The sequence below is a fragment of the Candidatus Enterococcus avicola genome, from assembly GCF_047470845.1.
Taxonomy (GTDB): Bacteria; Bacillota; Bacilli; order Lactobacillales; family Enterococcaceae; genus Enterococcus_D; species Enterococcus_D casseliflavus.
Map to the genome: position 1 here is coordinate 57,672 of NZ_JBLGTY010000007.1, position 57,671 is coordinate 115,342.

The window sequence follows — 57,671 nt, forward strand, 5'->3', positions numbered from 1 at the left end:
CTTTGATTTTCGAAAAAATGCCAGCGATCAGAACAATGAAAATCCCAGCGGCAATGATCGCTCCGTAAATCGCACTGATCCCTGATTTGGTGCCAATCAAAATCAATGGGGAGACCGCTTGGATGGCACAGCCTAAAACGACTGGTAGGCCGATCCCGAAAAAGCGGGTAACAACTAATTGCAAAAGCGTAGCGATTCCGCACATGAAAATATCGATCGAGATCAAATACGTCATCTGAGCTTCATTGAAGCCCAGACCTGTTCCAATCAGCAAAGGAACGGCAACAGCTCCTGCATACATTGCTAGTAAATGCTGCAAGCCTAAAACTGCTGAACGGCTATTCGTTTCTTTCATTAGGCATCTCCTTCTAAAAAGCTGACTTGTCCCTCAGACAATGAAGCGATCCGTGCTAGTGAAACAACAGGAATCCCCATTTCTTCAAGTAATTGTCGACCACTTTGGAATGATTTTTCAATCACGATACCGATACCGACGACGTTGGCTCCTGCTTGTTGACACAGTTCGATCAAGCCTTTTGCTGCTTGTCCGTTTGCTAAAAAATCATCAATAATCAAGACTGTATCCTCTGAAGACAAAAATTTCTTGGAAATCGATACTTGGCTGGTCACTTGCTTGGTAAAGGAATAGACAGATGCAGTCAGCAGCTCTTCATCCATTGTCAAACTCTTTGCTTTACGGGCAAAGATCATTGGTACTTGTAACTGTTCTGCAGTATAAAGGGCTGGTGCGATCCCTGAAGCTTCGATGGTCACTACTTTTGTGATGCCGCTTCCTTGAAACCGTTCCGCGAAGACTGCACCGATTTCTTTCATCAACTCATAATCCACTTGGTGGGTCAAAAATTGGTCCACTTTAAGAACCCCTTCGCCCAGCACATTTCCATGTGTTTTGATACGCTCAACTAATTTTTCCATCCTAGCTCTCCTCGTTCCTTTCTATTCCATCCTGAAAAAAAAGACACTCTTTTTGCCAAAGCAAAAAAAGTGTCTAACAGGCACGATTTTTACTTATAGTCCGATATTTACGGTATCGGGTAGAGACTGTCGACCATATTTCGACGATATACAAGTAATTTTTAAATGATAGATTCGATTATGCCTGTCTTTGATTAAAAACACAAGCATGGAATGCCCTTTATAAATAAAAATATTCTCATTTGTGGATCATTTCCTACTCTGGCTTCTCCATATCGCGATAGTGTTCCATCTTTTTACTGAAAAGCTCCCCATTGGACGGCGGCGTGTAGGTGATGGCATTCGCGCCTGCTTCAATCGTTTCTAAGATGCTTTCATCGGTTGGTCCACCGGTTGCGATGATCGGCAGCTTCGGATATTTTTTACGGAAGAAAGCCACGGTATCTGCTGTGTCCTTGCCAGCACTGATATTGATGACTTTCACACCAGCTTCAAGCTTGGCATCAATTTCGGTATACTTACTCGTTACGGTACTGATAACGGGAATATCTACAACTTTACAGACTTGCTCCACAGTTTTCAGTGGCGTTGGTCCGTTTAAGACGACCCCGATCGACCCTTGGGCTTCAGCAAACATGCTCATATAAGACGAGCGAAATCCTTGGGTCAAGCCCCCGCCGACACCAGAAAACACTGGAATGTCCGCTGCTTCGATGATTGCTTTCGTAATTGCTGGGTGTGGTGTAAAGGGATAGACCGCAATCACAGCATCCGCATTTGTATTACGGATGATCGCAATATCCGTTGTGAAAATAATGGAGCGGATTTGTTTTCCAAATATTTGAATACCGCTAGCCTCTCGAATAACTTTAGGCACTTTCACGATATCTTTACGCAAATCGGTGGTGATTTTTGGCATATATTTTTCTTCCATAAGCAGCCAACTCTCTTTTCTTATTGATCAAATCGATTCAATTGGTAGGTTTCAATTACTTGAATGATTTTGCTGGCATAATCCGGATCCGTTGCATACCCTGCATCTTGTAATGCTTGTGCGGCACTGCGGTAGTCGTTTGCTGTCAAGACATTTACATAAAGTGCAGGATTCCAATCCACACCATTTACAAACAACATCGTATGATCATCCATTGATTCTTCCCAAGTATCATAGACACGAAAATCTCCTTGAATCGTGACCCATTCTCCATTATAAAACTCTTGGGTATCTAATGTCACCTTTTTTGAATGGCCAAACGACTTAATTCCAAATAAATTATTGTATTCACTGGCTAGAGAACTTTGACCCCAATCTGATTCAAGGATTGCCTGTCCAATAATGATACTTGGTAAAATCCCGTAGCCCTTTTGCAGTTCTTGTGCGTAAGGAGCGATGCGATCAATAAATTCTTCATGGGAGATGGCTTCCGTGTTTGTTTCTTCCTCTTTTGGAAGGGGGTCTGCCAAACTATTCAAGGAAAAAATAAAGGCAATCCCAATCAAGAATAACCCTAGAAAGACTAATGGGAAACGAGTCTTCTGTTTTTTTCGTCTTGCGCTCATTTTTTCACTTCCTTTGTCTGACTAAACACATTTTCAGAAAACAAATTGCCTCCATTCAGCAACAACTCATCTTGTGGAAGCTCACTGCTTTCTTGACTTTTAGCAAGAGACCCCTCATAGATCCAGTCCTCTGCCAGAGGATCTTCCCATTCGTGAGAGGACAGTTCTGCTTCTTTTCGAGCGATGTGTTCTTTTGCTTCTTCCAGAAACTCTTCAAAGGTCAACTCCTGCTCCTCAATGTAGGTTGCCACTTCGACCCCTACATATCGTAAATGCCAAGGCTCATAATCGATTTGCGTAATAGCATGTTTTCCTTTCGGGTAACGGATGATAAACCCATACTCCCTTGCATGAGCTTGTAGCCATTTTCCACCCTCAGTATCACCGAACCCCTCATTGAGCAGTTCTCCTGTATGATTTTGATACCAATCCTGATCCACAACATCAACAGCAAGCCCAGTATGGTGTTCGCTATAGCCAGGCTCAGTAAAGGTCAGTTTCGTGATCCGAATTGCTTCTTCTTTTGTATGACCTTGACTCATCAGGGTGTTGACATTGGCATTGAATATCTCCTCTTGATACGCGACTGAACGGTAGGCAGAGACCATCACCAAAGGATGTCCTGCAGCTTTTGCGGCATCTGCCAGCTTTTCATAAGCTGAAACGATGCGTTGATCGACGAGATAGCCATTCGACAATTTCCCTAAATCTTTTTGGGCAATTTCGCTTTTGATTTTATTGTTTGGGCCTACCAAAACCAATGACCAATCATCCAATGAGACAGTTGGAAAATCCTCTTCGTTCACTTCATCACTAGCACTTGCTTGTTCTTGTGACTCTTGCGTGTTCCCATTTGGCTCTTTTTCATTTGTTTCTGTTGTTTCACTCGTTGTTGCTTGATCTGTTGAACGAGCGATACTTGCACTCTTTGTTGGGGTGACTGCGGTCACTCGGTTCACTTGAATGGTTAAAAGAACCAGAAACAAGAAGCCCGCCGCCGCAGCCATTCCATAATACTTTTTCAAAAAATATCCTACCTTTAGTTGTAAGTTTCTTCCAGATTTTCTTTGACCCACTCCAACAGTTCGATTTTTTCATTGCGAATTTGCTGCTGAACAAAAGCGGGCAATCGGAAGTTTAGTATATCATCATAACCCCACTCATCATACGTAATACTGACTCTCAAATCAAGGTATTGGGCTGTTTCTTCAGATTCTGTTAACAATTCGACTTTCGCTAAATCGCTTGCTAACCACGTTCTGGCGATTTGAGTCTTCATTTTTTTGAACTCGACGACCGCTTGATTGCGTTTTTCTGGATAAATGACGGTTTGCCGAATGATTTTTTGGATCAACATCCATTCATAATCTGAAAACAGCAGCTTCACTTTCTGATTTTCAGCAGGTGACAGACTCATTGTGCCATTTTTCCATGCCTCCCATTGCTCCTCGGTGATGCCTAATTGTGTTTCATAAAACTGTTTTTCTGATGCGTATTGCTCGATGATGGTATTTAAAATAATTGCAATTGATACATTATGCATATGTTATCCCTCCTCTTCTATATTTTACTGAAAGTCAGCCGTAATGGAAACTTTTTGCGATTGTTTTTGATTATTTTAAAGAATTGATTTCTTTTGTTATACTAAATACGAAGGAGATGATCAATGATGAAAAAATACCGTTGGGGAATGATTGGCCTCGGAGATATCGCAACGCAATTTGCTGCTGGCTTTTCTAATGAAGCAAGTGAACTATATGGGGTCAGTGCCCGGAGTTTCCCTAAAATCCAAGCATTTGCTGAGAAACACTCTATTCCCCATGCTTATGAAAGCACAGATGCCATGTTAGAAGATCCGCAAATCGATATTGTTTATATTGCAGTACCTAATGATCTTCATCATGAATTTATTATGAAAGCTCTGATGGCAGGAAAACATGTCCTCTGCGAAAAAGCCATCACTACCAGTGCCGATGAGCTAGCGGAAGAACTAGCCTTAGCCAAAGAAAAAAACCTAATCTTAGAAGAAGCAATGACGATTTTCAATATGCCGGTTTATGCTCGGTTGAAAGAAGAGATCGATGCCGGACGCTTAGGAAAATTAAAAATGATCCAAGCACCATTTGGCAGCTACAAAGATCCAGACCCAAGCAATCGTTTCTTCAATCCAGATTTAGGCGGCGGTGCTTTATTGGATATCGGTACGTATGCTGTTTCATTTGCCCGCTTTTTCATGACGGATACACCAGAAGTGACGTTTAGCAGCATGAAGCCCTTCTCTACAGGTGTGGATGAACAATCAGTCACGATCCTACAAAATCCAGCCGATGAAATGGCTAGTGTCACGCTGACTTTTCAAGCGAAAATGCCTAAAACCGGTATCGTCGCTTTCGAAGAAGGATACATTACCGTAGATGAATACCCTCGTGCGGACAAAGCCGTGATCCATTTCCGAGATGGAACAAATGAAGTGATTGAAGCTGGCGACAGCAGTCAAGCCCTTAATTATGAAATTGCCAATATGATCAAAGCCATCGATGGCGAGATCGAGGGATCGATCCATTTGACCACCGATGTCATTGACGTTCTTGATCAAATGCAAGCTTTTTGGGAACAGCAGTAAAATGAAAAAGACTCCTTTTTGGGAGTCTTTTTTAGCGTGCCATTGTTTGCATTTGATCAGAAAAGTCGGCTTTGATTTCAATAAAACTTTTAAAGGTTTGCAGAAACTGAAACAGCTGAGCGCGATTTTCAAACTCTGCTCTTGTTTGGGGCAATGGCTTTTGTCGATAATCTTCATAAAGCGCAGCAATTTTTGCCAAGATCTCTTTCCCATCGTTATTTTCGTGAAAGGACTCGGCAGTAAAGGATAGCAACTCTTGAAACGCATTTGTATAGGCTTCTTCTACCCAAAACAACTGCAATAAGTCAACCATTTCTAAGAGTAAGCGTGCCTGACTTTGGCGCATGGTAAAGTACTCTTCATAATAGGAGGCTTCTCCTCGCCATTGATTTTCACTATGCACCATTGCTTGTTGTTTGCCTTGCTTGATATCCCCCAAAAGCGTTTGGCAAACCTGGGGAAGCGTCGCCTTTTCTTTTTCAGTCAACGCAATCGACATGTCTTTTAAAAGACTTTTAAACGTTTCTTCCACTAATTGCTGTCTTTCTTTCAATGCTCGTTCGCCATCTGGCATATATAAATTGAACAAAAGTGCAAAGCCAATGCCAATACTCATCAATAAAAAAGCATTCCCAATCAGTGGCCAAGCAAACGAACGTTCCATCATATAATGGGTCACCAAGACAGAATTGACGACGATCCCATCGGTCAAATTGAAATAGACAGCGGTTGGGATAAAGAGAAAGAGAAAAAGAACAAATCCTATCGGCCCAAAGCCTAATAAATGGAAGCTGACAAAAGCTAAGAGCGTTGCGATCGCCAAAGAGATCAAACGCCCGATTCCCGTAAAAAGTGACGTTTTCTTTGTATTGCCGACGCTTAAAATGGCGATGATCCCTGCGGCTGGCGCATACAAAAGACCGATCTGTTGTGCCAGAAACATTGATAAACCAGCAGCAATCGCCGTTTTCACGGTCCTCATTCCGATTTTCATTTTTGTCACCTCCTGTGAAAAGTATACTAAATTGTGAGGAATAAGACTAGAATTTCTCAACTGCTTTGGGTATGATTAAGTAAAGGGGGCATTTGACCATGAAACTGGGGCGTTTTCGCTTAGGTATGCGAACGATAAAAACAGCCATCGCTGTCATGCTTTGTATTCTGCTCTTTCATTTTCTTGATCGTGGCCAACCATTGATTGCTGCCTTGTCGGCTGTCTTTTCTTTGCGACAAGATCTGACCACAACGATCTCTTTTGGTAAGTCACGGGTATTAGGAAATACGATCGGTGGTGGTACAGCCATTTTTTACTTTTTGACGAAGCAATATTTTCAAAATGACTTTCTGATCGAATTGTTTGTCTTGCCAGCGCTAGTCATTTTTGTCATCGTTTTTTCAGATGGCATCAATAACAATTCTGGCATTATCTCTGCTATTGCGACGATGCTTTTGATCACTTCCAGTGTCCCTCAAGGGGAATCGATCATCTTCGCCTTAGACCGTGTATTGGACACCTTTATCGGCACGTTAGTTGCCCTATCGATCAATTTCGTCATTCGACCACCTGAGGAAGAGAAAAAGGATGAGATCCAAGAAGATCTGGTGGTGCTGAGGCAAAAAGAGCTTGAACTAAAAGCCATGCTAGAAGAAGTCCAAGGCGAGATTTCCGAACAAGAAAAACAAGAAAAATAAAAACAGCCTTTTTCCAGAATCATTCTGAGAAAAGGCTGTTTTTGTTACTCATTGGCTTTCAGCGCATCAATCATATTGACATGTTTCAGTTTGAAATACATTGCGATCCCTACCACGCTTGAAAATAAGCAGGTCAATCCAGCGGCATACACATAGCTCATTGGTTCGACTGTCGGTGAAAACATGGCGATATCGACTTCGATGGTCTGTAAGACAAATTGATGCTGAAGCACCCCTAATAATAAACCAAATGCAATGCCGAAGATCGTCAGAAAGATATTTTCACGAAAGACGTACATGGTCACTTCTCGATCATAAAAGCCCAATACTTTGATGGTCGACAACTCGCGAATGCGTTCCGCTATATTGATGTTGTTCAAGTTGTACAACACGATAAAGGCTAATGCCCCCGCAGACGAGATCAAGATCCAGATGACGATGTTCAAGGTTGCTGTCGTGTCATCTAAGGCATCCGCTGAAGCTGAGAGGAAGGAAACATTGATGACATTGTCTTGTGCCATCAAATCAGCCGCGATCGCTTCTTCCTCCGATTTCGTCAAACGCTGACTGAATTTCAATAACTCACTGTTGTAAGAAGGGGCGGCCTGAAAGATCTTTTGATACGCATCTGGGGTCAAATAAGCAAAATGCCCTGTGTAGTTTTCTGCGATTGCAGCCACATTCAGTTCAAATGCTTCGCCGCTTTCATTCGTCAACGTTATCGTATCACCCACCGATAATCCAAACAACTTAGCAAGCTTTTCATTGATGATGGCGCCCTCTCCTTCTAGCTCGTAAGCTTCTCCTGAAACCCGATCATTCAAGTGGACAAATCTCGATAAAGCCGCAGGATCTTCTGGCACGGTGACGGTTACTTCTTGCTGCGTGACCCCCGATTGAGCCAACGTCAGACTTTCCGTATGCAAGAATAACCCTGCTTCAAAGCCTTCAATATCTTCTGCGGCGGCTTTTGTTTCACTCATTGCTTCCGAATCCTCATCATCAAAGGTGATCACCGCCTGATACTGCCAGATTTTCTCAAACTGTAAAGGAATGATATTGCTGATGGAATCTCTTAGACCAAATCCAGTCAAGATCATGGAGGTACATCCCGCGATCCCTAAGATGGTCATGAGCATTCTGGACTTGTAGCGAAACAGGTTTCGCATTGTAACTTTTTGAATAAAACTTAAGTGCCGCCATATAACGGTGATTCTTTCTAAGAGAATTCGTTTTCCTGTTTTGGGTGCCTTTGGTCGTAACAATGAAGCCGATGACTGTCTTAAATCAAAACGTAAAACCAGCAGCGCGATACCGATGGTGCAAAGCAAGCTGACTCCCACAGCAATCAATGAAAGCCGCAAATACCATGGGGTGTCATACTCCGTGAGATTGTAAAGCGGTCCATAAGCTTGAATGATGATTGCTGGAAAAAAGGAAAAGCCGACTGCTAGACCCAATACAGCACCTGTGATGCCTGCTGCAGAGGAATAAAGCAAAAATTTCTGTCCAATCTCCCAGTTACGATAGCCTAATGCTTTCAATGTACCGATCTCACTACGTTTTTCATCGATCATCCGCGTCATGGTGGTTAGACTGACTAACGCTGCAATCAAAAAGAAGATAACTGGGAAAATCGTCGCTAACGAAGAAACTCGTTCCGCATTGTCTTGGTACTCTGAATAACCAGGATTCGCATTGCGGTTTGAGACACGATAAACTGCCGGTTTTAGCTCCAATAATTCCTGCTCTTTTTCAGCAACTTCTTTTTTGGCATCTTCAAGTTTTTCGCGTTCTTTTGGTGCTCTTTCTTTAAATTCGTCAAGCTTTTCTTGAAGGGTTGCTTCGTTTTCTCGATATTCTTGCCAACCAGCAGCTAATAAAGACTGACCCTTGGCTTTTTCAGAAGCTAAGGTCTCACGAGCGTCGCTCAGCTGCGTCTCTCCTTGGGTGATCTGGGTCTGCGCTTGTGCCAATTCTTGGCGCCCAGCTCTGATTTGGCTCCAGCCAGCATTGACTTGCTGTTGTGCCTGCTGAAGTTGCGCTTCTTGGTCATTGATCGCAGCCATTTGCCCAACTAATTGCGCACGTTGTTGCTCGCCTTCGGCAATGAGTGGACGCAATGTATCTTCAGCTGCCGTCAGCATAGTAGCAATCATCGTTTCATCGATTTCCTCCAGATCAGGAATCGGACCAAGCACATCTGTCGGCAGGTTCAACTGTGCCAGAGCCGCGGTTACTTGTGCATAGACGGTAGGCAGTTGGGCCATTTGCTCCTCTGCAGAAAGTTGACCCACACTTCTGATTTGATCCATGCCTTGGTATGCCAGCGCCAGTTGCTCCTCTACCTGCTGGATGCCCCTTTGTAGTTCAGGTCTTTGTGCCAAAACGGGTGCCAACTGAGCTTGGGCTGACTGTACTTGGGCTTCTTGCTGAATCAATGCTTGTTCATTTTGATCTAGCAGGCGTTGATTTTCGATCAATGCCTGTTTCCCCTCAGCTAATTTTTGCGCTTCTCCATTCAATTGCTCTTGGGCAGTTTGAATCTCTGTCTGAAAAGCTGCTTCTTGTTCCGTCAACTCCTGATGCGCCTGCGCCAATTTCTCTGTTGCGTCGTCAAGTTCCGCTTGCGCTTGCTGCAATGCTTCTTCGCCATCACGGATCTGTTCTTTGGCCTCATCAATGGCTGGTTGCGCTTCATCGATCAACTCTTGCCGCCGTCCTTGTGCCCGCGGAGCCAACCGTTCTTCTACTTCATCACTTACTTGATCCCTTTTTGTCTGATATGCTTCAGAATAGCTAGCCACTTGCGATAGCTCATCAAAACGAACTAACAATCTAGCATACGCAGTTTCTTTAAAATCTTCTTCTGGAATTACTGCAAAGTAATCGACCGTTCCATTCCCAACGGTACTATTGCCTCGATGAAAATTCTCAATAAATTCGGGACTATTGACAAAGCCAACGATCGTGTAAGTGTGCGTTTCTAGCTGGTTTTCACCGCTTTCTGGCAGTTCAAAAGTTTCATCTAGTGCAAACCCACCGCTGCTTTGTGCCGCTTGATCCAAAGCAATTTCCCCTGACTTTTGCGGCAATCGACCAGAAGTCACCTGATATTGATTGACTTGCCGCTCCTTCGAAAGGGAAAAGACACGGATCACGGCACGGTGATTTTCGGCATTGATATCGGCGATCTGCTCTGCTTCAACAGACGTGACACCAGGCATTTCTTCAATGATTTCCCGATCGGCAGTCGACAACCCTAAAGTTGACGCAATCGTAAAGTCCGCTAATTTCTGGCGAGCAAAATAATCTTCAGCTGCTTGTTCCATATTCGGACCAGTTGCACTGATCCCCACAAAAAAAGCGACCCCTAAAAAGATAATGCCTAATATGGACAAAAACCGCCCGGGTGCTTGCCTGATTTCACGTAAACTGGAACGTAATAATGTTTTTTTCATAGGCATTTACCAAGAAATAGAGGCAATTGGAATCGGATGAGTATTTTTTTCCATCTTGCGGACCTTTGCATCATTGATATGGATCACACGATCAGCCATGGGAGCCAATGCGCTGTTATGTGTAATGATCAAAACGGTCGTCCCAGTCTCGCGAGCCGTTTTTTCTAGAATTGCTAGAATCTGTTTCCCCGTTTCATAGTCAAGTGCCCCCGTTGGTTCATCACAAAGCAACAATTTGGGCTTCTTCGCTATAGCACGAGCGATCGTGACTCGCTGCTGCTCACCACCAGACAATTGCGCTGGAAAGTGATCCAAGCGATCACCAAGCCCAACTTGGGTCAAGATCTCAGCTGCATCAAGTGCCTCTGGCACGATTTGTGCTGAGAGTTCAACGTTTTCTCTGGCTGTCAAATTAGGGACCAAATTATAAAACTGAAAGACAAAACCGACATCTTTGCGGCGATAGGTCGTCAATTGTTTGGCATCAAAGCCAGCAATATCTGTTCCATCAACGATCACTTTGCCACTATCACATTGATCCATTCCGCCTAATATGTTCAAAACGGTGGACTTACCAGCGCCACTGGGACCAAGGATCAGTGCGATCTCTCCTTTTTCTACGGAAAACGAAACACCATCATTAGCAGCAATAACCGTGTCGCCCATTGTGTATTTCTTCACTTCTTTCACAACTTCGATATAACTCATTATGTTCCTCCAAGAATTCCAGCGCCGCATGCGCTTTCTCGCTTAATAGTGTATCATACTTATTCCTGCGAAAGAAACAGCAAAAAAGCAGCTCATTTTATCAAATTAAAAATCTGAGACAAAATGATGCTCATTCTGTCCCAGAATCGATTTTACACTTCCATCTCATTTGATTGACAAAGAACAAAAACCAATCATTGTGCTTGGTCGGCAATTCTTCGCTGGGTTTCTTCCCAAAGTTTTTGCGCTTGCTGCCGCTCATCAAGGATCTCCGTCGGCACTGCCTGACGATCGACAAAGTAGCGCCCGCTAATGCCAGCCACCTCGGGGCTTAGTGCCAAATATATCGCTGTATCAGACCCTTCCTCAGGTGTTTTGAAAAAAGGCGTGAGCATTTTGTAGACAGATTGACCAAATCCTGTCTGTCGGCTGACCCCTAAGCTCGTCGCCACAGCTCCTGGATGCAAGGCATTGGCAGTAACGGTCGTATTGCGCAGTTGAAACGCAAGCGCATCTGTAAATAAAATCAGGGCTTTTTTTGAGCGGCCATACTCCCGCCAAGGCAAAAAATTCGCCACATCGAAAAAGCGCTGATCCTTTTTCTTTACAAATTTGTAAGCACCAGAAGCAACATTAACGATCCTACCAGCATCCGCACGTTTTATTAGCGGCAATAACTGACGGGTCAGTTCAAAATGCCCCACGTAGTTTACGCCCAGCATTTGTTCAAATCCATCGGCTGTTCGCTCTTTTTTTAAATTGACGATGCCCGCATTATTGATCAGTACATCCAATTTCTCAAAGCGGGCGTTGATTTCAGCGGCTGACTTGCGTACGCTAGCCAACAACCCCAAATCACCGATCACTAGATCGATGCTTGGATTGCCTGTCTCTTCCTTCAAACGTTGCTGTGCTGCCTGTCCTCGTTCGGCAGAACGGCAATACAAAATCACATGCATCCCCAATTCTGCCAATTGTTTGGCTGTTGCAAAGCCCATGCCAGCGTTGGCACCCGTAACTAAAATCGTCTTCAATTTGCCACCTTCCCCTTCTAAGAATACCGTTTTCTTTCATCATAACTGAAAATAAAAAAATCTGCTCAAAAAACAGATCAAGAGAAGCTCTCTTCTTGTTTCTTGAAGCAGATTGTTTCATTTTATGCTTGGTAACGGCAAACACCATCTAAATACGTGGCTGCTAAATTCATTTCTTGATCCAAAACAATGAAGTCAGCTGGACGACCTTGTTTGATCATACCGCAAGCGTGGTCGATCTTGCAGCTGATCGCTGGGATCAAGCTGGCCATCATGACCGCTTCTTGAGGAGTAGCAATTCCCCAGTCTACAACATTTTTCACGGCTTCTTTTAGTTTTAAGATGCTGCCAGCAAGATTGCCTGTTTCCATTCGAGCCGTGCCATCTTTTACCACTACTGGAAATTCACCTAAAATGTAATCACCGTCTGGCATACCGCCAGCCATCATACAGTCGGTGATCAAGGCCACATGGTCATGACCAGCTTTTTCCATCAAGATCTCAGCTGCTTGAGGATGCACATGGTGGCCATCACAAATCAACTCAGAAAAAACTTCTTTTAATGAAAGTAAGGCACCGACCATTCCAGGTTCACGATGGTTTAATCCGCGCATTCCGTTGAAGGCATGAACAAAGACGCTGGCACCAGCTTCTACTGCTGTTTGCGCTTCTTGTAACGTTCCGTTACTATGCCCTAGTGCAACCACTACGCCTTCTTCCGTCACTTGCGAAACAAACTCACTCACACCTTCGCGCTCAGGAGCCAAGGCGATTTTCTTAATAATTCCACCAGAAGCTTCTTGCCATTCATGGAAGGTATCAATATCAGGATCACCAAAGTAGATTGGATTTTGCGCTCCTTTATGTTCTTCAGTAAAGAACGGACCTTCAAAGTAGATGCCTTGGATCTTCGCTCCTGTAACTTCGTCTTTGACTTTCCCAACGGTTTCAGCAACATCCCGCAATCGTTCTTTGCTAGATGTTAAGGTTGTCGGTAAGAACGATGTCACACCACAAGACAAAAGACCTTCTGACATGGCTTTGATGCCTTCTGCATCGTTATCCATCACATCATGGTTCATAAACCCGTGGATATGAGTATCCACAAGACCCGGTGCTACCCATTTGCCTGAATAATCTTCTACGTCTGCACCAGCAGGGACTTCATCGACGATCGCGCCGAATTTTCCCTCTTTGACCTCCAAGTAACCAGGGCCATGAACCGCTGATTTCAGAAAGAATTTGTCTGCGTAAATATATTTATTCATCTTGATCGCTCCTCTATTTCTTTTCTTCCTTAAAAGTACTCTTATTTGCAGCAGAAGTCAAGAAAGGTCTACACCACTTTGTCAGATTGACGAATATCCATGACGGCACGATACAGTTGAAAACTTTTTTCTGCCGCTTTTTCTTCTTTTAGCCTTTGGAGCAATTGTCCTTTTAGTTCAAACAATTCTTCTAGAAAATACAAGCTATTTTTCTCTCTCGCTAGAGCAATGCCTTCGTTGGTTACTTTTAGCGCGCGACAGTCTTCTTGTTGCTCCTTTAAAAAGACCGCATAGTTGTAATAAATTTTGGTCAGCGCTGTGGACAGTCGCTCCGGCGGCAAGGCATGCATGGCATCGTAGGCTTTTTCTAAATAAAAACGCGCCTCACCCAGTTGCAGCAAGTCACTGTAGACACGACCCATGCAGCTCAGGATACGAATTTCCATCACCGAAACGTTGGTCTTATCCTGTTGATAGGAATAGGCCAATCCTTTTTTCAGCGCCTCAAGGGCGGCATCATAGTTTTGATCGAGGAAATAATCACAGCTACCTAGATAGTAGTAATACATTTGCATATCTGAATCCAGATACAAATAATCCTTGATCGCCTTGTCTTCCATTTTTTCCCGCATTTCTTGAAATTGTTTATGGACAAAATGTGATTCGATTTCGGCAAAGATTTGATTGGTTTTGTTGATCTCTTCCGAATGAAGCATCATTACTTGATCTAAGGTGACGCCTAAGCGTTGGCAGATTTGGTACATCACCCAGACATTGGGCAGCTCTTCGTTGTTTTCGATACGACTTAACACACTTTGCGAACAAATATCTTCCGCTAACATCTTCTGGGTCATCTTTCGTTTCAACCGAATTGAACGGATATTTTGACCAAAAGATTCATCTCTTTTTTTCATAATCGTCCTCCAGGGGGAATTCTAAAAAAATCGAACGTTTCTTGTCAAAAATGCGAATTCGCATTTTTAATTTTCTTTATTTTAGCACATAATGACAAAAAGGAAAGCAATTTCAAGAATGTCTTGTTATTTTTCCACAATTTCAAATGAGGTGTTAAGATGACGATCGACAGTACGATCTTTTTTACATGGGAAGGCAAAAAATACCAAGGGATCATCGAACGGGAATATGAAAATTCGGTCCTCGTTCAAGTGACCGATCCTAGTGCTGAAATGCTGGATAAGTTTACCAATCGGATGATTGTCAGCAAAAAAATTTGTCAACCAGTTACCGAATAAAAACATAAGCACCGCTCCCTCACGATCGCTGAAGGAGCGGTGCTTTTTCATGTACTTACTTCTGGCGATACGCTGCCAAGAATTCTGTCATTTTTTCAGCAGTCGTTTTTAAATCTTCCATATTAGGAAGGTAGACGATACGGAAATGATCGGGCTGTTGCCAATTGAACCCACCGCCGTGCACCAACAAGATATGGTGTTCATGTAAAAAGTCGAGAACAAATTGTTCATCATTGGTAATGTTAAAGCGCTGAATATCAATTTTAGGAAAAATATAAAAGGCTGCTTTCGGTTTCACTGCTGACAATCCAGGAATATCATTGATCGCCTTGTAGATAAACTCTCTTTGTTCATAGATTCGACCACCTGGCAGCAGCAGCTCATCGGAGCTTTGATAGCCGCCTAATGCAGTCTGGACGATTTGTTGCGATAAAACATTGGAACACAGCCGCATCGATGACAACATATTCAAGCCTTCGATATAGTCTTTGACATTGGACTTATCCCCGCTGAGAACCATCCAGCCAACGCGGAAGCCTGCCACTCGGTGAGACTTAGACAAACCGCCTAGCGTCACAACGAAGCGATCTGGTGCTAGTGTAGCAATCGGTACATGGACATAATCATCCATGACTAAACGGTCATAGATCTCATCGGAGAAAATGATCAAGTCATGCTCACGAGCAACCTCGACGATTTGTTGCAAAACTTCTTTCGGATAAACGGCGCCGGTGGGATTATTTGGATTAATAATGACGATGGCCTTCGTCTTGCTGGTTACTTTGGCTTTGATATCCTCGATATCAGGATTCCAATCTGCTTGTTCATCACAAATATAATGGACGGGTTTTCCGCCAGCTAATGAGATCGAAGCAGTCCACAAGGGATAGTCTGGCATCGGCACGAGCACTTCGTCCCCATTGTTACATAACCCTTGCATACACATCGTGATCAGCTCGGAAACACCATTACCTGTGTAAATATCATTGATGGTCACATCAGGAAATTTTTGTAATTGATAATATTGCTCGATCGCTTTACGGGCCGAGAAAATCCCTTTTGAATCAGAATAGCCTTCCGACTCTCGCACATTCATGATCAAATCTCTAACGATTTCATTTGGGGCTTCAAAACCAAAGGGCGCGGGATTCCCAGTATTTAATTTTAAGATACTGATGCCTTCTTCTTGCATCCGATCAGCTTCTTCTAAAACAGGGCCGCGTACATCATAACTGACCCCTTCAAGTTTTGACGACTTTGAAAATTTCTTCATATTCCATTTCTCCTTTAACCATAGGTCAACGTCAGGTTATTGGTTCTCGTCGTTGATCTCTTTTCAGATTGAACCTATTATAGCAAAAAAATTTTAACTGTGGCGAAAATTTTTCACCTCTGGGTCGAGAGCGCTTGCTCTGCGTTCATCCACTGAATTTGGTTCATTCAGGAATTTTCAGGAAAATACTTCAAGTACAATTCATTTAACGCCAAATGCCCCACCGAAAAATCAGTGATTCCTGCTGCGATAAAACGTTGCGGCAGCTGCGGATCGCTGATTTCTACTAGATAGATCCGCCCTTGCAGATCGATAGTCACTGTCGTTAACTCTGGAAAAGCCACCAAGAAATCCGCCGAGTCCGTCTTTACATACAACGGTTCATTGACCAACGACTTGCGGCCAAGGTATTCGTGAATGATCTTACCGTCTTTTAAAAACAAGACCCGATCCGCGTAAGAATCTAAATTCGTCAGAATATGCGAAGCGATCACGATCGCTTTCTTTTGCTCCCGCAAGGCTTTCAACACATTAGAGATCAATTCGACATTTGTCGGATCTAAGCCATTCATCACCTCATCCATCAGCATGTATGGCGTATCTGTCACGATCTGCATCGCAAAACACAGACGTTGCCGCATCCCCAGCGAATAGGTTCCCACTGGGCGTTTGATATAATCGCTCATTCGCAAACGAGCAATCGTTTCTTCCACCAAGCGTTCCTCTGAACGCCACATTCGCTGATACAGTTTCAGATGCTCGAGTCCGCTTAAATCATTGTACAAATCATTTTGGTCAGGAAAAAATGAAATTTGTTGATGCGCTGCCACTTCTGATTTTTTGGTCACATATACTTGACTGCCGTTTAAAAATACTGCGCCTTCATTCGGCTGGATGAAATTCATCGCCACATTCAGTAGTGTGGATTTCCCAGTGCCGTTAGGGGCGACTAACCCGACGATCTCCCCGGGAGAAAAAGCAACGGAAAGTTGATCCAATACTTTTCTCGTATACGTGACAGTCACATTTTTCAGTTCTAACATATCGTTCCTCCTATGCCAAATGAAATTTTTTGCGTTGGATCGTCAAAAAGAAACACAATTCGATCAGAAGCCAAACCCCGCCTAATAAAAGTAAGCCTTTTTCCATCGTAAATCCTGCAGAACCAAAGTAAAAGCGTGTCCAGCCTGAAAGGACTTGTCCCACATTTTGATACAGATAGACATACAGCGTTTTATCAAGGTAGGCACTAAACCAGCGCCGTTGGAAAAGAAAGGGCGAAAGCAAACAAAAACCAGCCACAAGCAGATTAATCAGCTCTGAGCGAAACAGGGCACTGAACAGCAAGATGCCGCGACAATAAAGAAACTGCAAGAAAAGCGTTGCAAGAAAACATTGACTTAAAAAAAGACCGATGGCTTGTGTTTCAAAAGCATTGAAATCTGTGATCGGGTAGCGGGCATCAAAGGACGATGATAAAATCGTGACTGGCAGTTCCAAGGAACCAAAGCCGAATTGAATACCAGAGCCAAACCAGATAAAGAACATGGTTCCTAGCGTTGCGATTGCAGAACCAACCATCAACGCTGCCGTTTTACTCCAAAGGATCTCTTCTGCCGATAATGGCAGTGAAAGAAACAGGGATTTATGTCTTCGTTCTTTTGGTAAACAATCGATCGCCAAAAATAAAGAAACAGCAATTAATAGAATCGGTAAATATTCAGTAAAGCTTCGCTGTAATGCTTGCACCCCCGTTTTTTGCTCCATGACTGCTTGAGAGAGTTTGCTATTAGGCAGCTGGCTAAAAGCCTCCATCAGTTTTGCGGTTGATGCATAGCCGAAGCGCCCGTCATACCCAGCATAGTAATTTCGAAACGTGTAATAATCAGGGGTATAAAATATATTTCGTTCATCGGTAAATTGCAAAGCGAGATGGTACCAAGTACTTGTGCTTTGTGCGTAAGCTTGCCAGTCTTTCTCGGCTAGCGCGTCGAGCCGTTGTTTTTCTGCTTCATTCCATGGGGTAAACATTTCGACTGCCATGAATGCCGACCAATGGTCAGAGGGATTGGCTGCTTGTTGATCAAGAAAATCTTGTCGCACGGTATAGCGTTGTTGCATTTCTGTTTTATCTACTCGTTCAATCGGGCGAAAGTCTCTTTGCCAAAAACTGTAAACGCCGCTGTAGATCAGCAACAAGCAAAAAAGGCCAATGGTTTTCTTGCTTTTTAACAGCTGGCGTAATTCAAAGAAAAAATAGTCTTTCATCCTTTGCCTCCTCTCAACAAGCGATTCTGTTTATCCGCAACAAGCATGATGCTTAAACAAAGGAAGATCCACACTAGCGTCAGCAGCCAACTGGCATAGACGCCCCAAGAAGTGCCAGAGCCCAAAGCAAAGGCACCCGAATAAAATTTATCCATAGCAGCTAGATGAACTGGTAATATAGGGATCTTTTGCAGCATCGGAATCAAGCCGAATCCATAAAAAAGCACCAGTAAAAAGAAAGAGACGTATCGATTGGCTGCGACCATGTTCATGACAAAACCTAAGCATTCGATCAAACCAATCAGCAAGGCAAAAGAAACCATACTAGATAAAACACTCTGCCAAAAAGGTAAGGCTACCCAATCCCCACTGAGATAGACGGCTACTGGATACTGCCAATCCCCGAACTCCCCCAGAAGGCTCATTGAAAGAAAGACGCCTAAGAAAAACACGAGCAAGATTCCTAAATTGGTGATCGTTTTGACAAAAACCTTACTGACCATCCGAATCGGGAAAATCTGTGGGTATGAGCGGATCAAGGAGAAGTGTTCTCTTTCTTCTAATAAATTGTCACTAGCAAAAAAAGCCCAGAAGAAGAACCCAAAATTCAGTAAAAACGTTATTGCCAAAGCGACAGCCGTCTGGGTATTAGCAGCCGTGAGAACCGGATCTTTTTCTTGCTCGGCTAAGGCTTGATAGACCGTTTGCTCTTGTTCGATCGACCACATCGGCGGTAAAAAGGCTTTGTCATCAACTGAAGACGCCCAAATCTGCTTTTTTAGCTCCGCCATTTGAATACTCGTTTGATTAAATCGTTCATATTCCTCCATAATCAAGTTGGACAGCTGCCGTGAGGTCAGAGTATTGTTATCAAGTAATAGCTGATATACCTCTTGCTCATCCGGTGAACCAGATTGATTGGCTTGGTAGCGATCAACAAGCCGTGAAGCCTCCGCTTTTTCTGCGGTAATGGTAGCGGGCAAGTTGACAGGTTCCATTAGTTTCAAATAAATGGAAAAACAACAGCCTAAACTAAAGGCTCCAATGAGTAGGAAGATGAATGTTTTCTGCTTAACAGCTTTTGCCAGTTGGTTTTTAAAATAGTTCATTTGCTCTCCTCTCAAAAAAAATTATTCATTCTTTTAGCATACCTTTTATGGAAAAAAATGCAATCTAAAGTCTGAAAATTCTTTCAAATAGCTTTTGGAAAAGTTATTGACAAACCTGCTGAAAATCAGGTAAGATATTTTCTAGACGCGGCGTGACAGAACTACCTTAGCCTGCGTTTCCTTCTATAGTATTTGCGGAAATGACGGAATGGCAGACGTGCAAGATTGAGGGTCTTGTGAGCAATCGCTCGTGTGGGTTCAAATCCCATTTTCCGCATCCTTACAGCTTCCCCATTGCGGGAAGCTGTTTTTTGTTTGCACAAAAGATCCCCCCTGGCGATCCTTCAATGAATTCCCTCGATCGCTTTGCTCTTGAGTACCTACTCCTCAAAAGTTGAGAGTAACCTTCCTTTCCCAAAAGATAAAAAATCCAATAAAAATCCATTTATCATTGCATTAAGTGATATTTTTCATATAAAATGAATAATATAACGGCTATTCATAAAATTTAGTTCGATATTCCGTTTTTTCTTATTAGCGTATCAGAAACAATTGCTTGAATGAACTTGTGATGGAAATCTTTTCAACATTTTTTCCATTCACCTGCCCTCCTCCTTCCCCCAGATGAACCAACCTCTGCCGACCGTTTTCTCAGTTACTTTCGATAGAAAGAAGGAGTCTAATGAAAAAAAGAATACTGATCACCCTATTGTCATTCGTTATTTTGCTTATCGGCTGCACGAAGGCAGATGAAGAACTGTCAGAGACCGTTGCGCTTGGCATCGACGCACGACTGGAATATACAAACCAGTCTGGAACGGGTTGGGCCTATTATCAACCAGCGACCTTAGAATTGCTGATTGCCGGCAGCCAAGCCGAACTGGCTATTTTGGAAGAACTTGATTCTTCCGACGAAGACCTTCAGCAATTGATCAGCCACACGATTGATTTGATGGCAACCGCTGAACGAGCGTTAGTGGAGCGTCGGATCGATGTCCCTGCTTGGTTTGCTGCCCGCATTGGTTATAGCCAAGCTCTGGCTGCGATTCATGAACGGAGCCCTATCATTCTCAGTAATCAAGACAACCTCAACAGTCTACTAGAGGTAGCAAACGAAACGATTCCTGAAGCCGACCCGCGGGAAAAGCTGGGGCTTTTGGCAGACGATATCGAGCAGCTTCAGCAGCTCACAGAAGATGCGCTTACTCTTCATCGCACAATCGAACTTGACGATGGACTCACTGCCACCGTTTACCACACAAGCGAAACGAATGTTGACGTCTTCGTTTTTGCGATGCCCGATGAGGAGTACGCATCTGGGTTTACTGTTCTGAATCGGGAAACTGCCGACGAGCAAAAAGCTGCTTTCTATGAAACGATTTTACGAGCGCTCGCCGTAAATATTCCTCGTGAATCAATGATGTTTATGAATCGATTCGATCAATCTTCTGATGAACATCAGCTGGCGGTGATGACCTATGGCTTTGATCATGACATTGATCAAGACATGGTCACTACCGTGTATCAACAGCTTCAAGAAGCAAACGCCAAACAAGAAGCAGCTACGGCTTTGCAGCAAGAGCAAAACAATGACGAACAAACTCAGACCGAGAATGAAGGATCTTCAGAACAAAGACGAGCGATCGCTCGTGCCGAATCCTTTACGAACCTCATGGCTTTCTCACGTGCACGATTGATACAACAATTAGAATTTGAAGGGTTTACCCATAATGATGCACAATGGGCAGTTGATCAGCTCACGATTGATTGGAACGAGCAGGCGTTGAAGAAAGCAAATAGTTATCATTCCTTGATGAGTCTTCCTCCTGACAACATTCGCCGGTTATTGACTTTTGAAGACTTTTCAGAAGAACAAATCGACTACGCGATGACAAACATAGGTAACTAAAAGCTAGCGAAGAAAAGGGCATCGCGATGCCCATATGCTGTTGTAGTGACCTCAAAAAGTTAGGTTTTTTGGTCTAACTTTGGGGGCTCAGTTGATGTCCCTTGTATTGTGGCTATGTTTATACCCAAGAAAGAGCTCGATCTAATGCGTTCATTCGTACAAAATGGCGAGGTTTACTAGAGTCTCACGAGGAGGAGAAAAATGAAAAAACAAGTTTTGTTGCCTTTATTACTAATACTGTCCCTGCTTTCAGGATGTGGGACGATAAATTCAGCAAGTCCTGAGGAACTTTCTGAGCGCATCGGTGCAGCTTTAGATGCTGGTTGGGAACATACCTATCATGCAGAAAATCTTACTTATGATTTAAGTATTGAAAATCTCGAACTGATGATTCGAGGCAAAGAAGCAGAATTGGCCTTTTTAGACCAGGTCAATAGCAACTCAAAACACAAGGCGGCATTCATTGAAAACACGGAAACAATGATCGCACTCGCTCAAGAAGCGATCGAAGCTCGCTATCTGGATATGCCCAGTTGGGTTGCCGCTCGCAATGGCCGTATCGAAGCCTTACTTGCCATCCATGAGGAAAGCCCGATCATCGTCAGTAGACGAGCAAAATTGCAAGAATTATTCAACGAATACGAAGAGGATTTGGCACTAGTGACTGCTGGAGCAAACAATCCACTTGCCGATGAAGAAGAAATCAATGAAGATACACGAGAAAAGCTTGGTTTGACACCTGATACACTTGAACACTTACACCAACAAAGCGATGACCAAGAAATCGAGTGGCAGAGTGCGATTGATTTGGCGAACGGTGTGACCATGAATGTCTTTTCAACAAAATATGAGCCAGTGAGGATTCTCACATTTACGAATGCTGGTGAGACCTACCCTTCCGCAATCACTTTGTTTAATGGACAAACGACGGAAATCGTTCCCGAGATAATGACTCCTTACGAAGCCGTTTCCGCTTATTTTTACGAAATTGCCGATGCTGTTTATGAAACGATTCCATACGGTTATCGATTTCTGGTTGAATCACTATGGCTTGAACTGGAAAACGATAATCGTTTTCAATTCAGAACCTACGTGTTTGATAACGAAGTGACCGAGGAAACGATCTTAGCAGGGTTTCATCTCGCCCCGACTGTAGCAGCACGCTATGAGCGCGAAAACAATGCGACAGAACGAGAACTTGAAGCCTTTTTCCTCGTTAGAGCGCAAGGAAATCGTCGCTTTTATTCAAAACAAGAGATGGCAGAACTGTTAGAAACAGAAGGGTTTACTGCGGAGGAAACACAATGGGCACTAGAAACCCTAGATGTAGATTGGTATCGCCATGCTTTAGGACGCGCCAATCAATCCCGTCGGGTGTTAGGGATCCGTCAAAGAAATATGGCTGCTCATCTTGAAGGGAACGGCTTCTCACCTGATGAGATCGAATTTGCGATTGAAAACATGGAAAATTAATATGTAGGGGACGAGACCCCAATTCCCCATTTTGTCTTAGCTTAAACAAAAAACCGACCAATCTTCCTGTTTAAGATTGGTCGGTTTCTTTATTTTTTGGTTTTGATTGGTACCATGGCTTTGCGCCGATGCTGCTTCATTATTGCTTGAAGACCATAGACACCAACTCCGATAATTCCTGCAAAAGCCGAAAAAGCAATAAAAATCACAGGAGACGCCCCGCTTTCTATTAATTGTTTCCCTTGGACAAAGAAAAATAAGCCCATGCTGATCAATAATGCTAGAAATAGTGATTGTCCCGCCCCGTTTTTTTCATGCTTGCTCTCCTTTTACTTGATTATAGGTTATTCTCTCATTTCATGAATGAAAAAACCTCCATCTTAAGGCTGATTCTTTCTTTCGATGATCAGATTGATCCCATTCGGATCAGTCAAATGCAAGCGGCTGTCTGTTTCTAACTCATACGAAACGCCTCTTGCCTTGAGATGACTTCGTAACGTAGAAAAAGCCAAAGCTGGCAAAACGATCGTAAAGTACGCTAAACCTAGATCCTGTTCTTCCATAGCTGGAACATTTCTTCCCATCCAAATATTCGATCCGATATGGTGATGATACGAACCAGCAGCAAAAAACTTTGCTTGGCTACCAAAATCTGAGGTCAAACGCATGCCTAAAACTTCTGTGTAGAATTCTTCTGTTTTTGCCAAGTCCGCCACTTTCAAATGGACATGCCCCACCGTGGTGCCAACTGGAAAGGTCGTTTGAGATCGGTCAGCGGCTCCCAGCACGCCTTGCGCGTCCATTTCGATAGTAACGCCTACGATCTCACCATCTGCTCGAATATCCCATTCACTCTTCGGTTTGTCACGATACACTTCGATCCCATTTCCTTCTGGGTCGGTCAGGTATAACGCTTCACTATATCCATGATCGCTGGCACCATCGAGGGGAGCTTTGGCTTCCAAATAATGAATCAGCATATTTCCTAGGTCTTTACGGCTAGGCAAAAGAAACGCCGTATGGAAAAGGCCTGTTTTCCGTGTCAAAGGCAACGGATCACTCACCTTCTCTAGAACTAAAAGCGCTTGCGCTCCCACGCCTAATCGCGCGTGATCTACACTTTGTTCCAATAAAGTCAGGCCGATCACGTCCGAATAAAACTGGCTCATTTTTTCTATGTTTGCTACTTTTAAAACGACTTTGCCAATTGCGGCTGTTGCATCGATTTGATAGGTGGATTGAATCATTGTCATCGCTATTTCCTCTTTTCTAAACAGTTAAATTCACTTGTACCTTTAAGTATAACACTAACTTTTAGTAAGTAAATAAATCTGCTTGCTGAGGAAAGGATTCCGTGATATCCCGTGATTCCTTGAAATAAAGCATTTCCGCATCAGTCACAATCAAAGACATCTGCCTCACTTTTTCAATGCTTCAATCAGTGAAATGGCTGGCTGCATCGCTTCTTCGGTCGTCCCTTCTAACACAACATAACAATAAGGCTTGTATTCAGCGGTGATGGCCAATAGTTGTTGATAATCAATCATTCCTTCTCCCAATGGGACTACCTTGATTTTCCCATCGATTACTTGATAGTCTTTCAAGTGCAAGCAAACGATGGCATCGCCAAAGCGAGAAAAAGCTTCCCTTGTCAAAGCGACTTGCTCTTGATAGTTCTTCGCAGTAATCAGATTGGTTGGATCAAAGATGATCCCTAAATAGTCAGAGGGTACCCGTTCCAGCAATTCTTCGATTCGGTCGATCGATGATAGTGGATGATTCAAGCCTGCTTCAATTCCTAACATCACTTGATGTCTCTTAGCCACTTGGACCAAACGCTTGATCACCTGAACCAAATCATCGAAAACGACGTCACTAAAATTTTCCTCGGTATACCCCATATTTGGCAAAACCGAACCAGTTTCACTTGCGACCATAGCTGCATCAAAATATTTGGCATGTGCGAGATAGGTCTCGAATCTGGATAAAATCGCTTCCCGTTTTTCCAGATCAGGATGGATCAGATTACAATAACAACTTAATAAAGCGACCTGAACGTGAGATTGACCAAAAACTCGTTTGAAAAAGCGGCCTAAACCAGGGTTTAATTGCTCTGGCTCTGCCCATTGTGGGAAGGATTTATTTAATGCAAATTGAATGTTATGAATGTTTTGGGCGGCAATTTTTTGCGCTAATTCTTCTGGGGACCCATAATTCTTTAAATCATGCCCCCGAACAGTTAGTTGAAACATAGCTTCTCATTTCTTCACTGCTTTTGAAGCAAAAAGAAGACCAAGCAGCGAATCACTTCAACTGGTCTTGGTCTTCAAATCATTCAGCAGTAGCGGCTCCTCACTTCATCTATTTCTTCTCAATAGATGATCAGAACCTTTTGTGACCTTTATTGTTGTGAACGATAGTCTTCCGTGAACTCGTCAATGATTTGCTGTCCACCATTTCTTAAGAAGGTTTCGATCGCTGTATCAAACCCATCGATCTCGATTTCCCCAGTCATATATTGGTAGTAAGCGTCTGAGATTCCTTCAATCAAGCTTGACCATGAACGATCATAGGTTTCAGAGGTCAGCGATTGTGCAGGATTGATCACCGCAAACTCTTCATTTTCGCGAATCTTTTCATTGGCTAAGTTGACATATGGGTTGCTTGAAGGGAAAACTGTTACTAATTCTGATGGACGAGACGAAGAAAATGGTTGTACTTCTTGTTGCCACTTCGTATCATCTAAACGGACATAGACACCCTCATCATCAATTTCATAATGAACACCTTCGATCCCTTGCGTCATCAACGTAAACGGCTCTTCGTCCATCAAATCATTGATAAATTTCAAAACAACACGTAAGTCTTCTTCGGTTTCAACATTGTTTTTCGGAATGGCTAACCAGCCGCCCATTCCACCATTGGTATCAGAAAGGATACGACGTTCCACATTTTCATGGACGATATCATTGATCAAGACCCATTCCATATGCTCTTCATCAGTACCAGCTGCATCATCAATGTAGTTACGTACTTCTTGCAAACCACTCAACACGATCCCACCACGACCTTGAACGATATAGTTCTTCTGATCATTTTTCGCCATTACCGCAAAATCAGAATTCATCCAGCCGTTATCATAGATATTACGGAACCATTCCATTGCTTCTTTGTATTCTGGTTGCATAAAGGATGGCATCACTTCATCATCATCCGTGATCGTAAACCAATTGTCTGCACCAAAGTAACCTGAAAGTGAACGGAACCCAACGTTAAAGGACTCATCACGCTCTACGAAACCAACCGTATCATCCGCACCGTTTCCATCTGGATCATCTTCCGTAAAAGCTTGGGCGACAGCTGCTAATTCTTCTAATGTCGACGGCACGTCCAAGCCTAAATTATCCAACCAATCTTTTCTGACAAGGACGCCATAACGCGCGATCGGTTTTAAAAACGGAACGCCGTAGATTCGACCATCAATTCGAGAAGACTCTAACCGATCTTCGGAAATTTCTGCCAAATTCGGGAACTCTTCTAAATAGGGTTCCACATCCCAGAACATTCCAGATGCGAGTGAGCTGCGGACGGTTGTGTTATTGATTTCTGTCAGACTAACGATATCTGCTAAAGAATTCGACGCCAATGCTGCATTCAAGCGTTCTGTTTTTGAAGCATCTGGCACCCACGTAAAGTCGATCTCGACCCCTGTGTATTCTTCTAACTTTTGCGTGACATCTCCAGATGGTGGGGAAGCAGTATGTAGCATCGCCATCCACGAAATACTTGATTTCCCTTCGCTTTCTGGTCCTTCAGGTGAACCTCCACCATCGCCGCAGCCTGCTAAAAACAGTCCAGCACATAATAATAAACTTGCAACTTTCAACTTTTTCATTTGTTAACCTTCTTTCTCTATTTTTAGGGAGCCATCATCGAGCGGATCTTTCCCTTGATACGTAAAATATTCAAAATCGGCATAGCTTTTGCCAAAGTGATCTAAATCATGGGCACTGATTCCAATGAAATTCCCCGTAAAACCACCAGACAAGAACTGGATGTTTTGCTTTTTAAAGGGATGCCACGTTTGTGATTGCCGATAGAACCATTGGGCTTCTAGATAAGAACCGACTACTTTCAATCCAATCGGCTCACTTGCAGCAGCGAGGGGCAATTTATCTGGGAACAAGTGAAATTCTCCTTCACAACACCGCAGCAACCGAAGGACCTTGTCTTCTTTTTCATCATAGGTTACGTAGAAAAACAAATAGTTTTCTTCATTTAAGAAAAGCGACAATCCAGCCATCTGATTGAACGATTGGGGGTGGTATTCCATCACTGTTTCAGCTTCAAAACAAAAGTCTTGTTGACGAATCGCCAATAAGTGCTTATGAAAGTTCGATTGCATCGATTCTCCGCCGATCAATCGCAAATACCCTGGTCGCTCACTCAGATTGCACCACTCTTCATTGGGCAGCAATCGTCTACCGTTCCATGCTTTTTGCAACGATCCTTTAAAGTCATCAATAAAAACAGCAGGTGATGCCCTTTGCTTCTGAGCGTCGCTAGCGAGCCTGATGGTTTGATCTGGGATCGTATCGTTATTGCTAAGACGCAGCCATCCTTCGTGATCCCAATAGACAGTTTGGAGTGCTGTCTCTCGTCCAAGGATCGCTGCCCCTTCTACTGGCCGAGTCATCAAATAGCTCATGACCCATTCTCCTGATGGCGCAACCGTCAAACTGCCATGACCTGTACATTGAAAAGGGGAATCTTCGCGCTGATAGGCACGCATCATGGGAAAATGCGGATCTACTTCATAAGGTCCAGTGATGGTTTTACTACGACAAACTGTTACCGCATGACCTGCACCCGTTCCTCCTTCTGCCGTCAGTAAGTAATAACACTCATTGTGGTAATAAAGATGCGGTGCTTCAGTCTTCGCCAGCTGGGTTCCAGAAAAAATTGGCACTCTGTCACCGATCAAGCACCCTTGTGCTTCAGAGTATTCTTGGAGCACGATCCCCACCGATTTATTTGGTGTATCCTTACGATAATCCCAAAGCGCATTCAATAACCAGATACGCCCCTCTTGATCATGAAACAAGGACGGATCAAAGCCACTACCATTTAAGTAAATGGGCTCACTCCATGGCCCATGAATGGTAGGAGCCGTGATGAGATAGTTTCGACAGTCTTTGAAGGGGCGTGTCGTGTTGCGAACATTTGTATAGACACAATAGTATTGTCCGTTTGCGTAACTGATTTGCGGTGCCCAAATGCTGCAATTTGCTGCGTTGCCTAATAAATCCACTTGATTGGTCAGAATATCTGTTTCATGGGACCAATTGACTAGATCTTGAGAACAGTAGACCCGAATTCCTGGCAACCACTCAAAGGAAGAAACCGCTAAATAATAAGTATCCTCGACTTTTAAAATACTCGGATCAGGATGAAACCCTCTTAAAATCGGATTATTGATTATTGCCTTCATGCAACCCCTCCTTGTTTGCTGACTGCGTCCGTTGTTTTTTTCTTGTGTCCGTCATCGCGATGGAGAAGACAAAAACCCGCCGCTAAAAAGAAACAAAAGGCAATCGGAAAAGCGATCATTTGACTACCAATCAATGTCACGACACCAGTCAAAAAATAAATAGCACAAGATTGCTTTCGATAATTACGATAGCGAACAAGCATCGTCGCCACTGAAACCAATATCAGGAGTGCCAACAGCGTGAAGCCAAACCAAGCGCCGAGTGTTTGAAATTGCGCCAATGCTGCTTCTGCCGTCATTTGATTCAGTATAGTGGGAAACGCACGTTGAAAGATCTCTTCGAACTGCTGGACAGTCATTTGATTGATCGCCAAGGAAAAGCCGCCCATAAACACCAGAGCGAGAACCATCCCGATCCAGCCAGACCATTTTGCCTTGCTCATTTTTCTATCACTCCTTCAAGAGTCACCCATTCAGGACGTTGGGGACTTCTTTGGTAACAACACATTCGCTCCGTGAATGTGACCGTTTGGTGGCTTGCTGTTTTTCCCCAATCAGACCATCCGCAAGGGGCGAGCTGTTGATCAAAGCAGCAGGATAAAAAGGTGACTTTGGCGTCATTACGCCAAGGACGGCCTAAATAATAGGCTTTGTCCCCCGTCACTCGGCACCGATCGAAGGTTAACCCGCTTGCTTGTTTGCTGGTTGAGGCAGCAGTAACGTAGTTCGTTTGTGGTGTATTTTTACAATGCAAGCGACACTCTTCAAAGGTGGCGGAACCACCGCCAAAAATAAAATCGACTGTTCCACTGATTCTGCAATGCAAAAACAAACTCTGTTGTTGGTCAAAGATTGTCTTTCGCCAAGGACTGATCATTGGTTCGCCTTCTTTGGTATATTTTGGCAATGGACCCAGGCACAAGGTATCTTGAAAAGCATCGAGATGACAGCGTTCGAAGCGAATGTCATCCCCTTCGATATAGACGGCAACTGCTTGCCCGACTGCTTGCCCATACCCTGCGTCATTGATGATGGTCAGGTTTTTTACAAAGACTTCTCGGCTATTGATAAAGAGCGTCGCTGTTTGAAACGTTCCTCTTTTTTGCCCATTTTCATCGGTTTGCTCGGCAGCCAAGTGGTAGCATAAGAACGTGTTAGGTTCCGCGATCAACGTAAGCTGGTTTTTATAAATTTTCACCTGTTCTTGATACACGCCAGAGGCGATCGTGATTTCACAAGGTGCTTTTAAGGCTTCAGCAGCCAGCACGGCTGCTTGGATACTCGTAAAATCACCCTTTTGCGGCTCTTTACTAACCTTTAGCTTGATAGGAGGTGCTGTTTTAGAAATTCGATCCACTGCGCTCTCATCTCCTTGGTTTCTTCATGACCGCCTGGCAAGCAACACGCCTGCCAATGCTCCTTGTAGCCTATTGCTTCATAATGCTGTCCGAGCTGCTGATCCAAACGAGCGACGCCGCTTGAAGGGCAGCCACGATCCTCTTTGCCAACCAAACTCAAACGCGGGCGTGGTGCGATCTGTTTTTGGATGGCCGCAGTCGTAAAGTCTTTCAACACATTAGGAACATAATAGTAAAACCCATGTTTGCTTAGACGGTCCTCTTCGATCAATGCTTGATAGTCCACTTGTGCTGCCATGTCCACCACCACTGATATCCGTTCATCTAGCGCTGCCAACCACCAGCTCATCAAGCCGCCCATAGAAAGTCCCAATGTGGCGATAGCGGACTGTTTCACTTCTTTGCGGGAAGCAAGATAGGTCAAAAACTGTTGATTGTCATAGATTCGTTGTCCCCATAATGTTTTGCCTTGCAACAGAAACCGCTTGTAGCTATCATTCTCACCGTTTTTTCGTTCGCCAAAGCCCCACATGTCGATCACCCCAACGGCGACGCCCAACTTCATAAATGTCGCGAATAGGCTTTCTTTTTGCATATAACACGGACTTTGTCGCAGTTCTTCTTTCCCCATCGTGAAATCGCCGCCATGAGAATGATTGAACAAAACGAGTGGAACAGGTTGCTGAGAGCTAGGATAAGCAAAGTATGCAGGGACATCCTCTTCTTGATTTAATCGTAGAAGTAAATGTTCCAAGGTATAATTTTGCACTTGCTCTTTTGTTTGCTGAACCACTTGTGGTGCAACTTTCATATCAGGACCTAGCAGCTGTAGTAACTGAGGATTCCTCACAAAAAATCTCCTTGAAATGCCAGAGGCTGATGATTCTCAAATGATTGTGTGACGGTGATTTCCCGACTATTCTCGATATGGAACGCTTCAGTTACGCCTTCCAAATTGATACGATCAAACTGAATATTCCTTCCACAGCCAATATAAAAGCCTTGTTTTGTCATCTCTTCAATACCTGTCATCATTGCAGGCTTTCCTGGAATTGGGTGTTCAGCCATAGAGACAGCAATATCTTGGAAAGTGATATCTGAAATAAATTGTTCAGCCAAGCCATAAACAAACCCAGCGGCCGCATGAACATTCCGAGCCGAGATATTTGCAAAATGGATTCTCCGAAAATGAGGGGTTTCCTCGGTGATCGGGTACGGATTTTTATCCCAAACATACTTTTCTTTGCCTTTCGGTCCACAGAAATAGTAAAGATTTAAAGTGAATGGACAGATAACATTATCCATCACAATGTTATTCACTCGAATATCTTCGATCGTTCCGCCACGTCCCCGACGGGATTTCAACCGAATCCCACGATCGGTATCTTGAAAAATACAATTACTGATGGTGACATTACGAATATCGCCGCTCATCTCACTACCTAGAACGACTGCCCCATGCCCATGAAGCATATGGCAATTTACGATCGTGATATTCTCACAAGCGACCCGTTCTTTGGTGTCCTCCGTTCCTGATTTGATGGCGATACAATCATCACCAACATCGATATGACAGTTACTGATGCGGACATTTTTACAAGATTCAGGATCGATCCCATCCGTATTTGGCGAATCCGCTGGATTTTTGATGCGAAGATTATCGATCGTTAGATCTTGGCAAAGAATCGGATTGACGGTCCAACTTGGTGAATCGACAAGACGGATATCTTTCAACGTAATTTGCTGGCAAGAGTCAAAACTGATTAATTTTGGTCGTGGATAAGCAAGCTGTTCACGGTTTTCCCGAAAGGTGTTCCACCATCTTTGCCCTTGTCCATCAAGCATTCCTAGTCCTGTGACAGCGATATTTTCCGCATACTCGGCATATAAACAAGAGGCATAAACTTCCCGTTTGACCCCTTCCCAGCGAGACACAACGACGGGATAGTCTTTGGGATCATCAGAAAATACTAGGGTCGCCCCCAATAGTAGGTGCAGTTCAATATTACTTTTTAAAAAGAGCGCTCCTGTCGGATAGCGTCCTGCGGAAAAAGTGATTCTGCCTCCTCCTTGTTGATGCAATTCATCAATTTTTTCTTGAATTGCTTCTGTCAACAGACCTTCTTTTTCTTGTAAATCAGCTGTAGTCAATTGGATATTCATTTCTTGCTTCCTTCCTCCATTAGTGGTTGCAGCAGTAAACTCGCTTGTAAAAAGGCACCGTATCCTTTGAAATCATTTGTGATAACGGGTTCACTGATATAGTATACAAACGTACCATCCCGATCATCTGGGCCACCAAGACCAGCAACTTCACAGTTTCTGATCAGATTCAACCAGCCTTCTTTTGTTAAAAAGACAAACTCATCAAGCAATCCTTGATAGGTCTCTTGGGCAAACACTTGCCATTTTTGATCGATGATCCCTGCTTTGACTGCTTTCGCTGTTGCGTAACAAATCATTGAAGAAGCGGATGCTTCTAAATAATTCCCACGCTGACTGCCTTTATCTAAGACTTGATACCACACTTTTTTCTGGGGATCTCTTACTTTAGCAAGAGCTTCTAGACAGGAGACAAACATTTTTTCTAATGGATTCTTCTGCTCTGATTCCCCTAATAGCACCATCGTATCTGCGAGAGCCATCATGAACCATCCCATTGATCGTCCCCAGAAATTTTTTGAACAACCGGTCTCAGGATCTGCCCACGGCTGGACTTTTTGTTCATCCCACGCGTGATACAAAAGACACGTTTTTGGATCTAGGGTATGAGTAAAGCATAAGGTGAATTGCTTGATTACATCTTCCAATGCTTCTTCTTTCTCAAATGTCAGTGCGTATTCTGTCAAAAATGGGGCCCCCATATATAAGCCATCTAACCACATTTGATAAGGATAGATTTTTTTATGCCAGAACCCGCCTTCGCTCGTTCTTGGCATCTGCTGTAATTGTTGATACAGCGTGTCCAAGGCGATCTTGTATTTTGAAGCACCTGTTTCTTTGTATAGTAAGAATAAACATTTGCCATTATTGATGTAATCGATATTCATCGCATCCATCTGATAGTTTTTGATACGACCGTCTTCGTCAATATAAAAATCCATCGTGTTTTGGATATAATCAAAATAGCGTTTGTCACCAGTTTGCTCATAGGCTTCTTTCACGCCTTGTAAAACGACCCCGATGTCATAGGACCATTTTCCGTGATAAATTTTTTCTTTGCATAAGTAGTCATAGCGCTCAAATAATGTGTTCAAAGCAATTTCCGAATAGTTCTTCATGTACGATACTTCCTTTTATTGTAGTCTCCTCAATTCATAGAGCTATTTGAATGAATCCGTTTTACCGACTGTATTTCATGAGGGTTCAGCTTGTCTTGCTATTTTCAGGTGTTCTCTAGTGACCGTTTTGTTTGCGGACCAGTAAAAGTCTTTGAGCCGTTTTCTTTAGATAATGACCTCCTCTCCTTTGCTGGAAACGGTTTGCTCCGTAGTCGATGCCGTTTTTGAAACCACCTGATCTGTTTCAACTGGGTGGATATCTTGAAGAATTTTTTTACCAGCAAGGGCAAAAACACCACCAACTAAGCTGCTACCCATCAAAAAGAGGCCGATCAAGAAATAACTGCCCAGGACTAAATAGCCAACGATCAAAATCGTCCAACTTATGATCGAATAATGCAGATAGCCTAAACCTAACAACGCACTCCCCCGCAGGATCTCAAACACGGTCACAAAGTTGGTGGCTGCCATGACGGTATACACGTGCATGAATAAAAAGAGAAACGCAATCAAAAAGAGGACATTCGCTACTTGGATAAACCATGGAAATGGCGCAAATATGTTGGTGATCACGATCGCTGCAATGATCAGAAACAACCAACTGATCAGCACCGATTGTCGGAACCGTTCTTTACTATAGTAGAAAAAACTTTTGATCAAAGGTGGTCGTTCATGAAGACGAAGCCAGCGATCATAATATTTCATCATGGCATACGACGCAGGGCCAATGCCAAAGAGGACCCCTCCCAGGAGAGTCACACTGAGCCAAAGAAAGTGAAGTGCGATCAGCGTCAAAAATGCGAGTAATCCTTCGTTGATTTTCGTGATCTTTTCGATCGTCATGTGATCCCTTCTTTCTTAATAAATCCCGTCTTCGCCAATTTTTTTCGCCAAACGATTCGCAAAGATAACGAGGATCAAGCCAACAAGTCCTTTAAACAGCCCAACAGCTGTCGAGTAACTCAATTGACCATTTTGAATCCCGGCGGTATAGACAAAGGTATCAAAGATTTGGGCAACTTCACGGTTCATTGAGTTCATCAACAAGAACATATGCTCAAAGCCCATATCTAAGATCGAACCGATCTTTAAAATCAATAAGGTTACGATCGTTGGACGAATACAAGGCAATGTGATATGCCACATTTTTCGTATCTTGCCAGCCCCATCCATATCCGCAGCTTCATAAAGCTGTTCATCAACATTGGTAATAGCGGCTAGATAGACGATCGTCCCCCAACCGGCACCTTTCCAAAGATCTTGGAAAATGTACATTGGACGCAACCACGTGCGGCTTGTTAGAAACGGGATACGTTCGCCACCAAGACTTTCGATCATGTTATTGATTACACCACCTTCTGTCGTTAATAAAACATAGAAGATGGAAACAACGATGACCCACGACATAAAATGAGGCAAATAAATGATGGTTTGAATCCCTTTTTTCAAACGGCGATTGTTTACTTCATTTAGCATAAGTGCCAATAATATAGGAAAAGGGAAAGAAATCGTGATATTTAAGAAAAACATGATCAGTGTATTGCGCATCAACATCACGAAGGTATCTTCAGTAAAGAGCCGAATAAAATGAGTGAAGCCAACAAAGGGGCTTCCTAGGATCCCCAAGAATGGTTGGTAGTCTTGAAAAGCGATGACCAAACCGCCCATCGGTATGTAACGGAAAATAAGAAAATATAAAATCCCCGGCAATACCATAATATAGAGGGCACGATTTTTTCTGATTTGCGCCCATTTTTTCTTTTTCAGCCGCAGCCGCTGTTCTTCTTCATTAAGTGGTGAGAAGTAATTATCAACTTTTGTTTCCATACTTGTTCCTCCGAATTTTTTTGATTTGATAGTCCCATGGTAGCGTGAAAAAAAGATAACGTATATAATCATTTTCTCAGCTTTGAAAAGGCATACATTTTTTAGGATTATTTCTCAATCGAATTGGAAAACGCTTGATTTATCAACGTTTATCACTATTGTGAATTTTTTAATATGTAAAAGTGATTATATACGTTGTCCCCGCCTCATGATACGTTGGAAGTACCTATTTAAGTAAAAAAAGATGGAGGTTTTTTCTATGCAACAAACCCTGAAAAAAACGAACCGCCCGAAAAGTGAACGGGTCGTTCAAGGATTTATTATTGGCTTTCTACTACTCTTCACCTTAACGTGTCTCTTACCTTTTCTAAACATTCTCGGAAGCTCCTTTGCTTCTTCTTCTGAGATCGCGACACGAACATTTATCATTATCCCACGTGAATTTAGCTTAAATGCTTACCGGTATATTCTCTCGACACCCACGATTTTTACGAGTATTGGTGTTTCCCTTTTCGTGACCATCGTCGGAACGGTTCTTTCAATGATCTTGACCTCTTTTATGGCCTATGCTCTTTCGAGAAAATATTTGCATGGACGCGGCATCTTCAACTTTATTGTCGTATTTACCATGTTGTTTAGCGGTGGGATGATCCCAAGTTTTATTTTGGTACAAAGCCTCGGCTTGATCGATTCTCTCTGGGCATTGATCTTACCGAGCGCCATCAGTGCATATAATATGATCATTATGAGAAACTTTTTCCAAGGGATTCCTGATAGTTTAGAGGAATCCGCAAAAATGGATGGTTGCTCTGATTGGGGCGTCTTTTTCCGTATCATCTTACCCCTTTCCTTACCATCGATTGCGACAATCTCTTTGTTCTACGCTGTTAGTTATTGGAATACTTATCAATCAGCGATCTTGTACATCAATGATTCAGCGAAATGGCCGATCCAAGTGCTCCTTCGACAAATCGTGATCGTCTCCAGCGGGATGAACGCTGATGCCGCTAGTGTCGATGTTGTCCCCCCAGCACAATCCGTAAAAATGGCCGTGATCGTCGTTGCAACTCTGCCAATGTTGATCGCCTATCCCTTTGTCCAGAAGTATTTCGTGAAAGGTGCAATGGTTGGTTCCGTCAAAGGGTAACCAACAGGCAGCAAAGAAAAAAAGCGCTTTTGATCAACGATCAAAAAGCGCTTTTTTCTTTTAGTCTTTGGATCGCTTGCGATACTCTCCAGGGGTCATCTGTTCTTTCTTTTTGAAAAAGCGGATGAAGTTTTGAGAGTTGGTATATTGAAGGTTGGCTGCGATTTCCTTGATCGTCATATCCGTTTCCCGCAACCATTTTTTGGCGATTTGTAACCGATAGTTTTGTAAGTAATCGGCAAAATTGATGGATAATTCCTTTTTAAACACATTACTTAAGTAATTGGCATTATAATGCAGCTGTTCAGCAATGCTATCTAAGGAGAGATCTTGATCGTATTGTTGGTGTACGATCAAGACCATCTTTTCAGACAAGGAGCGAATTTCTCGATCTGTTTTGGCTTGTGTCGTTTCAACGATAGGTAAAACTAACTCATGATAGATGATTTGCTCAACTTTGAACAAACTAGTTTGGTTGAGCACGGATTGATAAACTTTACGACTATTCTGCAAGCTGGTATGATCCGCTCCTAAGAGTTGCCCTAGCTGAACGATACTGTTGATCAACTTAAACAAGGCACTTTCAATCGTCAACGGATTTTTGTTTTCATGAATGATTTCCCGTACGACTTCCGTGTAACTCGCTTTGATGGTCGCTAGTTCCCCACTACGCATCGCATCCAAAAAGGTGCTTTCTGCTTCTCTAGGGTATTGAACGATCGCATTATTGTCTAATTGTGCTGCAATGTCGTCAAAAAAGATAATGACTTCTTCCCCTAAATTCATTCGATAGTGCAAGGCTTCTTTGGCGTTATCAACCGCTAATTTGGTTTCTACGAGGCGGTCGTAGGATTGTGAGACCCCACAACTTATTTTGATTTTCAAGTAATCTTTTGCCGCTTGATGGATCTTTTGACAATAGGTTAATACTTGTTTTTGGTCAACTGATTCAGGAAGCTTTAAAATCGTTCCTTGGGTTTCTTGACTGGAGATGATTGGTTGAAAACGCAAATTTGCTGGAATGATCTCAGAAACGAGATTCTCGATGGCAAGCAAGAAAATATCAATAGTCGCTGTTTCTCGTCCACACAAATCATCGATTTGAATCAGTAGTACGGCAAAGTGTTCTGTTTTGGATACTTCATACCCAAATTGTGACAGTTTTAAGTGAATATCTTCTTCTGAGATACAGCCGCGAAACAAGTTTAATAGAAACAAGGATTCTAATTCGGGCTTTTGATGCTCGACTTTGACGGAGAGATCGTGGTTTTGATGTAAGACCTGGTCGATATCGGAAATCAACTGATTGACTTCTAATTTCTGACCTTGTTTTTTGGGCTTTAAAAGCTCACCGATCCGATTGATGGGTGAGGTAGCCACGATCGCAATGCGATAGGATACTAATAAAAAGAGGATGATCAAAAGACTGCCAATCACGATCAAACCGCTTCTTAATTCACGGATTGCTTGTGAAACGCTAGCAGGCGCCAGGCGGATCACATGATACCACTGATTGTAATCCGATTGTGTGACCACATACTTATTGTTTTCTTTGTCAGTGAAGATGCCATCGCCGTGGGCAGCTGCAATCATTGTTTCTTGTAAGGCAGAATCGATCACTTCACCATTATCGAAAAGCAGTTGTCCGTCAGCATGAAAAATATTCAAAAAGGAATCGTCATGATCTGCCACCAACTGCGCAATGGTATGGTCTTGGATTTCAGCGATCCCCAAAGCAGTGGTTTCCTGTCGAAACACAGGCAGCGTCATCACCATTTTTAAATAGCCATCTTCTGGTAACCAATACAAGTAGCGTTGGTTGTCGATCAACGCTTGAAAAGCAGCAAGTTCAGTATCATCGATCTGTTTTAAGGAGCCTTCTTCGATTTTCCAATGCTGGTTCAAATTCACCAATTGGTAGCTGGCGTTTTCAATCCCCATCACACCAATGTAAGCCAGTTGTGAATTGATCTCTCGTACTTGTCGATAATTCGTCACAGAAAACGGCTGTTCCATCGTATCGGAAAAGCTTTGTGTGCTACTATATGTAGAAAAGGCATACTCCACCATCTGAATTTTTTGATCCAGATTTTCTTTGACTTGGTTGACCAAATTATGTTGACTTTGCAAAAATGTTTCTTGAATGTTTTGATACGTTCGATGATAAATGACCCCACTAAACCCAATGATTAAAGTGCTACCAATTAGAAAAATCAAAATAAATATTTTATAAAACAAGTTGGACGTTTGATGATAGCTTAAAAAGAATTTCATAGACTCCCTCCCATTACCTAACTATCTTCTTTTATACTAGCACATCCCAGAAAAAGTTCCTATGTTATTTTGAAAAATGTTTCACGTGTGCATCCTTGGTGTATTGACATTCTAGTGGGAACAAGCTATGCTTGAATCAAGCAAAAAGGAAGAAGGTTTTCTATGGTCACGATCAAAGATATCGCCAAAGTCGCTGGTGTTTCACATACAACTGTTTCTCGTGCGCTAAACGATAGCCCATTAATTAAGCCAGAAACAAAAAAGAAGATCGCAGCCATCGCTGAATCTTTACACTATGTGCCCAATGTCAATGCCAAAAGTCTGGTGAATCAAAAATCCTATATCATTGGTCTTTATTTTTCTCATCTATCCATTGGTACTTCCGATAGCTTTTTAGTCGAAGTGATCAAAGGAATCAGTGATACCCTACCATCCGAATATACTTTGGCGGTTCATGAATTATTGCAATCCGATACATTTGATGAAGAGCCTAATCGCCTCGATGGAGCGATCGTGATGAGTCAAAGTGATCGTGATGACGGCTTTATCGCTGCTCTTTCAAAGAAAAACATTCCTATCGTCGTTTTGAATCGTCAATTGCAGGATGCAACCTTGATGAATGTCACTAGTAATGATGCCCAAGGGGTCTATCAAATGATCACCTATGTGCTTGAACAAGGCTTTCGAAAGATCGCCATGATCGAAGGGATCGCTTCCTTTGGCTCCGCTAGAGAGCGTCGCAAAGGATTTATGAAAGCGATACAAGAAAAGCAGCTTGTCTGCCCGAAAGAATACTTCGTAGCTGGCGACTACTCGTTGGAAAGCGGTCAGCTGGGTGCCCAGCAACTACTCGCTTTACCTGAACCACCTGAAGTGATTTTTTGCGCCAATGATGACATGGCGATCGGTGCGATCAATGCCTGTCATCAAGCAGGACGAAAGATCCCTGAGGAGATCGGTATCATCGGTTTTGATGATAGTTCTTTTTCTCCCTATACGTATCCCCCATTAACAACGATCCGCAAACCAGTCTATGAAATGAGTCAATTGGCAGCAACCCTGCTGTTGCAGGCATTTGCCAATCAAGTAGTTGAGAAACAACATTTCTTTGATACCTCGTTAATCATTCGTCAATCGCTGTAAGCCTCTTGTTTTCAAGAGCGCTCACGCAAAAATGTTAACGTGTGCATAACTATTTTTTAAGGAGGATTCTATGAAAAAAATTACCGAACATCCCCATCAAACCTATCCAGCCCGAGTGATTCAATTCGGGGAAGGCAATTTTATGCGGGGCTTTTTTAACTGGCAGCTGCAGCAAATGAACAAGCAAGGTCTTTTTAACGGCAGTGCCGTTGTGGTACAGCCGATTGATCACGGCTTGAAAGAGCTGTTGGCACAACAAGAAAATCTCTACACCGTTATCTTAGAAGGACTTGTCGATGGCGCTTTATCTCAAACATTTGAAGTCGTCTCCACCATTGATCAAGTGCTGAATCCTTATCAGCAATGGGAAGACTATCTTGCTTTAGCCGAAGACGAGCAACTTGAGATCATCGTTTCTAATACGACGGAAGCAGGTATTGCGTTTCACCCAGAGGATACCTTACACGATACCCCTCCCCAAAGTTTTCCCGCAAAACTGACCGCTCTTTTGTATCGTCGTTTTCAACTACGAAAAAAGGGATTTTTGATCATTCCTTGTGAATTGATCGATCGGAATGGGGAAAAACTAAAAGAGATCGTCTTACAATATGCCGCATTATGGTCTTTGGAATCAGACTTCGTCAACTGGTTAAAAAAAGAAAACACCTTCTGCTGCAGCTTAGTCGATCGGATCGTTCCAGGATATCCTCGCGACAAAGTGGCACAATACCAAGAGGTTCTTGGCTACGAGGATGCCGTAATGGTCACTGCGGAACCCTTTATGCTATGGGTGATCGAAGGAAACGGCGTAGCCGAAAAGCTCCCTTTGCAAGAAGCTGGGTTGAATGTGATCGTGACAGAAGATATGACTCCTTACCGTGAACAAAAAGTACATTTATTAAATGGTCCTCATACGGCGATGGTTCCACTCGGTCTTTTAGCGGGTTTAGAAACCGTTGAAGAAGTAATGAACGACTGTGAATTTGCAGCCTTTTTGGATGGTCTTTTTCAGGAAGAGTTGATTCCAATGCTTGATTTGCCTAAAGCACAGCTTGCAGCTTATGCGGACCAAATCAAAGAGCGCTTCAGAAATCCTTATGTGAAGCATCAGCTGCAATCGATCGCTTTAAACAGCGTCTCTAAATTCCGTGCGCGTCTTCAACCAGTCTTAAGTCGTTATGTCCAACAAAACCAGCAGGTACCAAAACGAATCACTGCCGCACTGGCAGGATTGCTGACTTTCTATCTCACACGACCCTTTCAAGATGATGAGCTAGTGACAACCATATTTCAGCAAGTGAAACAATTACCAGCAGAAGAACAGATCGCAGCTCTATTAAAAAATGAGCAACTTTGGCATGCAGACCTGAGCTTTATGACAGAGACGATCAATGAAATGTGCGCATGTCTAAAACAAGACGGACCCCGCCAGTTACTTGCGTCGATTGACACCCCTGAGCCAAGTTTGAAATAAAGGAGAATCTTTATGTCCAGCACATTAACAGAAACACCCGCGCAACTATTGAAATTGCACCCTAAAGATAATGTCGCAGTCGCATTAAAACCACTAGCTGCTAAAACGACTCTTGCATTTGAAGGTCAAACGATCACCCTTTTTGAGGATATTCCACAAGGACACAAAATCGCCCTTAAAGACCTCGCACAATCACAAGACGTGATCAAATATGGCTATCCCATTGGACATCTCTTAGCTGACGTGAAAACTGGCCAATGGTTGCATACCCACAATGTCAAAACCAACCTTTCTGGTACCTTAGCATACTCCTATGCCCCCGATTTGCATCCCGTCCGTTATCCAAAAAGGGCTGCGACGTTCCAAGGGTATCGACGGGCAAATGGCAAAGTTGGGATTCGTAATGATTTACTGATCGTACCAACAGTTGGTTGTATCAATGGCATCGCAGAGATCATTGTTGAAAACTTCAAGAAGAATCATCCAGATCTTGGCACTTTTGATCATATTACGATCCTTAAACATCCCTACGGCTGCTCTCAGTTAGGCCAAGATCATCAAAACACCCGTCAAATTTTAATTGATGCGGTGCATCATCCAAATGCCGGTGGCGTCTTGGTCTTTGGCTTAGGTTGTGAGAACAACACCGTTCCCGAGTTTAAGAAAAAACTGGGTGACTACGATCCAAAGCGCGTCAAATTTATGGTGGCACAGGAAAGCGACGATGAAATTGCGGTCGGCGAAAGCTTATTAGAAGAATTACTGGAAGCAGCAAAAGAGGATCAACGAGAAGCCGTTCCCTTGAGTGAGCTAAAGATCGGCTTAAAATGTGGGGGTTCCGACGGGTTTTCTGGGATCACCGCCAACCCTTTGTTGGGGGCATTTTCTGACTTTTTAGTTTCTCAAGGTGGCAGTACAGTCTTGACGGAAGTACCCGAAATGTTTGGCGCTGAACAAGTCTTGATGGCGCGTGCACAAGATGAAGCCACCTTTGAAAAAATTCTCCATCTAATCAACGACTTTAAAGATTATTTCCTTGCATACGGTGAACCGGTCTATGAAAATCCTTCTCCTGGCAATAAGGCAGGCGGTATCACTACGCTAGAAGATAAGTCATTAGGCTGTACCCAAAAATCTGGGACTTCCGCTGTCGTCGATGTCTTAAAATATGGGGAAAAACTCCGTAAGCCAGGCTTGAGCCTGCTGGAAGGTCCAGGAAACGACCTTGTTGCCGCTTCTGCACTGGCTTCTGCCGATTGCCAACTCGTCTTATTTACCACTGGTCGCGGCACGCCATTTGGTGCCTATGTGCCGACCATGAAAGTTGCTACGAATCAAGAAATTTATCATAAGAAACCCCACTGGATGGATTTCAACGCTGGTCGCTTGTTGGAAGAGCCGATGGAGGTCGTGCTGGAAGATTTTATTCAAGCGATCATCGATACTGCCAGTGGAAAACCGACGCGTAATGAAGCCAACAACGTTCGTGAGATCGCCATCTTTAAAAATGGCGTGACACTATAATCAAAGAAAAGAGGTTCAAAATGTTTTTAAATGAAAACTATTTATTGCCAAATGAAATTGCTCAAACACTTTACCATGAATTTGCCAAAGAGCTGCCGATCATTGATTACCACTGCCACCTAGACCCGAAAGAAATCTATGAGGATCGGCCGTTTAAAACGATCACCGAGGCATGGCTAAGTGGTGATCATTACAAATGGCGATTGATGCGCGCTTGTGGCGTACCCGAAGAAGCGATTACGGGCAATGCCAGTGATTATGAAAAATTTTTGGCATGGTGTCAAACAGTGCCAAAATTGGTGGGAAATCCCCTTTACAGTTGGACCCATTTAGAATTAAAGCGATTTTTTGAGATCGATCTTCCCGTTACTGAAGAAAACGCCGAAACTTTGTGGAGGCTATGCAACGAAAAATTGCAGCAAAAAGACTTTACCCGAAGAGCTTTGATTGCTCGCAGTAACGTCGAGATCGTTTGCACCACAGATGATCCAGTCGATGATCTTCACTATCATCACCAATTAAGCCAAACAGAACAACGTTTTCGGGTCTTGCCGACCTTTCGACCTGACAAAGCGTTACAAATCGACCATCCGAATTTTCTTACCTATGTTACCAAACTCGAAAAGAGTGTCGAAAACGCGATCACTACCTACGATGCTTTCTTGAGAGCCTTGCGGGACCGTGTAACCTACTTTCACCAGCATCACTGCCGCTTGTCTGACCATGCGCTGGATACTTTAGTGTATGCTGCAGACGAACAGTTATCCCTTGAAGCAATTTTTGCCAAAGCATTAGCTGGAGAATCTTTGGAGGAAAACGAAGTCTCGTTCTTCAAAAACAATGTTCTAGTTGAACTGATGAAGCTGTATCACGAACATGGTTGGACGATGCAACTGCATGTCCATGCGTACCGTAACTGCAATCAACGAATGTTTGAGCGCTTGGGACCAGATACGGGCTACGATGGCATCAATGATCAACCACTGACTCAAAGCTTGCAGAAATTATTGAACGCTGCTGATGCGCAGGACCATTTGCCTCAAACGATTCTCTACTCCTTAAATCCCAATGACTATGATGCACTCGTCGCTTTGATGGGGTGCTTCCAGCAAGAAGGCAATAATAAATTGCAGTTAGGATCTGGCTGGTGGTATAACGACACCCGCGCAGGCATGCGTCACCAATTGACGAAATTCGCAGACGGCAGTGTGATCTTTAACTTTGTCGGTATGCTGACGGATTCAAGAAGCTTTTTGTCTTACACCCGTCATGAATATTTCCGACGCGTCTTTTGTGAATGGCTTGCTGAGATCGTTGTACGTGGTGAAGCACCTGCTGATCTTCGTCAGCTAAAACCATTAGTAGAAAATGTCTGTTATCAAAACGCCAACAACTACTTCAAATTTTAGGAGAAAGACAATGGAAAAAATCGTCATCGTCGGTGATTCCACCGCATCGATCAAAGAGCCTAGCGCTCGTCCAGAAACGGGCTGGGGTGAAAAGATCTCACGCTATCTCCCCCAGCATCAAATCGTCAACTTGGCAAAAAATGGGCGTTCCTCCAAAAGCTTCATTGAAGAAGGACGCTTGTTGCAGGCAAAAAAAGAACTATATGCTGGTGATTATCTCTTGATTCAATTTGGACACAACGATCAAAAAACAGATAGTCGTGGTACGACACCTGTAGAATATCAGCATAATTTAGCAACCTTTGTGCAAACGGCACGCCAGCAGCAAGCGACACCGATCCTATTGACCTCGATCACTCGTTTGCATTACGTGGACCAACAGCAACTTGATCCTTTGGCAGTCGGTCCATACCCAGAAGCAATGCGTGCTTTGGCTACCTCCTTGGATGTGGTCTGTCTGGATCTTTTTGCCGCAACACAACGGTTCTTTTCAGCACTGGAACCACAACAGGCGAAAACCTATTTTCTTCATTTAGAAAAAAACCAGCACACCAATTATCCAGCCGGCATTACGGATAACACGCATTTGAATGACCAAGGTGCTACAGCCGTCGCCAAATTAGTTGCCAAATGTTTGACAAATGCTCCATTACCGCTTGCACAACAAGTTTTGTTAGATTGAAACTCATTGTTCGTGTTGAATCTTCCCCATTTAGATTAGAAGAAACCATGTATCCCCCAAACTGGTTCGTTTCAGAATTTGAAAGTGACCGCTTAAAGTTAGCATTTTTCGTCTAACTTTGAGCGGTCACTTCCTCTATTCTACTTAGTTTAAAAGGCTATCTAATGATTGAATTTTGATAGAAAGAAAATGCTAACGAAGCTTAATGAGCATCGCACACCCCATTAAGGGAGAAGGAAAAGAAAGGTACCACTTATTTTTCTTCTTTTGAAGCTGGATTCCCTGGCACTCAAATCCGCAGGTATGAAGAATCGTACGAAAATCCAAAGGTAGTTCAACCATTGTTTGGTCAAAGTTATGAATGATGAGCAAGGCTTGATCACCAAGCTCCCGTTGAACGATTTGATAACCAGTTGGTTTTCGATAGGAAAGAATCTGACTTCGGACGACAGTTGTCGTTCCATCCTTGATCAAAGGACGACAGTGATCGTAAAAGACGAAACAATCATCAATCACTTTCCACTGCTCTTTGGAAAGCTCATTGATATCACCGGATAGACATATTCTTCCTAAAAAGGTACTGATCAAAGAATAAAACAACCGTTGGGGTGAATCTTGCTTTCTAATGACCGCCCAAATCAGGCTTTGTCTCGGTAAAAGATGGTCATGCAAATTTGCGGCTATGATTGGGACACTGATTGCCTCATGAGCATCAGAAAAGCTCGACAGATCCGTCAGTTGGATCATTGAATACTCTAAGCGATGACCGCCTGACGAACAGTTTTCGATGATTAAATCAGGCAATTGCTGCTGAATGCGTTTAATAAATGCCTGTGTTGCCAACAGCTGTAAGCGACTTTCTTCGCCAAAAGATTCCTTCCCATCAAAACCGATCCCAAAATTTTCATTATAATCGATTTTCAAATATCCGATATCATAGTACTTTAAAAAATTGATTACTCTCTCTTGTAAATAGTCAATGACCCAAGGATCTCGCATATTCCAAAAGCGTCGATTGCCGACGGTTAGAGGCTGTCCATCTTTATTCAATAGATGTTCAAAAAACGTACTGGCAACTGACTGATCTCCGACTGTTTCAATTTCAAACCAAATGCCCGGAATCAGATCATGCTGCTTGATAGCAGCGATCACCGTCTCTAATCCATTGGGAAACTGTGACGAACTTACTTGCCAATCACCATGACTACGTTCCCATCCATGTTGATTGGCATACCAGCCAGCATCAATGACATAATATTGAATCGCTTTCCCTTTTAAGGCAGCCAAATTTTTCAAAGTCATAGCTTCTGTTGGTCGTCCCCAAGATGTACAAAATTCGTTGAATTGGATTGCCAAATCCTCTTCCGTAGGATGCTGTTTTTGTGCCAAAGGTAACGTCAATATCTTTGTTAATCTTTGGGCGGCAATTGCTTCATTCCCGCAAGTCACGGTTAGGTATGCTTTTGGAGTGACAAAAACTTCACCCGGCATAACAGCTTTTAGCCAATGGCCATAATCTCGGTCTGCTAATCCACCCGACAAACAAAAATCCTCATCAAGACGATACGCTTCAAACTGCCATGATCCTGGTTGCGCAAGACTAACTGCCCATGTAATATCCTTTTGTTTGTCGTAGATTGCCGCTTGCGGAAACCACCCTCTAACTGGCATCGAACCCACTTGCCCAAATTTTTCTAATCCTACACCAGAAGGTTTCCATGAGGGCTCAAGCTGTAAGTCTTCAAGCAATTGCATGGTTTTACGCCCTTCAAAACTCCACTTGCTTTGATAGCGGATCAAGCTCAGATTGCCTATCGGATTCTCATCATACAATGGACTAAGATTACTCAATGAGAAGCTTGCCAACATTTCAAGCGTCTGGGGAATCTTCGTCCGATTTTCAAAGGTCACATAAGTTTCTATTACTGGAAACCCTATCTGCCAGCTTACATAATGGGTATAGTGATTTCCTCTATCATCAGCTAAGGTGGTAGCAATTTCTTTTTTATTCGATTCCTGTTTATCGATTTGTTTCACTAATCGAAGGCTTTTGACTGTTGCACTATTCCGCATCGTACTCCCTGTGCTAAACCCTTTTGGGTAATCATCACCTATCAGTTTTGCTTGAATCAAGGAATCAAATTTGGTCTTTTTAGGTAGCTGTACTTCATGATGCAAAGAAGTTGGGCTAAGGAGCCATTCCACAGATTCGGCGGATTGATAGTAGTCGATCGTCATATCGCCAAACACGACCGTGCGTAACTTTTGCATATAACGGTCTCCTTTCATTTGTATACTGCCTACTGATCGATTCCTTTAAAAAAGCGCTGCGTAATAAGTCCTTGCAATTCAATCACCTGGTTTTTCCCAATTTCAATCTTCGTCGGATTCAAAAATTCCACTTGTTGAAGTTCCAGTTGAACACTTTCGTCCACCCGAAGAAAACAAGCTTCCCCTGCATAATCAATCTTGAGATTCTTAAATTGTAATCGGACCTGTTCACCGTTCCCAAAAAAGTTTGATGTCTTGCGAATCCCAGAAATCGAGCAATTCTCTATCAATAACTGGCGCAAAGGTCGATTATTTTGCATTAGTTTCTTTTCGCCATACTCGTAAACAAGAAACTTATCTGCGTCAGCGATTTTACAATCAATTAAGCGAATGTTTTGGGCATCTTTTTGAATCGTATCTGCCTCAATCGCATAGTATTTAAAAATGGCATGGGTATAATACGTATTTTCTGAAAGGTGAGGATATCGCCCTGGACCTTGAAACCTACAGTTTTTAAAGGTAATCGTATCGCCACCGATCCTCATTGCGTTGCAAGCTGTATTTAAAAAACAATCTTCTACCATCAGCTGCTCAATGTCATACCCAGCAAAGCAGTCATCTCCACATGCTAGATGACAATCACGGACATAAATGTTGGTGGAATGATGTAGATTGAATCCGTCATGCCCCGCTTCGATGGTTACATTGTTTATTTGGACATTTTGACAGCCATCGATCGTATGACTCCAGTTAGCACTATTTTTAAAACAATAACCAGCTAAATGAACCCCCGTGATTTGGGAAAGAATGATCCCCATCGGTCCACGAAAGCCTTCTTCCCCATTTTCGTCGAAAGTATCTTGACCATCGATCAACGATCCAGGTTCCCCGATGATCTTCACATTTTCTTCTTTAAAAGCCGTGATCATGGCATAAAAATAATACTCAGGTAAATGCCAAATTTTTTTGTAGTATTCATCGTGCAAGTAGTTGATCGTACTTGGTACTTGAAAATCACAATAGTCCGCTAAGTTTTGGCTTCCCCTTAAGATTGCCCCAGATTTTAAACGTAAGGTGATATTTGAATAAAGACGTAAAGAGCCAATCAAATAGTCCCCCTCTGGTATGATTACTTCTCCTCCTCCAGCCTTTCGACAAGCATCGATGCATGATTGAATCGCCTTTGTTTGATTTTTTTCTGAATTTGTTGACACCCCGTAATCAGTGATAATAAACGTGTTCCTTTGGTCTTCCATTTTCATTTCCTCCTGTCCAATAATCATTTTTTTCCACCCAGTCATTTCTCAAAAATGAATACAAGTCAATTATAATGCGGATCTAATTGTTGAATAACTGAAAAAACGATATAATTGGTGTCAGAAAGTTACCTTTCTAATGTCTTTGCTATGAAGGAGTATCGAATGATCTATCAGATTCATTTAAATCTACCAATTTTCAATTTATGGAGTGGGTTGTTTTCGAACAATAAAAATCAAACATGGCGCCACAAAGAAACCCATCATTCCGAAAATTTTGAACTTATCTTGCCAATAAAAAACGATGTTTCCTTGACCATCAACGAAAAAGAGGTATTGATCAAGGAAAACGAATGCTTTTTGATACCGCCATATGCGAAAATCAAAGCTGCTGCTACAATTGAACATGAAGTTCATTTTTACTGGCTACATTTCATTGCTTCTTACCAAACGATTTCTTTAAAAGAGCCTATGTTACAAAAAGGCCTACAGGATCTAGCAACACTAACGATGCCAACAGAGTTAAATAATTTTATCTTTCTCCCCCAACGATTCCAGTTAAAGTATCCCGAACGAATCGTTGTTTTGCTTAATCAATTGCTTACAAACGGAAAAAGACAACAATACACACAACGGGGGAATGATTTTTCTTTAACCTTATTACTGATCGCTCTTTGTGATGATTACCTAAATCAATTGGCACATACCGCAAAAAATCATGTCAAAAAAACTGCATTGATTGCCGAGTGGATTCGAGTCAACCTTACAAGTGAACTCCACTTATCTGATATTGCTAACCATTTTGGCTTGAATCCCAATTATCTTAGCCGACTGTTCAAAAAGGAACAGGGAATTGGTATCAAAGAGTATATGGTAAACATCAAAATTGATTATGCAAAAACACTTTTAGCAACAACCAATTTATCGGTCAACGAAGTAGCTGATCAAGCTTTCTTTTCCGATGCAAAACATTTTATGAGGACGTTTAAACAGAAAAATGGCTTAACCCCTTCTGACTATCGAGCAGAAAATGCGCAAACCAATCTAAATTCTAGTCAAATGAATCTTTCCGCCCCATTACCACAGCAATTAGGCAATGAGGCACTAAAGAAGCTTATCTATCAGATTTTGAAAGAAAATCATCAATAAAAAAACATTTGTCCACCTTTGGTCCGTTTTAGCGGAACTTGTTCAAGGTGGCTGCAAATGTTTTTTGTTCTTTTATTTAGAAATCGTAATAAAAAAGCAATTTTTCTTCTTCTGCAAGTGCATTTGCATCAGTTGTTTGTTTTTGTCCTAAGACGAGTGTCAATTCAGGGTCTTGCTCTTTTGCAACTGCTGAAAGATCGATTTTTATGATTCGATCCTCATAAAACGGAGCGGTCAGAAAAACAAATCCTCGTCCCGTTCCCATGACAGAAAACGTCTCGCTTTCAGTAATTTCTGTTTGATTTGCTTTGATCAACTGATCACCGGCAGCATTTTTTTCATCTGTAATTGACAAGTAACAGTTTGCTGATTGGTTCCACAGTGCAACCTTCCCTCCATCCAGAGGAATTAGTTGGAATAGATCAGCTTCAACATATTTTTTACTGATTTGTAGAAGACTTGCATCGTTAGCGGATAAATAAGAATTTCGTGTTTCATAAACATACTCGTCGCCTACTTTGGTTAAGGTTCTTTCATACCAAGGTTCTAAGCGTGTTCTTATTCGCAAAGTTAAGCTTGGCGCAGTCTCATAAATCGGGCCATTGTAAAAAGTCAACGTTGAAAAATTCAAATGATCATTATGGATGTACCCTTGGGCGCGCATTGCTGCAGCAGCTTTGCTTGTCCAGGTCGTATCAACGGGACTATCGTGAAAGCGTGCTGCCACTTGTTCATATATTGGGCGCAACTCTCCGCGATTGATACGTTCACTATCTAGCCGGGTCCAATACCCTCGATTCGGGTTTTGGAAAACGTTCATGAGGGGGGTGAATGGCACCTCTTCAAATAAATTGTACTTGGCAGCCCATTCAAAGGCTCTCACTAAGCGATAATCATGTAATGAATAAAGATCGATCCCTTGATTCGCAGCGGCTTCAGCCACAGATGCCAAATAGCTGATCCCTAACTGTGCATGTGCTTGGTCACGTCCACTTTCAACCGATTGCCCCGTATCGCTGACATAGACAGCAATCGATCCATTGATATGAATCGACTGATACAGATTGATCGCCCGCTCAACGATCGGTTGACTATCTGTAAAAAGACCAATCGCCATCATCGCATTCATAGCCGCCGTATCCCAGTTGCCGTTTGCTAACATCGGAACCCCTAGATCTTCAATTACTGGATACACAGTATTAATAAGCATTTCTTGGGTTTGGCTGATATCTTCGGCAGTATATCCAGAATAACCACCTTGATAATGCGCAAGAATCTCTGCTGCTTCTATTAATTTTGAACTACTGATCGCAGCGCCCAAAATGCGATCACGGCCATCAATCACTTTTAAGGTTTGCGACCAGCCATTAATGATTTCTGTAGCTTTTTGTGCATAGTCATCCTCTTCTGTGATGACCCATTGTAGGGCTAAAAAGTACGCTGCATTGCTAGCGCTTTCAAATTTACCGATATTGCCGTGACCTTCTGGAGCACCGCGTCCCACTCCTTCTAAAGGCGTATCTATAAATGTCAATGCACTTTGATCATTGGAGACCCCTTGTTTAAGTTTTAAATAATCACTATACCAGGGTTCTTTTTTCTCAGCGACTCGTTGTTTCATCTGATCGAGATGTTCAGTGGTCAGTTGTATACCTGGATGGGTAAAGGATCTAGCTTCACTTACTCCTTTTACCGTATACGTTGCCTGCTGATAAGTAACTTCGATGCTTTCAGGCAAATCCGCTACTGGGAAAACAGCTTGAAAATAGTCGCTTGTTTTCTGAACTTTAGCTGAAACATTTAATTGATAGTCATCTGGCAGATCATCACTTGTGATCGGCAACCATCGAACAAACACTTGATTTGCACGTATTTCATGGTCAACAATCAGTGCTCCTGAGAACTCAGTTTCTTCAAAAACAAAGTACGCTGGTCGATTTTGTTGTCGACTAGCAGTTAAGCTTCCTTCCTGCCAATGTAAAAACCAATGAGTAACGGAGGGTTCGTCTCGTAAAGTATCTAGATCTGAAGCGATCGTATAACGGTTTGACTCAGGATAATAATGAATGGATAACCGTTCATTATCATTGACGGATGCAGCGGTAAAGTTGAATAAAAAGCGTTCGTCTTTCTTTTGATAATAGTTTTTTTGTTCATCTGATTCTGAAAAATAGTTTTGAAAGGTCAGAAATTTACCAGTGGTGGTTGATTGAATTTGAGCTGTCGGTTTTAAAGAACCAGTTATTTTGTGGATCGGTTCTGCCACATACAAAGCAAACGTCTCTGCTTCTTGTTCATTCTCTACTGTGTAAATTGCCCCATTTTCCCTAACGGCAAAGTAACTCCCCGAATCAGTTTTGATTTTCATGTACTTCATTGGTAATGAAGCGTTGGTGAAATAATTACCAATCTTATGTCCCTCTATGGTTTGGGGTACTTCATCAGTTGTCCGTATAATCTTGACATAGGGCGCTCTTGTCGAACGAATTGAAAAAAGTTCGGATGCAGCAATCGATTCATCAAGACTTTTTTCTGTATAAAAGTGGATGGTCACTTCTTGACGATTCGCAGCTTTGGCTTCTTTGATCAAATCAGTGATATCTAACGTAACTACTGCCTCTCCATTTGGCAGCGTGACTTCATACGTTTTCGTATCCTTCAATACGCTAGGCTTGTTGTCGTAAGTGATCGTATCAGAATTCCACTGACTCCCGGCTTGTCCTCCACTAGTCAATTCATTGGAAGCCTCTTGGAAAAACAACTGGTTGCCGCCATGAGTAGTCACCATTTCCAATTGGATCTGTTTGATCGTTTCTATGTCTGTCAAATCACTGATAGCTAATTTCATATAAGCTTCTCTTAATTTTCCTACAATTAATTTTTCTCTGTTTCGTTCTTTCATCACTTCTCCATGTTGACCATTAAAGTTTGAGACAAACGCATCATCAACAATGATGATTTCCTCTCTTTCGCTAGCAAATCCTACTTGAACACTTAAAATACTAAGCAACAGACTACCAAGCAACAAAAACCAAACTTTTGCGATCCCCATTTTCTGCCTCCTTTTTTTAAAAAAATAGTCAAAATAATCGACCAACGTTATCAGCTATGCCTTGCCTCTTTCCACAAAAAAGCTATTTATGTTTTTCCAGATCTAAAACGCAATTGTGCTTGTTCTAAATGCCAATCGGCTACATTCAATTCATCTTCACGTCCATCTTTTAGCCTTACAGTCAAGGTCTTTTCTGAAATCGTTGCCGACTCAACTTTGCTTTCTTGATCGTACTGCTCGAGAATCGTTGCAAACTGGGCAGTTCGTCCCTCTTTACGAATACCAACTACTCGCCGATGATCGGATTCATCTCCTAACGGATAATCGCCACCTATCACAATCTCTAATGATGCTGCATCAACGCCGCTGAGATCGATCGTTATCGTTCCAGAAATAGCTTCTGCAATTGGCGTGGCTGGCAAAGCGGATTGGATCACTTGGGTTTCAAATTTGATAGGACCGCCAAAGTAATCTCGGTTCTCATATGGGGATTGTTTGATACCTTCTGTCACTCGTGGTAGTTGATTAATAGGAATTCTCTCCCTTGCTTGGGTCTTGATGACTCCTTCACCCCAAAACACTGCAGGCAAAGGCACGTCTTTTCCACTTCCGTATTCATTCGCAACATAGGTTGTCTTAGTTTCTAAAACGATCGTTTGGCTCTTTGCAGGAATAGCTACTTGAATTTCTTCTTTTCCAAAAATCCATGTACCCATCTTGTTTTCATGGAGAACACTCTTTTCCGTTCGAATCTGATAAACCAGTTGCTGCTGTGTTTGACTATATGCTGGCTCCATCCCCACAAAAACGGGCGCATTTTGCGGGTGGATCATGTGAATAGCCAAGTTTAGTAATCCCGGTTGATTTTGACTGGTTCGCAACGGTGTGAGCCAGCCCTTATCATTGTATTTATGCATATCGACCGAAAAAGAAAACCGTAATGGTTCTTGTGCACGAAACCAATGCACATCTGTCATAAACTGAGCGCTTGATAACGGATCATCTGAAAGTTTTTCTGTTGTCTTTTGGTACTCGATATCTTTGCCAACTAAAAAGTACCGAGCATCTTGAGGGTCATTACTAAGTAAATAATCTGCTTCTAGCTCTTTAGCAAAAATTCCCTTTAATCCACTTGCATGGTATAGACAATCAAAAGCATGGGTATCTTCTCCTTCCAGATAATCAAGTACAATGACATAGTCATCGGTCACTACAACTGCTCGTCGTTGGAGGATCTCTTCAGTAAAAGCGGATCTTTGGCTATATTCAGGTGTCTCATCAGGAATAAACACGCTTCGACCTTCTTGCCAGCATCTTTCGCGAAATGTCTCAGCGTTGCCGACTCTCCAACCACCATAGGGCGGTTGACACCATTTCGTACGAATTTCCTGAACAATGTATTGGTACTCTGTCTCGCTGACACATGCCAACGTTTTCGTTGGTGCCGGATCTTGCTGCTTGAGATCAACAACTGTCATATTATGGGTGAGCGAATTTTGAACATAAAACTTATACATAAACGTATGATAGGCATACCAAACATTTTCCGGGTTATAGAAACTTTTCCCAAAACGTCGCATCGAGTTTAACGCTAATCGATCATAGTGTCCATGAGCTCCCCCTAAAATTCCGCTCTTCAAAGTTACTTGATATTGTTGATCGGCAGAACGCTTCGGAGCATTCGAATGCAACAAAGCAATGCCAGCAACCTCAGCGATGACAGCCTCACGATAGGGATCCTTTTTCTCATGAGGAGTATCTGGTAACTGAGCGACACCAAAACAAAGATCCCGATCCTCGGGTCGAATCGTCTTAAGCAAAGAGAGATACGCGGGTTTTTGATACAAGCGGTAAGCTAAATCGTATCTTGGGTCCATCAGATGGACACCAACTGCTCGCGATTCACAGGAATCATTCATGCCAAATATCACGCCAGTTTCATCATAATAATCGATCATGCTATCGGTCAGCATTTCAATGGAACGATAATTTTTGTCAGTAGGACCCCAGACTTCTGTAGAAAGCCCGTCAATGCGATCACTTTCATCTAAACCTTTCTGATGAAGATCATAGTATGGGGCATAATTTGCTGGGACTCTTTGCAAATGCAACTGGTAACCCCATTTGTTTACAATCTGACTGATTTCTAAAAAAAGACCCATTGCTAGCAAGTTGTAACCAATGGACGCTTCATACCACCAGCCATCATTTAGGATTCCTTTACTGATATGCTCGATCACCCCACCAGGACAGTGTAAAAAGTAATCAATCTTCTCCAGATCCTGTAAAGCAGCAGCACAAGCAATGACCCCAGCTAATTCCGCTAAATTCCAATTCGACATTTTCCCCCGATGGCATTCATCCCGAATAATGGACATAAATAGTCGAAAGGCTTCCTCAATCTTTTGTTTGTCATCTTTTGTAAGCAAACCGCTATGCTTCAATCGATCATAAGTTAGCGCAGCGTGCTTAAAAAACTCACCTTCATGGACTAATTCTTGATTTCCTGCATGTGGTAAAACAAGGTATCCTTTTTCATCGTCAACCAATTCTTTCAAGAATTCAGCCGCTTTTTTTCCAAATACTTCTTCCTCACTCAGCAAATAAATCAACGCAGCATTTCCTGCTTCGTCTGATTGCCTACTCATAAAAAGATAGGGCAATTCAGGATCGATTTTCGGTACCTGCCAAAGCTTAGCCCTTTGATAAAGCTGTTGGTACTTTGCCTGCGCCCATGGTGTGCTGCCTATTTTCTCTTGGATCTCATGGATATCAGCGCTTGAAAGGGTGGTCGTGAACGTTTCTTCGTAACGACCCGTTATAAAGGTTAAGGTTTGCGTAAAACCTCTACGATCAATGAGTTGGATTTTATGCTTTTCTGAAGCCAATGGACCAAAACGGAGATCATCAAATACACTGAGGAGAACCACTTTTTCTTCAAAAGGCTTCAGTTCTAGCCCTTTGATTGGTTGATCCGATCCGCTCTCATGAAGCAGTGTCGTCAAAATCTCCCAGCCCATTTTCTGCTGCGCGATCTGAACAAATTGTGGTTTTGAGGTGGTATTCGTCAAAGTTATCTCATAATCGACTTGTTTTTTCTGCAATGCTTTTCCTTTGATTGTAGCATCCATATATACGCAGGGTGCCGCAATAATCTCTAGTTGTTTGATCGCCTCTTTTTTTACCCCCCAACATTCAATGCCGACAATAGCTTTTAAATAAATCAGCATTCCTTGATCAAATCCAAACTGGCTGAAAGGCACATATTGGGTTTGCCCCGAAAGCAGCACTACTTCAGTTTCAAAAAAACGGATCGCCTCTTCTTGTGGATTGCGATTTACACTGCATGCCAAACGAATCTTCATCCGCTTGTTTTTTTGCGCCCCCACTTCAAAGCGAAGGCCCCACCAACCTAGCGCATTGGCTGCACACGGGTGGTACTGGATAAATCCATGTTCGACCCAGTGCATTTCTCTTTTAGAATTTGAAAATAGCCAGATACATTTGTTTTCCTCTGATTGTTCATTCCACGATAAAATATCATAAGTAGTTGCTTTCTTTTTCATCTTCGACTCCTTGTTTCGACCAGTGCAATTGTTTAAATCTTTTCGGTGTGACTCCGAAAAATCGTTTGAAATTTTTGGTGAAATACGATTGAGAAGAAAAACCTACTTGTTTGGCGATTTTTACGATCGGCAAATTGGTTGTCAAAAGTAGTTCCTTTGCTTTTTCCAAACGTTTTTCCGTGATATATTCACTTAACAAACGACCAGTCAACTCTTTAAACGTTGCTGCCATATAATTTGGACTCAAAAAAACTTGTTCAGCAATCGTCTGATTGGTCAGATCCCCTGCCATTTGTTGCTCAATTATGCGATCGATTTTTTCAATGATCGACAAATGCGCCTGCTGGTCAAGGTTTTGATAATTGATCAGTAATTGCTCAAATAGTTGGTGCATTTTTTCTTCAATTTGGTCAAAGGTTGTTAATGCCATGATTTCTTCTGGAAAGCGACGTTGTTCTTCTTCAGCAAGAAAGTTACTATACTCGTCAACTTTACGAAGGAGATTCATACAGGTCGTTTTCATCTCCTCAGCATCTAATCCGACAAACTGTTTTAATAACCGAAAAAAACTGGTCAATGTCTCTTGAATTTCACTTTGGCAAGACTGATGCAATGCCTCAACTAGCTTTCTTGAGGATTTATTGACTTCGTTGTTTCGCTCAAAACGAAATTGTCGCCATTTTTTTCTTTGTTGTTCAACACGCCAATACGTTAGATTTGTTCGTGACCAAAACAAGCCAATTGCCATCACCATTCGGGCTTCTTGATAGCTTTTTACTACATTACCATCACTACGATAACTACTGTAAAACCCCTTTTGTCCAGATAAGATGATTCGCTCATACGTAAAATGAGTAAGTGTTAAAATAGAGATTCTATTGCCTTCTATTTCACCCTCGATCCCTTCACCTTCTGTAGGCATAAATCCTTCGGCATCCAAAACAGTAACGATCCCGGTATTTTTAACCAAGGGTATGATCTCCCGTTTGAAGAGAAGATCAATTGTTTGCCTTTGATGCTTGCGTTTGGTTTCTATTTGAATTTCTTGCAAGAGCTTGATCAAAGCTTCTTCTAATTCCTTCTCATCAATTGGCTTTAACAAATAGTTTTGAACGCCATGTTGAATCGCTTCTTGTGCGTAAGAAAATTCGCCAAAAGCGGATAATATAATGATTTTTGTTTCTGGAGCCTGTGTTTTGATTTTCTTTGCCAAAGCAAGTCCGTCCATGATGGGCATCTGAATATCTGAAAGAACGATCTCAGGAGTGGTTTCTCTAAACATTGCTAATCCTTCAGCGCCATTTTTGGCTAATCCGACGATTTCAATCCCTAGATTTTGCCAATCAATCGATTGAGCGATGCCATCACGACTGATTTTTTCATCATCAACAATCAAACAGCGATACATCCGTTACGCCTCCTTCGAAAGCTGTTTTTTCCAAAGGTTGAGCAAAATCGTCGTTGTAAGATATAAAGGGAGTGAAAAACTAAGAATCGGAATGATCCCTGGTATAAGTAAACTTAATACCAAGACAGCACTGTAACTAACGATGATTTTGATTGAAGAAAACTGCCAGAATAAAGGTAATAAAAAAGCATTTTTAAGTAGCGCTTTTGTGGATAACGAAAAATGTACTTCATTCAATGAAAAATAAGGTACGACCAGAACGAGTAAATAGAGCAAACTAAGGTACGCCGCTCTTTCTAACAGCAAAGAATTTTGTATAAATAAAACCCTACTGAACAGTAAACCTGTACAAATCAGAGACAATAGGAGCGAAAGCCAGAAGAATTTTTTGATATTCTTTAGGTAGCAATACCACGCTTCTTTTAGCCATGAAAACTCATTTTCTGAAACGAGTGCCTTACGAAAAACTGCTACAAGTGAGATCGTTGCTGGTAAAGCGCCAAAAACCCCTCCACCTAATAGGACAAAAAATAACCAACAGAGATTCATCGCTACCAAACGACTAAATAAAAGCGTCGTTTCATAGAGCCAAGCAGCCCAATTCTCTTTCACCTCTTCATCACCTCCATAATGAGGAGGATCACCCAAAGAAATAGACCTTTCTAAGAGTGATCCTCAAAATGATTTAACGTGCTGCGAACCATGCTTGAGCGATCGTTTGCTCAGATTCTACACAACGGTCGTATCCTAGATTTTTCGCTTTCTCAATCATTTCATTCTTTAAGCTATCAA

Annotated in this window: 47 protein-coding genes, 1 tRNA gene and 1 riboswitch (2 of these 49 cut by a window edge); of the genes, 13 read left to right on the forward strand and 35 right to left on the reverse strand. The window is 42.6% G+C overall.

Going from position 1 to position 57,671, the window contains the following annotated elements:
- The 6 genes from ACI3E5_RS08115 to ACI3E5_RS08140 form a co-directional block, all read right to left on the reverse strand.
- Nucleotides 1–355: the 5' portion of a nucleobase:cation symporter-2 family protein gene (locus tag ACI3E5_RS08115; protein ID WP_325845043.1), read on the reverse strand. Its footprint begins 950 nt before the window's first position; only the first 355 of its 1,305 coding nucleotides appear in the window; its start codon is at nt 353–355; its stop codon lies beyond the left edge, outside the window.
- Nucleotides 355–936: a xanthine phosphoribosyltransferase gene (locus tag ACI3E5_RS08120; RefSeq protein ID WP_010749578.1), complete on the reverse strand. Its 582-nt coding sequence runs from the start codon at nt 934–936 to the stop codon at nt 355–357. Before ACI3E5_RS08120 ends, ACI3E5_RS08115 begins: the two co-directional genes overlap by 1 nt.
- 76 nt (nt 937–1,012) lie before the next feature.
- Nucleotides 1,013–1,110, reverse strand: a riboswitch (purine riboswitch).
- An 82-nt stretch (nt 1,111–1,192) separates the two neighbouring features.
- Entirely contained in the window at nt 1,193–1,870 is a 678-nt protein-coding gene (locus ACI3E5_RS08125) for a beta/alpha barrel domain-containing protein (RefSeq protein ID WP_010749577.1), read from the reverse strand.
- 20 nt (nt 1,871–1,890) lie between these two features.
- Complete coding sequence (locus ACI3E5_RS08130; RefSeq protein ID WP_005229997.1) at nt 1,891–2,496, reverse strand: glycoside hydrolase family 73 protein; 606 nt, start codon at nt 2,494–2,496, stop codon at nt 1,891–1,893.
- Nucleotides 2,493–3,503, reverse strand: coding sequence for a M15 family metallopeptidase (locus tag ACI3E5_RS08135; protein WP_142973304.1), 1,011 nt, complete (start codon nt 3,501–3,503; stop codon nt 2,493–2,495). Before ACI3E5_RS08135 ends, ACI3E5_RS08130 begins: the two co-directional genes overlap by 4 nt.
- A 32-nt stretch (nt 3,504–3,535) precedes the next feature.
- Entirely contained in the window at nt 3,536–4,039 is a 504-nt protein-coding gene (locus ACI3E5_RS08140) for a hypothetical protein (protein WP_005229993.1), read from the reverse strand.
- A 123-nt stretch (nt 4,040–4,162) separates the two neighbouring features.
- Between ACI3E5_RS08140 and ACI3E5_RS08145 the strand changes: the two genes are divergently transcribed.
- Nucleotides 4,163–5,119: a Gfo/Idh/MocA family protein gene (locus ACI3E5_RS08145; RefSeq protein WP_017144386.1), complete on the forward strand. Its 957-nt coding sequence runs from the start codon at nt 4,163–4,165 to the stop codon at nt 5,117–5,119.
- Nucleotides 5,120–5,150: 31 nt separating this feature from the next.
- Here the strand turns inward: ACI3E5_RS08145 and ACI3E5_RS08150 are convergent, their stop codons facing one another.
- On the reverse strand, nt 5,151–6,113 hold the full coding sequence (locus ACI3E5_RS08150) for an aromatic acid exporter family protein (protein WP_016611010.1): 963 nt from the start codon (nt 6,111–6,113) through the stop codon (nt 5,151–5,153).
- Between the two features lie 98 nt (nt 6,114–6,211).
- On the opposite strand from ACI3E5_RS08150, the gene ACI3E5_RS08155 reads away from it, so the two are divergent.
- Nucleotides 6,212–6,811 carry an FUSC family protein gene (locus ACI3E5_RS08155; RefSeq protein ID WP_005231932.1) on the forward strand — a complete coding sequence of 200 codons (600 nt, stop codon included), beginning with the start codon at nt 6,212–6,214 and terminating at the stop codon, nt 6,809–6,811.
- A 44-nt stretch (nt 6,812–6,855) separates the two neighbouring features.
- Here ACI3E5_RS08155 and ACI3E5_RS08160 read toward each other — a convergent pair whose 3' ends face one another.
- The 5 genes from ACI3E5_RS08160 to ACI3E5_RS08180 all read right to left on the reverse strand — a co-directional run bounded on the left by ACI3E5_RS08160 (nt 6,856) and on the right by ACI3E5_RS08180 (nt 14,196).
- Nucleotides 6,856–10,278 carry an FtsX-like permease family protein gene (locus ACI3E5_RS08160; protein ID WP_325845042.1) on the reverse strand — a complete coding sequence of 1,141 codons (3,423 nt, stop codon included), beginning with the start codon at nt 10,276–10,278 and terminating at the stop codon, nt 6,856–6,858.
- The gene (locus ACI3E5_RS08165) at nt 10,279–10,980 is read right to left on the reverse strand and encodes an ABC transporter ATP-binding protein (protein ID WP_015509898.1); all 702 of its coding nucleotides are present in this window, start codon (nt 10,978–10,980) and stop codon (nt 10,279–10,281) included.
- A 194-nt stretch (nt 10,981–11,174) separates the two neighbouring features.
- A complete protein-coding gene (locus ACI3E5_RS08170) occupies nt 11,175–12,014 on the reverse strand; it encodes an SDR family oxidoreductase (protein ID WP_325845041.1) in 840 nt (279 codons plus the stop codon).
- Nucleotides 12,015–12,136: 122 nt separating this feature from the next.
- Nucleotides 12,137–13,282, reverse strand: a complete 1,146-nt coding sequence (gene nagA / locus ACI3E5_RS08175) for an N-acetylglucosamine-6-phosphate deacetylase (RefSeq protein ID WP_010749569.1) — start codon at nt 13,280–13,282, stop codon at nt 12,137–12,139.
- A gap of 68 nt (nt 13,283–13,350) precedes the next feature.
- On the reverse strand, nt 13,351–14,196 hold the full coding sequence (locus tag ACI3E5_RS08180; RefSeq protein ID WP_015509901.1) for a helix-turn-helix domain-containing protein: 846 nt from the start codon (nt 14,194–14,196) through the stop codon (nt 13,351–13,353).
- Between the two features lie 159 nt (nt 14,197–14,355).
- Here ACI3E5_RS08180 and ACI3E5_RS08185 point away from each other — a divergent pair, with 159 nt between their 5' ends.
- Nucleotides 14,356–14,535: a hypothetical protein gene (locus ACI3E5_RS08185; RefSeq protein WP_005229977.1), complete on the forward strand. Its 180-nt coding sequence runs from the start codon at nt 14,356–14,358 to the stop codon at nt 14,533–14,535.
- A gap of 55 nt (nt 14,536–14,590) precedes the next feature.
- Here ACI3E5_RS08185 and ACI3E5_RS08190 read toward each other — a convergent pair whose 3' ends face one another.
- The 4 genes from ACI3E5_RS08190 to ACI3E5_RS08205 form a co-directional block, all read right to left on the reverse strand.
- Complete coding sequence (locus ACI3E5_RS08190; RefSeq protein ID WP_005229975.1) at nt 14,591–15,808, reverse strand: pyridoxal phosphate-dependent aminotransferase; 1,218 nt, start codon at nt 15,806–15,808, stop codon at nt 14,591–14,593.
- A gap of 167 nt (nt 15,809–15,975) precedes the next feature.
- Entirely contained in the window at nt 15,976–16,851 is an 876-nt protein-coding gene (locus ACI3E5_RS08195) for an ABC transporter ATP-binding protein (RefSeq protein WP_005229973.1), read from the reverse strand.
- A gap of 10 nt (nt 16,852–16,861) precedes the next feature.
- Nucleotides 16,862–18,076 (reverse strand): ABC transporter permease, encoded by a 1,215-nt coding sequence (locus ACI3E5_RS08200; RefSeq protein WP_325845038.1) that lies wholly within the window; start codon nt 18,074–18,076, stop codon nt 16,862–16,864.
- Complete coding sequence (locus ACI3E5_RS08205; protein WP_284591650.1) at nt 18,073–19,185, reverse strand: hypothetical protein; 1,113 nt, start codon at nt 19,183–19,185, stop codon at nt 18,073–18,075. Before ACI3E5_RS08205 ends, ACI3E5_RS08200 begins: the two co-directional genes overlap by 4 nt.
- A 194-nt stretch (nt 19,186–19,379) precedes the next feature.
- Here ACI3E5_RS08205 and ACI3E5_RS08210 point away from each other — a divergent pair.
- The 3 genes from ACI3E5_RS08210 to ACI3E5_RS08220 all read left to right on the forward strand — a co-directional run bounded on the left by ACI3E5_RS08210 (nt 19,380) and on the right by ACI3E5_RS08220 (nt 22,567).
- Nucleotides 19,380–19,462, forward strand: a tRNA-Leu gene (locus ACI3E5_RS08210).
- 405 nt (nt 19,463–19,867) lie between these two features.
- Nucleotides 19,868–21,094: an Ltp family lipoprotein gene (locus tag ACI3E5_RS08215; RefSeq protein WP_151195055.1), complete on the forward strand. Its 1,227-nt coding sequence runs from the start codon at nt 19,868–19,870 to the stop codon at nt 21,092–21,094.
- Nucleotides 21,095–21,295: 201 nt separating this feature from the next.
- The gene (locus tag ACI3E5_RS08220) at nt 21,296–22,567 is read left to right on the forward strand and encodes a hypothetical protein (protein ID WP_498821372.1); all 1,272 of its coding nucleotides are present in this window, start codon (nt 21,296–21,298) and stop codon (nt 22,565–22,567) included.
- Nucleotides 22,568–22,947: 380 nt separating this feature from the next.
- On the opposite strand, the gene ACI3E5_RS08225 is transcribed toward ACI3E5_RS08220, so the two are convergent.
- The 11 genes from ACI3E5_RS08225 to ACI3E5_RS08275 all read right to left on the reverse strand — a co-directional run bounded on the left by ACI3E5_RS08225 (nt 22,948) and on the right by ACI3E5_RS08275 (nt 34,524).
- Complete coding sequence (locus tag ACI3E5_RS08225) at nt 22,948–23,820, reverse strand: VOC family protein (protein WP_325845034.1); 873 nt, start codon at nt 23,818–23,820, stop codon at nt 22,948–22,950.
- 165 nt (nt 23,821–23,985) lie between these two features.
- Nucleotides 23,986–24,819: a sugar phosphate isomerase/epimerase family protein gene (locus tag ACI3E5_RS08230; protein ID WP_325845032.1), complete on the reverse strand. Its 834-nt coding sequence runs from the start codon at nt 24,817–24,819 to the stop codon at nt 23,986–23,988.
- A gap of 149 nt (nt 24,820–24,968) precedes the next feature.
- On the reverse strand, nt 24,969–26,462 hold the full coding sequence (locus ACI3E5_RS08235; RefSeq protein WP_015509909.1) for an extracellular solute-binding protein: 1,494 nt from the start codon (nt 26,460–26,462) through the stop codon (nt 24,969–24,971).
- A 3-nt stretch (nt 26,463–26,465) separates the two neighbouring features.
- The gene (locus ACI3E5_RS08240) at nt 26,466–28,058 is read right to left on the reverse strand and encodes a glycoside hydrolase family 43 protein (RefSeq protein WP_498821375.1); all 1,593 of its coding nucleotides are present in this window, start codon (nt 28,056–28,058) and stop codon (nt 26,466–26,468) included.
- Complete coding sequence (locus ACI3E5_RS08245) at nt 28,055–28,501, reverse strand: DUF4064 domain-containing protein (protein ID WP_325845030.1); 447 nt, start codon at nt 28,499–28,501, stop codon at nt 28,055–28,057. Before ACI3E5_RS08245 ends, ACI3E5_RS08240 begins: the two co-directional genes overlap by 4 nt.
- Entirely contained in the window at nt 28,498–29,415 is a 918-nt protein-coding gene (locus ACI3E5_RS08250; RefSeq protein WP_015509912.1) for a pectinesterase family protein, read from the reverse strand. The genes ACI3E5_RS08245 and ACI3E5_RS08250 overlap by 4 nt, the downstream gene beginning before the upstream one ends.
- Nucleotides 29,376–30,266 (reverse strand): dienelactone hydrolase family protein, encoded by an 891-nt coding sequence (locus ACI3E5_RS08255; protein ID WP_325845028.1) that lies wholly within the window; start codon nt 30,264–30,266, stop codon nt 29,376–29,378. Before ACI3E5_RS08255 ends, ACI3E5_RS08250 begins: the two co-directional genes overlap by 40 nt.
- Complete coding sequence (locus ACI3E5_RS08260) at nt 30,263–31,579, reverse strand: glycoside hydrolase family 28 protein (protein ID WP_325845027.1); 1,317 nt, start codon at nt 31,577–31,579, stop codon at nt 30,263–30,265. Before ACI3E5_RS08260 ends, ACI3E5_RS08255 begins: the two co-directional genes overlap by 4 nt.
- On the reverse strand, nt 31,576–32,697 hold the full coding sequence (locus ACI3E5_RS08265) for a glycoside hydrolase family 88/105 protein (protein WP_325845025.1): 1,122 nt from the start codon (nt 32,695–32,697) through the stop codon (nt 31,576–31,578). Before ACI3E5_RS08265 ends, ACI3E5_RS08260 begins: the two co-directional genes overlap by 4 nt.
- 165 nt (nt 32,698–32,862) lie before the next feature.
- The gene (locus ACI3E5_RS08270) at nt 32,863–33,540 is read right to left on the reverse strand and encodes a YesL family protein (RefSeq protein ID WP_123833678.1); all 678 of its coding nucleotides are present in this window, start codon (nt 33,538–33,540) and stop codon (nt 32,863–32,865) included.
- Between the two features lie 15 nt (nt 33,541–33,555).
- Nucleotides 33,556–34,524 carry an ABC transporter permease gene (locus ACI3E5_RS08275; protein ID WP_325845024.1) on the reverse strand — a complete coding sequence of 323 codons (969 nt, stop codon included), beginning with the start codon at nt 34,522–34,524 and terminating at the stop codon, nt 33,556–33,558.
- 259 nt (nt 34,525–34,783) lie between these two features.
- On the opposite strand from ACI3E5_RS08275, the gene ACI3E5_RS08280 reads away from it, so the two are divergent.
- Nucleotides 34,784–35,671: a carbohydrate ABC transporter permease gene (locus ACI3E5_RS08280; RefSeq protein ID WP_015509917.1), complete on the forward strand. Its 888-nt coding sequence runs from the start codon at nt 34,784–34,786 to the stop codon at nt 35,669–35,671.
- 60 nt (nt 35,672–35,731) lie between these two features.
- Here the strand turns inward: ACI3E5_RS08280 and ACI3E5_RS08285 are convergent, their stop codons facing one another.
- A complete protein-coding gene (locus tag ACI3E5_RS08285) occupies nt 35,732–37,945 on the reverse strand; it encodes an AraC family transcriptional regulator (RefSeq protein ID WP_498821379.1) in 2,214 nt (737 codons plus the stop codon).
- Nucleotides 37,946–38,107: 162 nt separating this feature from the next.
- Between ACI3E5_RS08285 and ACI3E5_RS08290 the strand changes: the two genes are divergently transcribed.
- The 5 genes from ACI3E5_RS08290 to ACI3E5_RS08310 all read left to right on the forward strand — a co-directional run bounded on the left by ACI3E5_RS08290 (nt 38,108) and on the right by ACI3E5_RS08310 (nt 44,177).
- Entirely contained in the window at nt 38,108–39,088 is a 981-nt protein-coding gene (locus ACI3E5_RS08290; protein WP_005229927.1) for a LacI family DNA-binding transcriptional regulator, read from the forward strand.
- A 70-nt stretch (nt 39,089–39,158) separates the two neighbouring features.
- Nucleotides 39,159–40,562, forward strand: coding sequence for a tagaturonate reductase (locus ACI3E5_RS08295; RefSeq protein WP_498821381.1), 1,404 nt, complete (start codon nt 39,159–39,161; stop codon nt 40,560–40,562).
- 12 nt (nt 40,563–40,574) lie between these two features.
- Entirely contained in the window at nt 40,575–42,086 is a 1,512-nt protein-coding gene (locus ACI3E5_RS08300) for a UxaA family hydrolase (RefSeq protein WP_498821383.1), read from the forward strand.
- 20 nt (nt 42,087–42,106) lie between these two features.
- Nucleotides 42,107–43,495: a glucuronate isomerase gene (uxaC, locus tag ACI3E5_RS08305; RefSeq protein ID WP_325845019.1), complete on the forward strand. Its 1,389-nt coding sequence runs from the start codon at nt 42,107–42,109 to the stop codon at nt 43,493–43,495.
- 10 nt (nt 43,496–43,505) lie between these two features.
- Nucleotides 43,506–44,177 (forward strand): rhamnogalacturonan acetylesterase, encoded by a 672-nt coding sequence (locus tag ACI3E5_RS08310; RefSeq protein ID WP_325845018.1) that lies wholly within the window; start codon nt 43,506–43,508, stop codon nt 44,175–44,177.
- Nucleotides 44,178–44,369: 192 nt separating this feature from the next.
- On the opposite strand, the gene ACI3E5_RS08315 is transcribed toward ACI3E5_RS08310, so the two are convergent.
- Together ACI3E5_RS08315 and ACI3E5_RS08320 are read right to left on the reverse strand one after the other, a co-directional pair.
- On the reverse strand, nt 44,370–46,448 hold the full coding sequence (locus ACI3E5_RS08315; protein WP_325845017.1) for a glycoside hydrolase family 36 protein: 2,079 nt from the start codon (nt 46,446–46,448) through the stop codon (nt 44,370–44,372).
- Between the two features lie 29 nt (nt 46,449–46,477).
- The gene (locus ACI3E5_RS08320; protein ID WP_325845016.1) at nt 46,478–47,704 is read right to left on the reverse strand and encodes a glycoside hydrolase family 28 protein; all 1,227 of its coding nucleotides are present in this window, start codon (nt 47,702–47,704) and stop codon (nt 46,478–46,480) included.
- 165 nt (nt 47,705–47,869) lie between these two features.
- On the opposite strand from ACI3E5_RS08320, the gene ACI3E5_RS08325 reads away from it, so the two are divergent.
- Complete coding sequence (locus ACI3E5_RS08325; RefSeq protein WP_325845015.1) at nt 47,870–48,853, forward strand: AraC family transcriptional regulator; 984 nt, start codon at nt 47,870–47,872, stop codon at nt 48,851–48,853.
- A gap of 76 nt (nt 48,854–48,929) precedes the next feature.
- On the opposite strand, the gene ACI3E5_RS08330 is transcribed toward ACI3E5_RS08325, so the two are convergent.
- The 5 genes from ACI3E5_RS08330 to ACI3E5_RS08350 form a co-directional block, all read right to left on the reverse strand.
- The gene (locus ACI3E5_RS08330; protein WP_498821387.1) at nt 48,930–51,905 is read right to left on the reverse strand and encodes an alginate lyase family protein; all 2,976 of its coding nucleotides are present in this window, start codon (nt 51,903–51,905) and stop codon (nt 48,930–48,932) included.
- Nucleotides 51,906–51,991: 86 nt separating this feature from the next.
- Nucleotides 51,992–55,471, reverse strand: a complete 3,480-nt coding sequence (locus tag ACI3E5_RS08335) for a hypothetical protein (protein WP_498821389.1) — start codon at nt 55,469–55,471, stop codon at nt 51,992–51,994.
- Entirely contained in the window at nt 55,446–56,879 is a 1,434-nt protein-coding gene (locus tag ACI3E5_RS08340; RefSeq protein ID WP_325845010.1) for a response regulator transcription factor, read from the reverse strand. Before ACI3E5_RS08340 ends, ACI3E5_RS08335 begins: the two co-directional genes overlap by 26 nt.
- 3 nt (nt 56,880–56,882) lie before the next feature.
- Nucleotides 56,883–57,491 carry a DUF624 domain-containing protein gene (locus tag ACI3E5_RS08345; RefSeq protein ID WP_498821391.1) on the reverse strand — a complete coding sequence of 203 codons (609 nt, stop codon included), beginning with the start codon at nt 57,489–57,491 and terminating at the stop codon, nt 56,883–56,885.
- A gap of 73 nt (nt 57,492–57,564) precedes the next feature.
- Nucleotides 57,565–57,671, reverse strand: partial view of an extracellular solute-binding protein gene (locus ACI3E5_RS08350; RefSeq protein ID WP_269924252.1) — the 3' portion only. It continues 1,576 nt past the right edge of the window; only the last 107 of its 1,683 coding nucleotides appear in the window; its start codon lies beyond the right edge, outside the window — the gene reads right to left on this strand; it ends in the stop codon at nt 57,565–57,567.

Coding starts and splice junctions, on each gene's coding strand:
- ACI3E5_RS08120 (WP_010749578.1), bottom strand. CDS start 936: ATGGAAAAATTAGTTGAGCGTATCAAAACACATGGAAATGTGCTGGGC.
- ACI3E5_RS08125 (WP_010749577.1), bottom strand. CDS start 1,870: ATGGAAGAAAAATATATGCCAAAAATCACCACCGATTTGCGTAAAGAT.
- ACI3E5_RS08130 (WP_005229997.1), bottom strand. CDS start 2,496: ATGAGCGCAAGACGAAAAAAACAGAAGACTCGTTTCCCATTAGTCTTT.
- ACI3E5_RS08135 (WP_142973304.1), bottom strand. CDS start 3,503: ATGGCTGCGGCGGCGGGCTTCTTGTTTCTGGTTCTTTTAACCATTCAA.
- ACI3E5_RS08140 (WP_005229993.1), bottom strand. CDS start 4,039: ATGCATAATGTATCAATTGCAATTATTTTAAATACCATCATCGAGCAA.
- ACI3E5_RS08145 (WP_017144386.1), top strand. CDS start 4,163: ATGATGAAAAAATACCGTTGGGGAATGATTGGCCTCGGAGATATCGCA.
- ACI3E5_RS08150 (WP_016611010.1), bottom strand. CDS start 6,113: ATGAAAATCGGAATGAGGACCGTGAAAACGGCGATTGCTGCTGGTTTA.
- ACI3E5_RS08155 (WP_005231932.1), top strand. CDS start 6,212: ATGAAACTGGGGCGTTTTCGCTTAGGTATGCGAACGATAAAAACAGCC.
- ACI3E5_RS08160 (WP_325845042.1), bottom strand. CDS start 10,278: ATGCCTATGAAAAAAACATTATTACGTTCCAGTTTACGTGAAATCAGG.
- ACI3E5_RS08165 (WP_015509898.1), bottom strand. CDS start 10,980: ATGAGTTATATCGAAGTTGTGAAAGAAGTGAAGAAATACACAATGGGC.
- nagA (WP_010749569.1), bottom strand. CDS start 13,282: ATGAATAAATATATTTACGCAGACAAATTCTTTCTGAAATCAGCGGTT.
- ACI3E5_RS08180 (WP_015509901.1), bottom strand. CDS start 14,196: ATGAAAAAAAGAGATGAATCTTTTGGTCAAAATATCCGTTCAATTCGG.
- ACI3E5_RS08185 (WP_005229977.1), top strand. CDS start 14,356: ATGACGATCGACAGTACGATCTTTTTTACATGGGAAGGCAAAAAATAC.
- ACI3E5_RS08190 (WP_005229975.1), bottom strand. CDS start 15,808: ATGAAGAAATTTTCAAAGTCGTCAAAACTTGAAGGGGTCAGTTATGAT.
- ACI3E5_RS08195 (WP_005229973.1), bottom strand. CDS start 16,851: ATGTTAGAACTGAAAAATGTGACTGTCACGTATACGAGAAAAGTATTG.
- ACI3E5_RS08200 (WP_325845038.1), bottom strand. CDS start 18,076: ATGAAAGACTATTTTTTCTTTGAATTACGCCAGCTGTTAAAAAGCAAG.
- ACI3E5_RS08205 (WP_284591650.1), bottom strand. CDS start 19,185: ATGAACTATTTTAAAAACCAACTGGCAAAAGCTGTTAAGCAGAAAACA.
- ACI3E5_RS08215 (WP_151195055.1), top strand. CDS start 19,868: ATGAAAAAAAGAATACTGATCACCCTATTGTCATTCGTTATTTTGCTT.
- ACI3E5_RS08220 (WP_498821372.1), top strand. CDS start 21,296: ATGAAAAAACAAGTTTTGTTGCCTTTATTACTAATACTGTCCCTGCTT.
- ACI3E5_RS08225 (WP_325845034.1), bottom strand. CDS start 23,820: ATGACAATGATTCAATCCACCTATCAAATCGATGCAACAGCCGCAATT.
- ACI3E5_RS08230 (WP_325845032.1), bottom strand. CDS start 24,819: ATGTTTCAACTAACTGTTCGGGGGCATGATTTAAAGAATTATGGGTCC.
- ACI3E5_RS08235 (WP_015509909.1), bottom strand. CDS start 26,462: ATGAAAAAGTTGAAAGTTGCAAGTTTATTATTATGTGCTGGACTGTTT.
- ACI3E5_RS08240 (WP_498821375.1), bottom strand. CDS start 28,058: ATGAAGGCAATAATCAATAATCCGATTTTAAGAGGGTTTCATCCTGAT.
- ACI3E5_RS08245 (WP_325845030.1), bottom strand. CDS start 28,501: ATGAGCAAGGCAAAATGGTCTGGCTGGATCGGGATGGTTCTCGCTCTG.
- ACI3E5_RS08260 (WP_325845027.1), bottom strand. CDS start 31,579: ATGAATATCCAATTGACTACAGCTGATTTACAAGAAAAAGAAGGTCTG.
- ACI3E5_RS08265 (WP_325845025.1), bottom strand. CDS start 32,697: ATGAAGAACTATTCGGAAATTGCTTTGAACACATTATTTGAGCGCTAT.
- ACI3E5_RS08270 (WP_123833678.1), bottom strand. CDS start 33,540: ATGACGATCGAAAAGATCACGAAAATCAACGAAGGATTACTCGCATTT.
- ACI3E5_RS08275 (WP_325845024.1), bottom strand. CDS start 34,524: ATGGAAACAAAAGTTGATAATTACTTCTCACCACTTAATGAAGAAGAA.
- ACI3E5_RS08280 (WP_015509917.1), top strand. CDS start 34,784: ATGCAACAAACCCTGAAAAAAACGAACCGCCCGAAAAGTGAACGGGTC.
- ACI3E5_RS08285 (WP_498821379.1), bottom strand. CDS start 37,945: ATGAAATTCTTTTTAAGCTATCATCAAACGTCCAACTTGTTTTATAAA.
- ACI3E5_RS08290 (WP_005229927.1), top strand. CDS start 38,108: ATGGTCACGATCAAAGATATCGCCAAAGTCGCTGGTGTTTCACATACA.
- ACI3E5_RS08295 (WP_498821381.1), top strand. CDS start 39,159: ATGAAAAAAATTACCGAACATCCCCATCAAACCTATCCAGCCCGAGTG.
- ACI3E5_RS08300 (WP_498821383.1), top strand. CDS start 40,575: ATGTCCAGCACATTAACAGAAACACCCGCGCAACTATTGAAATTGCAC.
- uxaC (WP_325845019.1), top strand. CDS start 42,107: ATGTTTTTAAATGAAAACTATTTATTGCCAAATGAAATTGCTCAAACA.
- ACI3E5_RS08310 (WP_325845018.1), top strand. CDS start 43,506: ATGGAAAAAATCGTCATCGTCGGTGATTCCACCGCATCGATCAAAGAG.
- ACI3E5_RS08315 (WP_325845017.1), bottom strand. CDS start 46,448: ATGCAAAAGTTACGCACGGTCGTGTTTGGCGATATGACGATCGACTAC.
- ACI3E5_RS08320 (WP_325845016.1), bottom strand. CDS start 47,704: ATGGAAGACCAAAGGAACACGTTTATTATCACTGATTACGGGGTGTCA.
- ACI3E5_RS08325 (WP_325845015.1), top strand. CDS start 47,870: ATGATCTATCAGATTCATTTAAATCTACCAATTTTCAATTTATGGAGT.
- ACI3E5_RS08330 (WP_498821387.1), bottom strand. CDS start 51,905: ATGGGGATCGCAAAAGTTTGGTTTTTGTTGCTTGGTAGTCTGTTGCTT.
- ACI3E5_RS08335 (WP_498821389.1), bottom strand. CDS start 55,471: ATGAAAAAGAAAGCAACTACTTATGATATTTTATCGTGGAATGAACAA.
- ACI3E5_RS08340 (WP_325845010.1), bottom strand. CDS start 56,879: ATGTATCGCTGTTTGATTGTTGATGATGAAAAAATCAGTCGTGATGGC.